This is a genomic window from Enterococcus sp. AZ149 (assembly GCF_051714285.1).
GTDB classification, from domain to species: Bacteria; Bacillota; Bacilli; order Lactobacillales; family Enterococcaceae; genus Enterococcus_D; species Enterococcus_D entomosocium.
Map to the genome: position 1 here is coordinate 1637672 of NZ_JBIORO010000001.1, position 57671 is coordinate 1695342.

Sequence of the window (57671 nt, forward strand, 5' to 3'; positions counted from 1 at the left end):
TTTAACGGTTGGATTGCGTCGTACTCGAGCAACACTGACTAGATTGAGATAATACATCGTCAATTCAGAGAGCTGAGGGATTTGCGATTGAATAAACATCGTTGTTTTTGCTGGATCCAATCCAACGGCTAAATAATCCAAAGCAACTTCTAAAATATTCGCTGAGACCTTCTCAGGTGTTTTCGCATTATCTGTTAGTGCCTGCATGTCAGCGACCATGATATAAAGCTGATTTTCAGGGTCAGCTTGCATTTCGACCCGTTTTTTTAAAGACCCCACATAATGGCCAAGATGCAATTTGCCAGTTGGGCGGTCGCCAGTTAAAATCGTATTCACTTTTTTTCCACCTTTTCCTTTGTTATATGGTTTATCTTACCTTTTTTTAGCAAAAGAAACAACCGGTTCTCCTTGTGATCTGATGGGGTGAGAAAAATTTTCATGGACAAAAACCTCACATCAAAGTAAAATAGCACTTGTCTTTTCAGAAATAAGGGGGGAACATTGGAAAAGAACCTTTACAAATGAAAAAAGATTGAGCTATAATATGAATCAAATCTTTCCAATTACTCATTTAATTTTAAAAAAAGCTAGGAGTGTGAATCAATGGCAATGATCGAATTTAAGAACGTAGAGAAATATTACGGAAAGTTCCATGCATTAAAAAACATCAACCTTGAATTTGAAAAAGGTGAGGTCGTTGTTGTTATCGGGCCTTCAGGATCTGGTAAAAGTACAATGCTCCGTACGATTAATGGTCTAGAAACCATTTCAGGTGGTCAATTATTGGTCAATGGTAAGAACTTGTTTGACAAAGATGTCAAAATGACAGAAATTAGAAAAAACATCGGCATGGTGTTTCAACATTTCAACTTGTATCCAAATAAAACCGTGTTAGAAAATATTACGTTGGCACCGATTAAAGTATTAAAACAAAATGAGCAAGAAGCCATCAATTTGGCGGAAAAACTTCTTGATCGGGTAGGGATGTTAGATAAAAAAGATTCCTATCCTTCCATGTTATCCGGCGGACAACAGCAGCGGGTCGCAATTGCCAGAGGGCTTGCGATGAAACCAGAGATGCTGCTTTTTGATGAGCCAACGTCAGCATTGGATCCAGAAATGATTGGTGATGTATTGGATGTCATGAAAAAAATTGCCAGTGAAGGTATGTCCATGATCGTTGTTACCCATGAAATGAGCTTTGCCCGTGAAGTAGCAGATCGAATCGTCTTTATGGCGGAAGGACAAGTCTTAGAAGACCGGCGCGATGTCGATGGATTCTTTGATGCACCAAGAGACGAACGTGCAAAACAATTCTTGAGTAAAGTCACAAATCATTAAGCAATAGGAGGAACCCTTATGAGAAAGAAAATATTTTCCTTTCTAGTCTTAGCCTTTGCCCTTGTGACTTTCTCAGGTTGTAAAGGACAAAGTGCCGCAGATATCGATATTTTAGAAAACAGCAAAGAGACGAATCAGATCGTTTGGGGCGTAAAAAACGATACCCGTCTTTTTGGATTGATGGATATCGCGACTAGAGAAGTACGGGGATTCGATATTGATATCGCTCGTGCAATCACTGAGAAAATTTTAGGTCGTGATGGCAATGCCATCTTTGTTGAAGTTACCTCAAAAACCCGGATTCCTCTTTTGAAAAACGGCAACATCGATGCAATCATCGCCACGATGACTATCACAGAAGAACGTAAAAAACAGGTCGATTTTTCCGATGTCTACTTTGATGCAGGTCAATCTTTATTAGTTGCCAAAGACAGTCCTATTCAAGGGATCGAAGATTTGACCGCAGACACCACTGTATTGGTCGTTAAAGGCTCTACCTCAGCTGTGAACATCCGTGAAGCAGCACCAGAAGCGCAAATTTTAGAACTTGAGAATTATGCGGAAGCCTTTACTGCTTTACAATCTGGTCAAGGGGATGCTATGACCACGGATAATGCGATCTTATTAGGGATGGCGAGTGAAAATCCCAATTACCATTTAGTTGGCGAAACTTTTACAGAAGAACCTTATGGGATTGCCATCAATAAAGGACAAAAGCCGTTTCTTGATGCAGTGAATCAAGCCTTGCGGGAAATGCGTGAAGATGGAACCTATGATGAGATATACAACAAGTGGTTCCCTGAAGACGAATCAGGAAAAGTAGAGTAGGAGGAAACTGAATGGTTGAATTATTTCAAACGTATACCGGTCAGTTTATTGAAGGCTTTAAATACACAGTCATGGCGAGTTTGATCGCACTGTTTTTTAGTCTTTTGATCGGAACCTTAATGGCAATTTTTCAGTTGTCAGACAATCGCCTCATCAAAGGGATTGCCAAAGCGTATGTTGAGTTTTTTAGAAATATTCCCTTATTGATCATCGTGATGTTCTTTTATGTCGTTGTGCCAATGTATTGGGTTTCTTTTGACGGTTTTCAAGCGGGAACGATTGGCTTAACGATCTATACATCGGCATTTATCGCTGAGACGATCCGGTCAGGGATTCAAACGGTTCCTAAAGGCCAGATGGAAGCTTCCTTGTCTTCTGGTTTTACGTACAGCCAAGCGATGCGTTACATTATTTTGCCTCAGGCTTTTAAGATCGTCGTACCGCCGTTAGGCAATCAATTTATCAATCTTGTTAAAAACTCATCAATTTTGGCGATGGTCGCAGGATTAGATATTATGTATCAAGGGGATTTGATCGCAAGTGAGACCTTCAATACATTCGATACGTATATCATTGTTGGTCTTTTCTATTTGATCATTACCCTACCATTGTCTTATTTGATGGTTTACTTGGAACGGCGTTGGGCTGTCCGCTCATAGAAAGGAGCTAACGAACTATGGATTTTTTTGAAGCTTTTTCAGCGATTAACATTCGCTTCTTGATCGATGGCTTGCGGGTAACAGTTGAAGTGTCGATCCTATCGATTTTATTTAGCTTTATTATCGGAGGGATCGCCGGCATTTTGCGCTTCAGCTCGATCCCGGTCTTTTCGAAAGTATTAGGTGTCGTGATCGATGTTATTCGTAACTTGCCTTTGCTCTTGATCATCTTTTTCACTTACTTTGCATTGCCGCAGATCGGTATCCGCTTTAATATTTTTTGGTCAGCGGTTGTGGCGTTGACGATTTTTGAATCAGCGATGCTCTCTGAAATCTTTCGTGCTGGTTTGAATGCTGTGCCAAAAGGGCAGATGGAAGCTGGTTTGTCAACAGGGCTAAGCTATGTCGAAGTATTGCGGAGTATCGTCGTGCCACAGGCATTTAAAGCGATGTTGCCAGCGATCGTCAGTCAGTTGATCTCTTTGATCAAAGATACGTCATTAGCCGTGATTATTTCTTTACCAGAGCTGACTCATCATGCTCGAATCATTTATGGTCAAAATACAAACTATGTTTTGCCTATGTTTTTGGCAATGACTGTTTTATACTTTTTGGTTTGTTATGCATTATCATTGCTTTCTGGCTTTTTGGAAAAACGTCAGTACGATTACTAAAAAGAATAATCGACAAAATCATCCCCACGATCGGTCTTTTACCCATGCAAGTGCAACTTGTGGGTTGTGAGCCAATCGTTGGGGCTTTTTTTCTTTTTGACCGTTTCGTGTTTTTTGGGAAAGCTTTTTTAGCAAACGAAAGGAATACTTGAAAAATAGACAAAAAAAGTCCAAAATGAATAAGAGAGAAAAACGCACCAAACTCTTTTTTTCATGTAAAGGATGGAAACTATGACAAACAACAGACCAATTGGTTTTATCGATTCTGGTGTTGGTGGGTTGACGGTCGTCAAAGAAGCAATCAAGCAATTACCCAACGAATCGATTCTTTATCTGGGAGATACAGCCAGATGCCCGTATGGTCCGAGACCTGCTGAGCAAGTTATCGCGTATACGTGGCAAATGACCCGTTTTTTATTAGAAAAAAACATTAAAATGTTGGTGATCGCTTGTAATACAGCGACAGCGGTCGCCCTTGAAGAAATCAAAGAAAAACTAGCGATCCCGGTGATTGGCGTGATCCTGCCCGGTAGTCGAGCAGCAGTCAAAGCAAGCAAAAACCAGCGAATCGGTGTCATCGGAACAAATGGAACGATCAAAAGCGACTCTTACAAGCGCGCTCTTCATGGCAAAGCGCCCCATGCGTCAGTCGTCAGTTTGGCTTGCCCAAAGTTTGTGCCGATCGTAGAAAGCAAACAATACCATAGCTCGGTCGCCAAGAAAATCGTGGCAGAAACGTTGCGTCCATTGAAAAACAAGCGGTTAGATACAGTGATTCTGGGCTGTACTCATTATCCTTTATTGCGCCCTTTGATCCAAAATGAATTAGGCGCCCATATCCAGCTGATTGATTCAGGGGCAGAAACGGTGGGGGAAGTCAGTACCTTGTTGGACTATTTTTCCATTGCAGCAACGAGTCAGGACGATCCGCATCCGCAACATGCATTCTTTACTACTGGTTCACCGAAAATATTTGATGAGATCGCCAATGATTGGCTTGATTTAGATACGATCTCATCGATTCACACTGATTTAGGAGGCTTTTAAATGCGACATGATGGCAGAAAAGAAACAATGTTAAGACCAGTCAACATTCAAACCAACGTCTACAAACACCCCGAAGGATCGGTTGTGATCTCTTTTGGTGACACAACCGTGATTTGTTCGGCAACGATTGAAGATCGGGTCCCTCCGTTTTTACGAGATACGGGAAAAGGCTGGATCACAGCCGAATACAGTATGCTCCCACGAGCGACCAACACTCGTAATCGTCGAGAAAGTGCCAAAGGCAAGCTTTCTGGTCGTACGATGGAGATCCAACGGCTGATCGCTCGTTCCTTACGAGCCGTAGTTGATTTAGAAAAATTAGGGGAACGTAGTATCGTCGTCGATTGTGATGTCGTCCAAGCGGATGGCGGTACCAGAACAGCCAGTATTACCGGCGCTTTTGTCGCGTTGCGTTTAGCTATCGATACCTTGTTGCGTGACAAAGCATTGACGGAAGATCCAATCAAGGAGCATTTGGCAGCAATTAGTGTCGGGATCTTACCAGATGGTACCTGTGTGACTGATCTCGATTATCAAGAAGATTCTTCAGCTGCTGTTGACATGAATTTGGTGATGACGGAATCTGGTCGATTTGTCGAATTGCAAGGAACTGGGGAAGAAGCGACCTTTGATGGTCAGCAGTTGAATGAGATGCTGATCTACGGAAAAACGGCTATCGAAGAATTGATCGCCTATCAAAAAGAGGCACTGTTTTTACCAGATGAACCCCCTTATGAGATTCCCGAAAAAACGATTGTCATTGCTACAGGCAATCCAGGAAAAGCCAAGGAGTTTAAAGCCGTATTTGGCGCAGCAGGTTACGATGTCCGCACCTTAAAAGACTATCCTTCCTTGCCGGATGTTGAAGAAACCGGCACCACCTTTGAAGAAAATGCCCGCCTTAAAGCGGAAACCATCGCCAGAATTTTGGGAAGACCGGTGTTAGCTGATGACTCAGGACTGAAAGTCGATGCATTAGGGGGTCGACCAGGGGTGTACTCTGCTCGATTTGCTGGTGAGCAAAAAAGTGACGCTGCCAATAATGCAAAATTACTTTACGAATTGACGGATGTCGAAGATGACAAGCGCAGTGCTCAATTTCACTGTACGTTAGTTTTCGCAGCGCCAGGAAAAGATAGTTTGGTGGTTGAAGCTCAATGGCCGGGAAGAATCGGCCGTATCCCCCGTGGAGAAAATGGATTCGGTTACGATCCATTGTTTATTCCTGATGGTTCAGAGCAAAGCGCAGCCCAAATGAGTCAAGAAGAAAAGAACCGAGTCAGCCACCGTGGTCTAGCAATCAAAAAGCTGCAGGAACAGTGGCAGGAGTGGTTAGAAGGAGAAAATGTATGAAATATTTAGTTGTCAGTGACAATCATTCAGATCGTGAAATTCTTGTTGATCTTAAAAATGAATTCGAAAATCAAGTCGATTTATTCCTGCACTGTGGGGACTCCGAACTACCTGACACAGACCCTTTGTGGGATACTTTTCAAGTCGTTTGCGGCAATTGCGATTATGGCGGTGGTTTTCCCAATGAGCGTATCATCAAAACGCCGCTGGACACCATCTATATGACTCATGGCCACTTAGCAGATGTCCGTTTTGGTGTAACGAAATTAGGGCTGCAAGCGCAACAAGCCGATGCCTCGATCGCACTGTTTGGTCACACGCATCAAATTGCTTGTGAGAAAGTTGGGAATCGGCTTTTCTTGAATCCCGGCAGTATTTCCCAACCGCGAGGGCAAATTCAAATCAAAAGCTTTGCGATTATCGAAAGTACGCCAGAACAATGGGCAATCCAATACTATGATCGTTCCTTTCATAAAGTCCCTGAGCTAGCTTTTGTTTTCACACGCTAAGTAAGCGGAATCAAAAAGTAAAAATTTCATTATAATTTTGCAGGTTTCAACTTTCTATTCTCATTTTCAAGTAAAATAGAAGAGTAGCTGTGAAATGGAGGCAATTAGATTGATAGGACAGACCGTAGAAAAAATATTACTCGAGAACCAAGAAAATTTCTTGGTGCCGGCAGAAAATGTGGCATCTGTATTTTATAACCACCCTTTGAGTCACGCATTGCTTGTTTTATCAAAAGTGGGCTATTCAAAGATCCCTGTACTAGATAGTGAGGACCATTTAGTCGGCTTAATCAGCCTCTCAAACATCGTAGAACGCATGATGGATCTCACTGGCTTCAGTATGGAAAATATTGAAGGGCTGACTGTGGCAGATGTCATGGAAGTCAATGTGAATTGCATCAAAGAAAACGATGAGTTGGAAAGTATGCTGCATTTGTTAGTAGATCAAGCATTCTTGCCGATCGTTGATGATGACAATGTCTTTGTTGGGATTATCACCCGCAAAGAGATTTTAAAATCCGTCAATCATTTGGCGCACGAAATTGAAAGACGCTATTTGCTGATTTCTAAAGAAGATGCCCCAAAGGTGACAGATGAACTGCATGTGGTATAGAAAAAAGGTTATCCCAGCTTCGGGATAACCTTTTTTAAATACCGACGATCGGCGCATTGGGGATCGTATAGCCTTTGGCAGTTAAAGCATCGATCGATGCGGCCAAAAATTCCTCTTTGATTTTCCATTGCGTACCGTTGGTCACATACATGGTCGTACGAATTGCAAAGTTGTTGTTCCCTAGATCCACTAAACCGAAGACCGTAGGGGCCGTTTGAATCTCTTCTTCATGCTGCTGAGCAATCTGTTCATTGACTTCTTCAATGATGGCACGTATTTCATCTAAGCCTTCAGATGGTAAGATACGTACGTCTACCACGACTTGCATATTGGCTCTGGATGTATTACTGATGGTCGTGATGTTACGATTTGGGATATAATGAACGGTTCCATCAACGGATTTTAATTGAACAGTCCGAATACCGACGGCCGTCACCGTACCTTCAAGCGTCAGATTGGTCAAGCGGACGTAATCACCAACATTGATTTGTTGCTCGGTAATAATAAAGAAGCCAGTAATCAAGTCGTTCATAAAACCTTGGGCGCCTAAACCAAGTGCGACACCGACGACTCCGGCACCTGCTAATAGAGAGCCTACAGGAACGCCGATGGTTGAAAGGAGTGCATAGACAAAAAAGAAGCCTAATGTGTAATGAACCGTATTGCGAATCAAGGTATGGATCGTGTTGATTCGACTCACATTGAAACTGGCTTTTTTTTCATAGGAACGATAGATCCGATCGATGATCATATTGCTTATTTTCAATAAAATACCGAATAGGATACATAAAAAAAGCAACATCAATGCTTTTTGAATCAGTAGACCAATGATCGATTCCCAGTCGATGGACGCCCACCATTTTTGCAATGCATTGAGCTGAGCAGCTGCTGGTTCGGTAATGCTGGAACCACTTGAATCGGTCGTGCTAGCTGCGAGTAGCAGTTGTTTCATAAAATCCCTCCAAGTCTTACTGCATCTATTTTAACGAAGATAAAATAGAAATGCAAAGGAGGTTTTCTGAAATACCTGTTTTTTTCAGAAAAAGCCTGCTCAGCCAACGGGTAGGCAAACAGCAGACTTTTCTATGACAATTATTGATTAAGATAAATGAACGCCTTTATCAACAAAAATCACTTCGCCGATAATCCCGCTTGATAAAGGACTGATCAAGAAGGCACAAGCATTGCCGACTTCTTCGATCGTTACACCAATATGATCTGGTGTTCGATCCTCTGACAATTGGATCAGTTTTTGATAGTCTTTTACACCTGTTACTGCTAGCGTTTTGATGGCGCCAGCTGAAATCGCATTGACACGGATCTTTTGCGGTGAAAGTTCGGCAGCTAAATAGCGAACACTTGATTCCAAAGCAGCTTTCGCAATACCCATCATGTTGTAGTTTGGTACTGCCCGTTCGGCACCTAAGTAGGAAAGGGTAACGATTCCAGCATTTTCAGCTAAGATTGGTTTGGCATATTTGGTGACAGCAATCAATGAATAACTGCTGATGTCTTGCGCCAAAGCATAACCGTCACGAGAAATATTCAAAATATCGCCAGAAAGATCTTCTTTATTAGCATAAGCGACGGCATGGACGACACCATGGATCTCTCCAGCATATTCTTTGATTGTATCAAAGGCGGCAGCAATGCTTTCGTCATTAGCGACGTCACACTCCACTACAAATTCATCAGATTCCAATAAGCGCTCTAAAGGCTTCTTCATGCGGTCGTTTTGATACGTGTAGATCACTTCGGCTCCTTGTGCTTTTAATGCTTGTGCACAGCCCCAAGCGATACTGCGTTTGTTGGCAACGCCCATGACGACAACTTTTTTACCGGTTAAAAAACTCATAATTCCACTCCTTAATAAATTCAACAATAATAAAATACGTATAATGACAAATAGTAAATCAAACTATCTTGATTTCTAATTATTAAGCATAATTGTTTGATTGTCAAACTATTTTTTTCTTAATAAATATTTAGTTGCGAATTCCGTTGAACTATGATACTTTGATAATCAAACTATAATAAATTCTTAAGCAAGGAAGGGAAACCATGAAAAAACTATTGACTGAAACAGAAGTCATGGATTTGATTCCAAATCGCTACCCAATTATATATATTGATTATGTCGATGAAATCGAGTCTGGCAAAAAGATTATCGCAACGAAAAATGTTACCATCAACGAAGACTTTTTCCAAGGTCATTTTCCGGGAAATCCAGTAATGCCGGGTGCCTTGATTTTAGAAACATTGGCACAAGCAGGATCGATCCTGATCTTGAAATCCGAGGAATTCCAAGGTAGAACGGCGTATATCGGCGGCATAAACAAAGCCAAATTCCGTCAAAAAGTTGTTCCGGGAGATACTATGAAACTTGTTTTTGAGATCACCAAAATAAAAGGCTCCGTTGGAACTGCTGATGCGGTAGCGACAGTGGATGGCAAAAAAGCTGCTGAGTGCGAATTTACCTTTATCGTAGGCGACCAAAAGTAAAAGAAAACCGCTGAAATTCCCGAGTATCGGAGACTTCAGCGGTTTTTTTTATTTATTCTTTGGCTTCTTGTAAGACCTTGATCGTTTCGATCTTCACTGGCTCAACCGGTTGAGAATTCTCACCATTGCCAGAGTCTTGGGTTTCTGCTTGCGCAATTTTATCTACGACATCCATGCCTTCGATCACTTGACCAAAAACGGTATAGCTACCGTCCAATTGTGGTGTTCCACCATTTTTGTAGGCTTCGATGATTTTTTCAGGATAGTGTTGGATCGCTAGACCGTCGGATACGTCTTGATCATTTTGAACGATGTAGAATTGACTGCCTTGGCTGTTTGGCGCACTTGATTTTGCCATTGCCAATGCGCCTCGCAAGTGATAAAGCTGGTTCGAGTATTCTTCGCCGAATCCTTCGCCCCATATGCTTTCTCCGCCAGTGCCATCACCATTAGGGTCGCCCCCTTGGATCATAAACTCTTCTACGACACGATGGAAAGTCAAGCCGTCATAATAACCATCTTTGGCATGGGTCAAAAAGTTTTCGACTGCTTTGGGCGCGATCTCTGGGAAAAGTTTGATTTTGATTGAGCCTTCTTCCGTCACCATTTCAACTAAGGCTTCATTCTCTTGCACATCCGTTGATAATTGCGGCAATTCCAGGGCATTCAAGTCAACGGATTCTGAGGTTGACGTGCTTTCTGCCGAATTGCTTGATGAGGGATCGGTGGTACTTGAACCTGTACAAGCAGCTAATAATAAAAGGCTAGCAGCTGCTGTCAGTGCGAATAGGATTTTTTTCATTCTTTCATTCCTTCCAGTTTTCTTAATGATAATCATAACAAAAAAGAGACATAGAAGAAAGCGCAGATTTTATGGAATGAGAAAGAAACAGGCGGAAAGGTGTAGACCACTTTTTAGATGTTTGTTATAATGAAAGAGGATTCATTATAATAAACGGATAGAATTTACAGGAGGTTTTTTTGATGGGAAAATTAGGGATATCGATTTATCCAGAGCGCTCAACGTTTGAAAAGGACAAAGCGTATTTAGACTTGGCACACAAATACGGCTTTAAACGGGTATTTACCAGTTTGCTACAAATCAACGATGACAAAGAAAAAGTCTTGGCAGACTTTAAACAAGTCGTGGATTATGCCAATCAGTTAGGAATGGAAGTCATGGTAGATATCAATCCTGGTTTATTCGAACAGCTAGGTATTTCTTATGATGATTTATCCTTCTTTGATGAGATGGGGGCTTACGGTGTTCGGTTAGATATTGGTTTTACTGGTTCAGAAGAAGCCAAAATGACGCGTAATCCTTACGGGATTAAAATCGAAATCAATATGAGCAGTGGTACGAGCTACGTGGATAACATCATGAGTTATTCGCCTAATACTGAAAATTTACTCGGCTCGCATAACTTCTATCCTCATCGCTATTCAGGGTTGGGCTACGACCATTTCGTTTTTTGTTCGGAAAAATTCCGCAAATACAATTTAAATACGATGGCTTTCGTGAATTCTCACGAAGCTGATTTCGGTCCATGGCCAACACAAGATGGTTTATGCTCTTTGGAAGATCATCGTGATCTGCCACTAGCTACGCAAGTCAAACATTTAGTGTTGACTGGTTTGATCGATGATATCTCTGTTGGAAATGCCTATGCTTCAGAAGCAGAATTGGCAGCAATGGCTGAAGCGTTTCACGCGGATTATCCGACATTAAGAGTCGATGTCGTTGACGGAATCACTGAAGATGAACGAATTTGTCTCTTCGATAATCTGCACAGCTATCGAGGAGATCGTTCGGAATACATCTTGCGTTCAACGATGACGCGGATCTATTATAAAGACAAGGAATTTCCACCTCATGATACCCGTGATATGGTAAGAGGGGATGTCTTGATCGATAATGCTGGCTATGGACAATACAAAGGGGAGACGCAAATCGCCTTGAAAGCAATGAAAAATGATGGTCGAGTCAATGTCGTTGGTAAGATCGCTGATGAGGAACTATTCTTATTAGAATTTTTGAAACCTTGGTCAAGTTTTAAATTGGTCGAAAATAACTAATTACCACGAAAATCAGCCATTGCCAACAAAGATTGTTGGCAATGGTTTTCTTTTTGGGCGCTTGCGATTGACAAACATGAGCAAAAAACGGTAATTTATGTAGTGGGTTCTTTCCTTGAGGAATGACGAAACCATAATAATATTATGTAAACTATATAACAAGAGGACGTGACAAGTGTGAAATTGCGCTGGAAGATTGCCATCGGAGTGGCTGTATTAGCAATTGCGGGGTTAGGGTATGCAGGAAACTATTTTTATGATTATGCGGTGGTTCCTTCAGAAAAAGATTTCTTGGAAGGAGATACCCCTGGTACGGATGAAAATCAGACGGGAAATGAATCGCAAAATTGGTTTACAGATCCAGCAAATCGTGAGATGTGGCAGCTAACTTCTGAAGATGATTTAAAATTATCCGCCATTTATCTACCGGCGGAGGAGAAGAATCGTGGGAAAACGGCGATCATCGCGCATGGCTATATGGGGAACGCAGAAACGATGGCGGACTACGCTAAGATGTATCATGATTTAGGCTATAATGTCTTGGTTCCAGACGCTCGAGGGCATGGTCAAAGCGAAGGAGATTATATTGGTTTTGGGTGGCACGAACGTAAGGATTATTTGCAATGGATCGATGAGGTACTCGCAAAAAATGGTTCTGAAGAAACGATCACTTTGTATGGCATCAGTATGGGGGCTGCCACGGTAATGATGACCAGTGGGGAAGACTTACCGAAAAATGTCACTTCTATTATTGAAGATTGTGGGTATACCAACGTCAATGAAGAATTGGGTTATCAACTCGATCAATTGTTTGGTCTACCGGCCTTTCCATTGATGAATGTCACTAGTCTTGTCACAAAAATCCGAGCGGGGTATTTCTTCGGTGAAGCAGATGCAGTCAAACAACTGCAAAAGAATACGCGTCCGATCTTTTTTATCCATGGCGATGCGGATACGTTTGTTCCTTATTCGATGCTGGATATTTTGTATAACGCGACCGATGCACCAAAAGAAAAGTGGGTTGTTTCAGGTGCCGAGCATGCGAAAAGCTACAAAACAGATCCAGACCTTTATAAAGAAAAAATTGCAGCTTTTTTGGACAAATACGATCATCCAGCAAGTGAATAAAAAAGTGCCGGTTCTAAAAAAGAACCGGCACTTTTTGCTTGACCTTTAGCTTATAAACGAGCAAATTCTTCTAGCAAGCGAATCATTTGGCAAGTAAAGCCGTATTCATTATCATACCAAGCGACGGTTTTCACCAGTTGGAAATCGCCAGCAGTGGTTACTTCTGTTTGTGTCGGATCAAAGATAGACCCTTGAGTGGTACCAATCACATCTCCAGAGACGATTTCACGGTCATCGTAACCGAATGACGGATTATCGACGGTGTGTTTTCTGATCGCTTCATTGACTTCATCGGCGGTTACTTTGGTTTTCAAAATTGAGACTAATTCTGTTAAAGAACCATCGACGACCGGAACCCGTTGGGCGTGGCCTTGTAATTTGCCATTTAATTCTGGGATAACTAGACCGATCGCTTTGGCGGCACCCGTTGAGTGAGGGATCGTGTTGTCAGCAGCGGAACGAGCGGCTCTTAAGTTTCCGCCTTTTACAGGACCATCCAATAGCATTTGAGTAGAAGTATACGCATGAACCGTCGTCATCGTACCAACTTCGATCCCGAATTCCTCATTTAAAAAGTAGGCCATTGGAGCTAAGCAGTTGGTCGTACAAGAACCTGCGGATATGATAGTATCATCCGGTGTTAACGTGTCTGAGTTGACATTGTAAACGATCGTTTTCATATTACCAGCTGGTGCGGAGATAACGACTCGTTTGACACCTGCATCAAGATGGGCCTGGGCTTTTTCTGCGGAAGTGTAAAAACCCGTACATTCTAATACGATATCGACGCCATTTTCTTTTGCCCAGGGGATTTTGCTTGCGTCTGGTTCAGCGTACACTCGGGTCTCTTTGCCATCGACAACGATAGCATTATCCGTTGCAGTAACAGTTCCAGGGTACGTGCCGTGGGTCGAGTCAAATTGCAATAAGTGTGCTAACATGACTGGACTCGTCAAATCATTGATTGCCACAACTTCAATATCGGCAGAAACTTCTCTGATCCTACGAAAAGCTAAACGTCCAATTCGTCCAAAACCATTGATTCCAACTTTTACTGTCATTTCTTGTTTCCTCCTTTGATTGTGTACTGGTACACTTAAAAGTTTGCTACGATTTCCTGTGACTGTCAAAGAATAACCCTTAAGAATTCGCGATTTCTTACGGAAACCCATGAGAAAAGATAGACAAAAGGCGTTTCGGTCGTTACAATAAAATAGACTTTCTTATTAGAGAAATAGTAACCACTTAAAGTGAGATAACTGATAATCAAAAAGTATAGAAGGTAGTAAAAAAAGAATGGAGGACAAATAATGTCCATGTTTTTAGATCAAGTGACAATCGATGTCAAAGCAGGAAAAGGCGGCGACGGAATGGTTGCTTTTCGCCGAGAGAAATATGTCCCAGACGGCGGACCCGCAGGTGGGGACGGGGGACGTGGCGGTGATGTCATTTTAGTCGTAGACGAAGGTTTGCGTACATTAATGGATTTTCGCTTTAATCGTCATTTTAAAGCGCAACCCGGGGAAAATGGCATGAGTAAAGGAATGCACGGCCGTGGCTCAGATGATACTTACATCAAAGTACCCCAAGGCACCACCGTTCGTGATGCTGAAACAGGTGCCTTATTAGGTGATTTGATTGAGCAAGGTCAAACATTAGTAATCGCAAAAGGCGGGCGGGGCGGCCGTGGGAACATTCGGTTTGCTTCTCCAAAAAATCCAGCCCCAGAATTAGCAGAGAACGGAGAACCCGGTCAAGAAAGAAAGATCGAGCTCGAACTAAAAGTCTTAGCAGATGTTGGTTTAGTTGGTTTCCCTTCAGTTGGGAAGTCAACATTACTCTCTGTGATTTCGTCTGCTCGTCCAAAAATCGGCGCGTATCATTTTACAACACTGGTGCCAAATTTAGGCATGGTAACGACCACTGATGGTCGTAGTTTTGCAGTAGCCGATCTGCCTGGCTTGATCGAAGGTGCTTCGCAAGGTGTTGGTTTAGGGACTCAGTTTTTACGTCATATCGAACGGACGCGGGTCATTTTACATGTGATCGATATGAGCGGCATGGAAGGGCGCGATCCATATGAAGACTATTTATCCATCAACAATGAATTGTCGACCCATAACTTGCGCTTACTAGAGCGCCCACAGATCATCGTTGCCAATAAGATGGATATGCCGGATGCTGAAGAAAACCTAGCCCTTTTCAAAGAGCAGCTGGCAAAAGAAAAAACGGATGAGTTCGCGGATGAACCAATGATTTTCCCAATCTCTGGTGTCACTCGTAAGGGAATCGATGCCTTGCTGAATGCGACAGCGGATCTATTGGAAGTCACTCCTGAGTTCCTCTTGTACGATGAAGAAATCGAAGAAGATGTGGTTCATTACGGCTTCCAATCGGATGAACCGGAGTTTGCAATCGATCGCGATCCTGATGCAACTTGGATCTTGAGCGGTGAGAAAATCGAAAAACTATTCCAAATGACGAACTTTGATCACGATGAGACTGTGATGCGTTTTGCTCGTCAATTACGTGGATTGGGTGTCGATGAAGCATTGCGTGCGAGAGGTGCCAAAGACGGTGATATTGTGCGTATCGGTAATTTTGAATTTGAGTTTGTCGAATAAGCGTTTAAAAGAACATCATTTTTTTAAAAAAATCCTTCATAGTTGAATTGGTTTTGACTGCCGATCATTGATTTTCTCTAAGAAATCAATGATCAGCAGTCTTTTTGGTTTCTTTTTTCATTTAAATGATTTACTGTTAAAATAAAGAAAAGAACAAATAAACCAAAGGGAGCGATTTTTATGTCAAAACGAGTCATTGTAATGAACTTTGATGCTAGTGCCAAAGCGTATCAAGCCTTTTCTGAAGTGAAACGGATGCATATGGAACGAAAGATCAAAGGAGAGCAAATGGCGGTTCTTACCCACACCAATGAAGGCGTGCATCAATTTAAAGTCGAGGATTTTCTTGATTTTACTGGAAACAATAAGACATCAACTGGTGGTTTGATCGGGATGCTCGTTGGTGTGTTAGGTGGGCCTTTGGGAATCATGCTGGGCTGGTTTGGCGGTAGTATGATCGGTGCTACTCGTGACGCAAAAGAGATCCAAAATGCGCAAATGCTCTTCGAACACGTCGGAAACCAAATTGGTGTAGGCGATACGGGGTTATTATTGATTGCCGATGAAGAGGACAATCGTCCTTTGAACCAACTGATCATGAATGAATTAGGCGGTGACATCACTCGTTTTGACTACGATGATGTCGAGGCAGAGATCGAGACGGCCAAAAAAGTCGAAGAATCCACCAAGGCACGTGTTCAAGAGGATTGGAAAAATTCCCATAACGATGAATCCGATAGCCAATCCGAGAAATAAAAACCGCAAGCTTCAATTGCAACTTGATTTCTTTTCCGCTAAAATTGGAAAGAGATGAAAGGAAAGAAGCTTATGGAATTAGAATTTTTAGGAACAGGTGCTGGAGTGCCTGCGAAACATCGAAACGTGACCAGCACTGCGTTACGATTATTAGATGAACGCAATGCCGTTTGGCTTTTTGATTGTGGCGAAGGGACACAAATGCAGATCTTGCATTCTACGATTAGACCGAGAAAGATTGAAAAAATCTTTATTACCCATCTTCATGGTGATCATATTTATGGATTGCCAGGATTGATCAGCAGCCGCTCCTTTCAAGGCGGAGACACACCTCTAGAGATTTATGGACCCAAGGGGATCAAAACATACATTCAAACCGTTTTGCGGATTTCTCAGACGAAAGTCAGCTATCCATTGCATTTTTTTGAGATTGAAGAAGAAGGGATTCTTTTTAAAGATCAGCAATTTGAAGTATCTTGTCTGCGCCTTGATCACGGGATTGATAGTTTTGGCTATCGTATTGTCGAAGCAAGCCATCAAGGGGAGTTGCAAGTGAAAGCATTGCTTGAACTTGGGCTGAAACCTGGTCCTGTCTTCGGACGTTTGAAAAAAGGTGAAGTAGTTACCCTCGATGATGGTCGTCAAATCAATGGAGCTGATTTTTTAGGTCAAGCCAAAAAAGGACGGATCGTGACAATATTAGGTGACACCCGTAAATGTCAAAACGCCGTGCTTTTAGCGAAAGATGCGGATGTTTTGGTACATGAAAGTACCTTCAACAAAGAAGAAGCCAAGTTGGCTCGCGCTTATTTTCATTCGACGACGCGACAAGCTGCTGAAGTTGCCCAAGAAGCTCACGCCAAGCGTTTGCTATTGACCCATATCAGCGCGCGCTATGTTGGCAAAGATATTACAAATTTAGTAAATGAAGCAAAAGAAGTATTTCCGAATACGTTGATCGTCAAAGATTTTGATGTTGTCGAGATCCCTTTTGCCGGAGAGGAAGAATCAGATGAACTTGGAGAATAAAGTTGTCGTTGTAACAGGTGGTTCTGCCGGACTTGGAGAACAAATCTGTTATGAAGCCGCAAAACGTGGTGCGATCGTCGTGACTTGTGCCCGGAGGACGAATTTGATCGGAAAAGTCAAAGAACAATGTATGGAATTAAGCGGCAAAGAAGCGTATGCGTTTCAATTGGACGTAGCAAATCCTGAAAGCGTGGAGCGCTTATTAGAAAAAATCAGTGAGAAAGTCGGAAAGATCGATGTCTTTGTCAATAATGCTGGCTACGGGATCTTTCAAGAGTTTACAGAGATGGATCCTGCGGTCATCCGTAATATGTTTGAAGTCAATGTACTTGGGATGATGGTTTTGACTCAGCAAGTTGCGATTCAAATGGCTGAACAAAAGCATGGTCATATCATAAACGTTGCTTCAATTGCGGGTAAGATCGCTACGCCGAAGACCGCAGTTTACTCTGCAACGAAATTTGCTGTACTTGGTTTTTCTAACGCCTTACGTTTAGAACTAAAACCACTGGGGATCAACGTAACAACGGTCAACCCAGGGCCGATCGAAACGGCATTCTTTGACCAAGCAGATCCTAGCGGTAGTTACTTATCATCGGTGGGCAGCCTTGTCCTTGAACCAAACAAATTGGCACAAACGATCGTCAAAGCCATGATTCATCCAAAACGAGAAATCAATCGCCCACATATTTTAGGGGCGGCAGCAAAACTGTATACACTGTTTCCTGCAATCGGGGATTATATGGCAGGAACGATGTTCAACAAAAAATAGGAGTTGAAACCCATGAAAAATCAATGGCGTGTTATCGTTGGTATTTTACTGATTTTAGTGATCGTTTTATTTGCGGTTGCAAACAATATGACTGTTCCGATCAATTTTGGCTTCACAACGATTCAATCGCCACTGATCTTAGTCATTATTGGTTCTGCTTTGTTAGGCGCATTGATTTTGTTGCTGGTTTCCACAAGTGCAATGTTCCGTCAAAAAAAAGAACTAAAACAATTGAGAAAAGAGCTCTCGGATTATCGCACGAATAACGAGAAAGTTCTGCAAGATGAACGAGAAGCCTTGGAACGAGAATATATCAACAAGCAGGCGGAGTTAGCAGCTAGGCAGCAACAACTCGACGATCAAGAAGCGCAACTTTCGTCACGTGCTGCAGGCGCCTCAACGCCGCCAACGATTGATGAAGAAATGAAGTCTTTTGAATCGCAAGCCTAGAATACATGAGAGCAATTAAGAAAAGAGTTTGCCGGCGCATCGTTCGCTGCAAGCTCTTTTTTGTGACATGAAAAAATAAATTGTTTCTTTCGTTGTTTTTCCTTTTTACATAAACTTTGCTATAATAACCTAGTTAGGAGTGATTTGGTGAAACGTGCAAATTTTCATTGGGTGCTACCGCAAGATAGCGAAGCTACCCCTGTATTTAAAGAATTGATCCAAGCAAGAAAGATTCCTGAGCGCATCGGCGCGTTGCTATGGCAAAGAAATATTCGAACAGCAGAAGCGCTAGACGCTTTTTTATCAACGGATCTGCAATACCTTCATGATCCGTTTCTCTTTCATGATATGGATAAGGCCGTGGAACGGATCCATGAAGCCATTTTAAATGGTGAGCGGATCTTGATTTATGGCGACTATGACGCAGATGGGATTACGAGCACCACCGTATTAAAAGAAACACTGGAGTTGCTAGGGGCTGAAGCTGAATATTATCTGCCCAATCGCTTTTCAGATGGGTATGGTCCCAACATAACTGTCTATCAAGATAAAATTGCGGCAGGGACGCAATTGATCATCACCGTTGATAATGGGGTATCTGGACATGAGGCAATTGCTTATGCTCAAGGGCAAGGGGTCGATGTGATCGTGACGGATCACCATGAACTTCCTGCAGAACTCCCAGAAGCCTTTGCCATCGTTCATCCCCGTCACCCTGAAGGAAACTATCCGTTTGGTGATTTAGCGGGAGTCGGAGTCGCATTTAAAGTGGCTTGTGCCCTATTAGAAGAAGTGCCCGTCGAACTGCTGGACCTTGTTGCAATTGGGACGATTGCTGATATGGTTTCTTTGACAGATGAGAATCGACTACTAGTCAGCAATGGCCTGAAAATGATCCAACAAACTGATCGGCTTGGTTTGAATGAGTTGTTGACGGTCAGTGGATTGAAAAAACGAACAGTCAACGAAACCGATATTGGTTTTGCTGTTGGCCCCCGCCTCAATGCAATTGGTCGGTTGGAAGATCCTAATCCTGCTGTTCGTTTGTTAACCACATTTGATGAAGAAGAAGCAGTAACCTTAGCCAAGACATTAGATACGATCAATCAGCAGCGAAAAACTTTCGTTGAAGAAATCATGAAAGAAGCGCAAGAAAAAATCGACCCTGCCAATCATGTTCATCTGGTCGTAGGTGATAACTGGCACGAAGGGGTTTTAGGAATCGTAGCTGGACGTATCATGCAAAGTACCGGACAGCCCGTGATTGTTTTGACCAAAAAAGAAAATGGGTTAGCAAAAGGGTCAGGTAGAAGTGTCGCTGCGTTGAATCTATTTGAAATGTTGGCTACGATGAAAGACATGTTTACCAGTTTTGGTGGTCATCATGCGGCGGTTGGCTTAAGTATCCCGATTGATCATTTGGACATGCTACAAGCTCAGATGAATCGCTATGTGGAAGAAAATGGAATTGATCTTAGTCAGGGAATCCCCTTAGCGATCGATGAGGAACTGCCATTGGCGGAAGTATCGATCAACTTTATTGAGTCTTTAAACGTTTTAGCGCCTTTCGGAACGGACAATCCGTTACCGAAATTTCTGTTTTCCAATTTATCGACTCAAAATGCCCGCCAGATTGGTACCGAAAACCAGCACTTGAAGTTAGTGATGACAGATGAGTCCAATCTACAGCTAGATGTGATTGGCTTTGGTTTTGGAAAAGACTCAGTAGAGTTTGAAAATGATCGACTATCGATCGTCGGTCAGCTTTCAATCAATGAATGGAATGGCAACAAAAAACCGCAGCTGATGTTGGATGACTTTGCAGTGGAAGGGCTGCAGTTGTTTGATTATCGTTCGAAAAGGAGTCGGCAAGGTGTCTCTCTGGGAAATGAAACATTAGGGGTCATTTTCAATAAGAAACTGCCTCGAGAGCTGCAAGGATTTTGTGGACAAACGATCTTATTCGACTCGGTGGCTGCTGTGAAAGATACATTTTGTGCTGGTCCGTTCCAAGAGATCGCGTTTTTAGATTGTCCTGCTGATTCTGCTGTGATCAAAGAGGTCGTTCAAGCGCTTCATGCTTCAAGAATTGCGTTTGTGTTTTACTCGACGGAAGATGCCTATTTAGACGGGGGAGGCACCAGAGAGCAATATGGTCGGCTTTTTCAATTGATCAAGCAGCAGCCTCGTTTGGATATTCGCTACAAATTAAAGATGGTCGCTAACTATCTAAAAATTCCAGAAAAATTACTTATTTTTATGATTCAGGTGTTTTCTGAGCTGGAATTTGTTACAATACAAGATGGTGTTTTGAATAAAACGGCTGATCCTGTTTCTCGTCCGCTGACAGAGAGTCATTTGTATCAGCAACGACAAAAAATGATCAAAACAGAAGAATTTTTATTAATGAGTGATTTATCAACCCTACGTCAGTGGTTGACAGTCTAGGAGGAAAAAAAATGGATTTAAAAGAGTATATTGCTAGTATTCCGGATTATCCCCAAGAGGGAATTATTTTTCGGGACATCTCGCCGCTAATGGCTGATGGAGAAGCGTATCGTTATGCGACACAGCAGATCGTTGAGTATGCACAAGAAAAAGGCATCGATATGGTGGTAGGACCAGAAGCCCGCGGATTTATCGTTGGTTGTCCAGTTGCGTACCAGTTAGGTGTCGGCTTTGCCCCAGTACGTAAAAAAGGCAAATTGCCACGGGAAACCATTGAAGCAGAGTATGAAAAAGAGTATGGCGTGGATGTTTTGACGTTGCATGCCGATGCTATCAAACCAGGACAACGTGTCTTGATCTGTGACGATCTACTAGCAACTGGTGGAACGATCAAAGCAACGATTGAACTCGTAGAAAAACTAGGCGGTATCGTTGTGGGCTGTGCCTTTTTGATCGAACTAATGGATTTACATGGAAGAGATAAAATCCAAGGTGTTGAAATCAAGACGTTAATGGAATACTAAAAAAGAAGAAACAAAAAAAGGACTCGCAGGAGTCCTTTTTTGTTTCTTCTGCCTTATGGCGTATGTAGGGGAAGGATCATGGTTCGTAACGATAAAAATCATGATCGTGATAATAATGGCGGTTACGTTTGCGCTCTGCTTGGCGGAATTTCTTTTCATCCCATAGCATGAACCAAAGCATCATTAGAGGACAAAAAATCAGAACAGCACTTAGAACGCCAAAATAGCCAATAACAATACCCATCAATAAAACCCATAACATAAAACCAAATCGACGAACTGCTTTCATCTCATTCACTCCTTAAATAATACGAACTTATGTTTGTATACTTATTATACGAATGTTTGTTCGGTTTGTAAAGAGGAAAGAAAAAAAATCTTCGTAAAAACGAAGATTTCCTAGTCAGCTCGTTGAGCATCAAAGCAGATGTCGATACAACCCAACAACCAATCCTAAAATCGTTACGTCAGGCAAAATGATTGGTTCTAAGTAATCATTTTCCGGTTGTAAACGAATGTAATTCTTTTCTTTATAGAATCGTTTGCAAGTAGCTTCATCTTCATCTGTCATAGCGATCACAATATCACCATTTTGCGCACTTTGTTGTTTGCGAACGATCACTTGATCGCCGTCAAGGATGCCAGCATTGATCATACTTTCTCCTCGGATCGTCAACATAAACAAACTACCGGTACTATTTGCTAAATCTGGAGGAATCGGAAAGAAATCGGATGCATCTTCCACTGCTAAAATCGGTTCTCCCGCAGTTACGACACCAAGCATCGGAATGGATGCTGGCTGAACATCGATTTTTTCAAGACCGGAAGAAGTTAATTCAATGGCTCTGGGTTTTGTAGGATCTCGCAAGATCAACCCCTTTTTTTCAAGTCGGGACAAATGGCCATGAACAGTTGAGGTAGAAGATAACTGAACGGCTTCGCCAATTTCGCGAACAGTCGGCGGATAGCCTTTTTCAGTGACACGGGTATGAATGAACTTAAGAATTTCGATTTGTCGATTTTCTGTTCGTTTTGCCAAAACTGACACCTTCTTTCATTTGATAACATTAGTGTACCATAGGTATATCGAATATTCAAACAAATGTTCGCTTTTTACACTATTGTTTTTATTCGCTAGTTTGTAGTAAAATCAAGAGGGAAAAGGAGGAACGAATATGCTATCTCAAGAAAAATTAGCTCGAATCAATGAACTTGCCAACAAGAAAAAAACAGAGGGTTTGACTGAGGCAGAAACGAACGAACAAAAAGTTCTACGTGACGAGTATTTAACCGCCTTTCGTGGAGGAATGCGTCACCATATCGAAGGAATGAAGATCGTTGATCCTGAAGGTGCTGATGTGACACCAGAGAAATTAAAAGATATTCAAAAGAAAAAAGGTCTCCACGGCAGATAATTGTGAATTCCTTTTCATTGCTATTGAAATAAGCATCTGAATCACGTATAATAAAAGATGTAATAAAGGTAAAAAAAACCTAAATTAGGAGGAACTACCATTGTTTGATAAAATCGATCAATTAGGAGTGAACACCCTTCGTACATTAAGTATCGAAGCCGTACAAAAAGCCAATTCAGGACATCCAGGATTACCGATGGGGGCAGCACCCATGGCCTATGCCTTGTGGACCAAACACTTGAAAGTCAATCCAACGACTTCTCGCAAGTGGGTGGATCGTGACCGTTTTGTTTTGTCTGCTGGACACGGTTCGGCGTTATTGTACAGCTTGTTGCATGTGTCTGGTTACGATGTGACCATTGAGGATCTAAAAAACTTCCGTCAATGGGATAGCCGCACGCCAGGACATCCAGAAGTCGATCACACAGACGGCGTGGAAGCAACCACTGGACCTTTAGGACAAGGGATCGCCATGGCAGTCGGTATGGCAATGGCCGAAGCCCACTTGGCTGCAACCTACAATCGCGACAAGTATCAAGTCATCGATCACTATACCTATGCCTTATGTGGCGATGGGGATTTGATGGAAGGTGTTTCGCAAGAAGCTGCATCCATGGCGGGTCACATGAAATTAGATAAACTGATCGTCTTGTACGATTCAAATGACATTTCCCTAGATGGTCCGACTTCAAAAGCCTTTACAGAAAATGTCGGTGCGCGTTTTGAAGCGTATGGCTGGCAACACATTCTCGTTGAAGACGGCAATGATTTAGAAGCAATCTCAAAAGCGATCGACGAAGCAAAAGCTGAAAGCGACAAACCAACCTTGATCGAAATCAAGACTGTGATCGGATACGGTGCGCCAAATCAAGGCACCTCTGCCGTTCATGGTGCGCCGATCGGTGCCGAAGGCATTTCTGCAGCTAAAGCGATTTATGGTTGGGAATACCCAGAATTTACCGTACCTGAAGAAGTTGCCGCGCGCTTCAAAGAAACCATGATCGATGAAGGGCAAAAAGCTGAAGCCGCTTGGAACGAAACCTTCCGTGCCTATGAAGCAGCCTACCCAGAACTTGCGGCGCAATTCAAACAAGCCTTTGCGGGTGAATTGCCAGCAGATTGGGATGCAACATTACCAAGCTACGAAGTTGGCAGCTCACAAGCTAGTCGGGTTTCTAGCAAAGAGATGATCCAAGCCTTATCCAAAGCCGTCCCTAGTCTCTGGGGTGGATCGGCTGACCTTTCTGGCTCCAACAACACGATGGTGGCAGCAGAAAAAGACTTTGAACCTGGCCAATACGAAGGCCGCAACATTTGGTTTGGTGTCCGAGAATTTGCGATGGCGGCAGCCATGAACGGCATCCAATTGCATGGCGGTACCCGAATCTATGGCGGGACCTTCTTCGTCTTCGTTGATTACTTGCGTCCAGCGGTGCGCTTGTCTGCGATCCAGCATGCACCTGTGATCTATGTCTTGACACATGACTCCGTGGCGGTTGGGGAAGATGGACCGACCCACGAGCCAATCGAGCAATTAGCTAGCGTCCGTTGCATGCCAAATGTCCAAGTGATTCGTCCAGCAGACGGCAATGAAACCCGTGCTGCTTGGAAACTGGCTATGACAACAACGGATAAACCAACGGTCTTAGTCTTAAGCCGACAAAACCTACCAGTGATCGAAGGCACGCAAACTGGTGCGGATGAAAATGTCGCAAAAGGTGGCTATGTGATTTCAAAACAAGCCGGTGAAACACCAGCGGGGATTTTGATCGCCACAGGTTCTGAAGTGAATCTTGCGGTTCAAGCACAAGCTAAATTGGCAGAAGAAGGCATCGATGTATCGGTGGTCTCCTTACCAAGCTTTGATTTGTTTGAAGCACAAAGTTCAGAATACAAAGAAAGTGTCTTGCCAAAAGCAGTGAAGAAACGGGTAGCGATTGAAGCGGCTTCCCCATTTGGTTGGGAACGTTACACCAGTTGTCATGGAAAAGTGATCGCGATCGATCACTTCGGTGCATCAGCACCTGGCGACAAAGTATTAGCAGAATTCGGCTTTAGTGTTGAAAATGTTGTGAATACTTTTAAATCAATCGATTAATTGATCGACAATCAATCAAAGCTAGCACGTTCGAGAATCTTTTCGATTTTCGAGCGTGTTTTTTTCGAGTACTGCTCACTCTGAAAGTGCCAGAGTGACTTATTTAAGGTAGTAGTGGCTAAGATTTCTGAAAAATGGTTTCACCACAAGATATAGACTCTTTTAAATAGTAAGAGAGAAGCAATACAACCCCATTCTAATAGTTTTTTTAAAAACTTCTCAGTGATTAACAAACTGAGAGGGATGTCCAGAAAGTTTTTTAAAAGTCTTTTGTCGGGTCAAAAGTGAACATTGTTTGCACTGCTAGGCATTTTTCCGTATAATAGCTTTATTGATTTATTTGAAAAAACGTACAGTTACTGGAGGAAAAAGATGGGAAGTTATCAAACAAGAAGTGAAAGACATCATCAACCAAAGAAGACGATGAAAAGACCTAGTAAAAAGGCGGTGGTCTCTTTGATGGGTGCAGGAATGATGTTAGCGCCAATGACGGTCACTTTCGTTCCTCAACAGGTACAAGCTGCTGAGAATCAATATGCGACGCAGGACATCTCAGGGTTCATCGAACAAATTGGCTGGTCAGCACAAGATGTTGCTGCCAACAATGATCTATATGCTTCTGTGATGATCGCTCAAGCGATTTTGGAAAGCGGCTATGGTTCTTCCGCATTATCCAATGCCCCCTATTACAATTTATTTGGGGTCAAAGGCAGTTACAACGGACAAAGTGTGTATATGCCTACCCAAGAGTATTTGAATGGTCAGTGGGTAGAGATGAATGAACCGTTTCGTCAATATAACTCTTATTGGGAATCGTTTCAGGATCATGCGAACGTCTTGCGAAGTACAAGTTTCGCGACAGGGACTGCTCATTACAGTGGTGTCTGGAAAAGCCAAACAACCTCATTTTATGATGCAACGAATTACTTGACGGGACGTTATGCTACCGATCCAGGTTACGCACAAAAACTGAACTGGTTGATCGAAACCTATCAGCTTACACGGTTCGATACAGGAACGACACAAAATACAGCCTGGACAAACACAACTAGCACAACGACCAGCGAAACAACGACGACCACGTATTCAGGTAGTACATCTTCAGCACAGAGCTATCAAGTTGCTTCTGGGGATACGCTTTGGGATATCGCCAACCGATTTGGCACAACCGTTGATGCGTTGATGGCATCGAATGGATTATCCAGTGAGATCATCGTTATCGGACAAGAGTTGATCGTATAAGTAAGTTAAAAACCTTAAGATGGATTGCTACAATTGCAGCCAATCTTAAGGTTTTTTTGACGTGGCAATCAAACTCTGGTCAGTGGAAATAGAACAAAGTATAAAACTATATGAAAAAAAATTTGAAATTGCTTACTTTTTATTCGCAACTCCGAGGTATTTTAGGTAGAATGGAAGAATAAGAACGGGAGGGATTTTCAATGACAAAAATCTATCAATCGGTCAATGAATTAGTTGGTCATACGCCAATCGTCAAATTAAATCATATCGTAGAAGAAGGTTCTGCTGATGTGTATGTGAAATTAGAGTTTTTCAATCCTGGGGGTAGCGTAAAGGATAGAATTGCTTTAGCCATGATTGAAAAAGCCGAAAAAAGCGGCTTATTGAAAGCCGGCGATACGATTATCGAGCCAACCTCAGGAAATACGGGGATCGGTTTAGCCATGATCGGTACGGCAAAAGGCTATCGGGTTGTGTTGGTTATGCCAGAAACGATGAGTATCGAAAGACGGAAAATCGTACAAGCTTATGGTGCAGAGTTGATTTTGACGCCTGGGTCTGAAGGGATCACAGGATCCATTAACAAAGCAAAAGAATTAGCGGAGCAAGACGGCTACTATATGCCATTACAATTTGAAAATCCAGCTAACCCAGAAATTCATGAAAAAACGACAGGAAAAGAAATTGAGGATGCATTTGAATCAAAAGGTTTAGATGCTTTTGTCGCTGGAATCGGCACTGGTGGAACGATCACTGGAGCGGGCAAAGAACTGAAGCGCGTCTATCCTAATTTGAAAATAGTTGGTGTTGAGCCTGCTGAATCTGCGATTTTAGAAGGTGGTAAGCCAGGACCGCATAAGATTCAAGGGATCGGTACTGGATTTGTCCCTAAAGTATTAGATACCGAAATTTATGATCAAGTCATTGCAATTGCCAGTGACGATGCGATGAAAACTGCACGGCAAGTTGGGATGAAAGAAGGGATTTTAGTTGGAATCTCTTCAGGGGCTGCGATCCAAGCTGCTTTACAGGTAGCAAAAGAACTAGGCAAAGGCAAAAAAGTTTTAGCAATCGTGCCTGACAATGGCGAACGTTATTTGTCCACAGCACTGTATCAGTTTGAAGACTAACAATCGAGAGAAAGCAGGCATTGAAATGTCTGCTTTTCTTTCTCGAAAAAAGGGGACGGAAGCGGGCTGAAAAAAGCGTTTTGCCTTTGAAAAAATAAGGAAAGCTGTTTGAATTTTTAGGTTTTACATAGTATGATAGGTGAGATAAGAGAAATGGAGGAACTCCTGTGAGTACGATCTACGATGAAGCGATCAAACGATTAAAACATGAAAATATTCGTATTACACCGCAGCGAGTAGCGATATTAGAGTTTTTAGCCAGTCACGATGCCCATCCGACCGCTGAAGAGATTTATCGAGCGATTGAAGTTCATTTTCCTGGTATTAGTGTCGCAACGGTATACAATAACTTACGTTTATTCACAGAAATTGGCTTTGTAAAAGAAATGAATTATGGAGATGCCTCCAGTCGTTTTGATTTTACAACGGAGCCTCATTATCATGCTATCTGCCAAAAGTGTGGAAAGATCGCTGATTTTTACTATCCAGGATTGGAAGATGTCGAAATGGCGGCTTCGAAATTAACTGGGTATCAAATAAATAACCATCGACTAGAAGTTTATGGTCTATGTCCCGAATGCCAAGTGAAAGAGGAGGAAACAAAATGAAGATAATTTCTACAGATCAAGCACCACAAGCAATCGGTCCTTATGTTCAAGCAAAAATCGCAAACGGATTTTTGTTTGCTTCTGGTCAAGTGCCATTAGATCCTGTTTCGGGGGAAGTTGTCGGTACGACGATTGAAGTACAGACTCAGCAAGTATTGAAAAATATCAACGCGATTCTTGAAGCGGCGGAACTTACGCCAGATGACATCGTTAAGACGACATGTTTTTTAAAAAATATGAATGATTTCGTTCCTTTCAATAATACCTATAGCACATTGTTCAATGAAGAGTTACCTGCACGTTCTGCTGTAGAAGTTGCCCGCTTGCCAAAAGATGTTTTGGTTGAAGTTGAGATCATCGCAGCAGTCAAAGAAAAAGCGTAACCAAGAATGAATCGTGGGACGTCCGCCTTTGCGTCGTCCCCTTTTTATTGGATCGATCTTGGACCAAAGGATCATAGAGTTTCAGGTGAATCAAGGAGAAGAGGATACAGTATGGTTTCGTTAAAGGACTATTTAGCAAAAGGGCAAACAACGATATCAAATTTGCTTTTAGAAAATTACCATCATCTTGGATTGACAAATGACGAATTTTTGTTATGGCTGCAGTTGTATCGCAGTCATGAGCAAGGAAATGATTTCCCCGATTTACGTGAGATTGCCTCTGTGATGGGGAGTGATCAAAAAGAAATTTATCATTGGTTAAATCAATTACTTAAAAAAGATGTACTGCGAATGGAATCAAAAAAAGATGCTGCCGGAAAAATGGTTGATTATTATGATTTCACAGGAATCTATGACCGTTTAGAATTTCTCTTGACACAGCAATCGAAAAATGAGGCAGTAGAATCAAATGAAGAAAAAATCCGTGGGTTATATCGCTTGTTTGAAGGCGAGTTTGGTCGGCCATTGTCAGCAATCGAATACCAACGGATCGGGCAGTGGTTGGATGAGGACCATTACGATCCGGAACTGATTCAGTTTGCTTTGCGAGAAGCGGTTTTGAATCAGGCTTATAGCTTAAATTACATCGATCGTATCTTACTTTCTTGGGAACGTAAGAATATCACGTCGAAAGCGCAAGTTGAGGAAGAACAAAAAAGAAGAAAAAAACAATTTCTTCAAAATGAGAATATTTCACAGGAAGAAGGGCCAATGCCCAAAATCCCTATGCATAATTGGTTAGAAGGAGAGTAACAGACAAGGAGTTCAAATAGTCCTATGATCAGCAAAGAAAAAACAATGATCGCCATCGAAACAATGTACGAGATGTTTCCCGAAGCGCATGGTGAATTGGTATCCAAAAATGCGTTTGAATTATTGATCGCAGTCATTTTAAGTGCGCAAGCAACAGATGTCTCGGTAAATAAAGTCACCCCGGCACTTTTTGAGGCTTATCCTACACCGCAAGCTTTGAGCGAAGCACCTTTAGAAGATGTGATTGCAAAAATCAAGTCGATCGGTCTGTTTCGAAACAAGGCAAAAAATATCAAAGCTTGTGCTTCGGAACTATTGCTACGTTTTGGTGGTGAAGTGCCGAAAACAAGAGAAGATTTGGTTTCTTTGCCAGGTGTCGGCAGAAAAACTGCGAATGTGGTACTTGGTGATGCCTATGGGATACCGGCAATCGCTGTCGATACCCACGTCGAACGGGTGTCAAAAAGATTGCGCATTTGTAAATTAGATGCCAATGTACTAGAAGTTGAACAAACGTTGATGAAAAAGATTCCCGAACCATTATGGGTCAAAACCCACCATACGATGATTTTCTTTGGCCGTTATCATTGTACCGCGAGGGCGCCAAAGTGTGAGATTTGCCCGTTGTTGGCGATGTGCCAAGAAGGAAAGCTTCGCATGAAGGGGAAGAAAACCATTTAATGGTGAACATAGACCAAAAGTATCTAGGATCAAGACGCTAAGCGAAATCGCTTAGCGTTTTTTTTTGCACAAATTGATAAAAAAACAGGTAATTAACGTAATACCCTTTATTAAAGCCCTTTCAAGTAACTGGAAAAACATAAGCTTACTGAATTTTTTTGATTACACCACTCAAAATCAGGTGTTTTTTCACAAATAGATCGTGTGAGGGGTGATGCTCGATGCGAAATGAACCTTCCAATACGCCTTTTTTTTGAAACTATTTGTAAGCTTAGTATGATGGGCTTCTTTCGCAAAATTTTTACCCTTTCTTTTTATAAAAATGCTTATTTTTGGTCAATAAAAAGGAATATTAATAAGAAAATTCACCCATTGGTGAAAAATAATATTTCAAATCTGTGAAAATCATCAGTATAGTGAACTTTGTCAAAAGTTATAAGTCTTTCTCTGCTATTTTACGAATGACAGAAAAAGCGTTGCACAGTTCAAATGATTCTAAAACGATCTCAAAATCATTTTTGTTAACGGGTCTTAGGCAAACGCTGTTTTGAAAAGATCACTTATAAGACGTGGCAAGTATAGAGGAGGAGGGAGAATGAAAGGAGAAAAGGTATGGAAATTAGTTCGTATGGTTCTGTTTTGCACTCTTTTTTATGGGATAACTATTTCTACGGCAGCGGTGAATGCTCAGGAAGTGCAGTCGGTTGAAACAGAAAGCTCTGTGCTCTTTACCGGTGTTTATGAGCCTATTGGGCAACCCGAACCAGCACCGCCAGCAGGCCCTACAGAGAATATATCGCCACCAAACAAGGTAGCAAAACCAGGTGGTATTTTACCAAAGACCAACGAGACAAGAACTTACGGCGTAATCTATCTTGGATTACTGCTTGTACTGGTTGTATTGTATGTGCAATATACCAAACATCGATCAAAATTTGTGATGGTTAAAAAGAAAAGACAAATAATTTGAAAGCAGGGATGAATTTGAAATTCGTACGATTTGCATCGGCAGCTGTTTTAGCTGCAACTTTATTTACTATTAGCGCGGAAGCCTTCGCTACTGAGAGTGTAACAAACCATGATACAGAAGGGAAAGTTCTCTTTGTACCAAACGATAGCGAAGCGACAGTAGTTCAACCACCAAATCCTGGTCCTAATGGTCCAGATGTAGAGATCAATCCAGTCGGCCCGGAAGGACAAACGGGACCATTGACCATTGCTTACGCACCTACGCTTAATTTCGGTGAGCAAGTGATTTCTAATACCGATCAAGAATATAAGCTAGTGGCTGAATTACACAAGCTAAAAGACGCGGAAGATAGTGAAGAAAGAGTTCCTTATGTTTCATTTGCCCAAGTCCAAGATACGCGTGGGACAAATGCTGGTTGGGATTTAAAAGTTTCCTTAAGTGCTTTTGAATCAGGAACACAGAATAATGAACTGACTGGAGCAAGAATTCGTTTTAATTCGCCAAAATTGGAATATAACGGAAGCAACCAAGAAAATGAGCCACAAATTCATGCGGATGGATTGATTTTAGATGCTACAAATAGTGAACGTTCGGTTCTGACCGCTGCTCAAACAAAAGGTGCTGGCGTATCGTCAGTCGTTTGGGGCGATCAGGAAGAAATCAATCGACAAGTAGAAGCAGGTGCAGAGGTTGTTGAAAATGCTGGAATTGAGTTACTTGTTCCTGGATCAACAGCAAAAGACGCTGCTCTTTATGAAGCAACTCTTACTTGGACTTTGGCTGCAACAGCTGGACCGGACGGAGAAACGGTTCAGTAACTTGGTTTTGTACTGAATAAAAAAAGAAAGAAGGAACTAGAAATGAAAAAGATTCGTTTAGCTACGGTCGCTGTATTATCCACCACTTTACTAGCAGGAGGCGTTCAAGCCTTTGCCCAATCTTCATTAGAAACGATTACCGATAACGTTGTAGGGTTTACCTCAGACGGAAGCGATCTAACAGTGGTACAACCGCCAGTCGTGCACCCAGAAGTAGAAACAATCGAACCAACACCGCCAGGACAAACGGGCCCATTTACCATTGCTTATGCACCACAAACATTCGATTTTGGTCAGAATGCTATTTCTACCAGTGATCGTTGGTATTCAATCGTTGCTGATGAGCGTAATTTGGCTGATCAATCAGGGACGACACCGTACGTATCGTTTGCCCAAGTGCAAGATACCCGAGGAACGCATGCTGGTTGGACATTAAATGTTAGTCTAACTGATTTTACTTCTGAATCAGGAGATGTCTTGACTGGGGCAAAAATCAAGTTGGCAAACCCTGAAATCGTGTTCAACAAAGGCGAGGGTGATCGAGACTTACAGCCAAGTGCCGTTATCAATAATGAAGAACAAAATGCGTTGATCCTAGATGTCAACGATCAAGACATTCCTGTCATGCGTGCTTCGGTCGGTCAAGGCGCGGGCGCTTCATCGATTTACTGGGGAGATCAGGAAAAATTGACGGAACAAAATCTTAATAAACAAGAAGGCGAAATTATCAGAAATGATGATATTCAACTATTTGTACCAGGCTCTACCACGCAGCTAGCAACTAACTATACTGCTGAAATGACATGGACGCTAACTGCTTCTGTTGATAGTGGCGGCGAAACAGTAAATCCGTAAGAAGGATCATAGCTTGCAACAAGAAACAACTGGCAGGAATAGTAAATTATTCCTGCCTTTTTTGGAAGGAGAACCACTTTTGACTGAACAACGTATGAGAATGAAATGGATAAAAACGGTTACCTGTGCGGTCATCCTACTATCATTCTTTTTTTCACCAAGAATGAGCTATGCTCAGACAGAATCAGAATTAAACTTTTATGTGACGCCTATCTTACCGGAAAGTCAGCTGGAAGGAGGGGCGTTGGGGTATTTCGATTTAAATCTTGGGGCAGGAGAACGTGATGAATTGGCTTTAGAGATCGAAAATGGTTCTGATCAAGCGATCGAAATAGAAATTTCTGCCCATACGGCATTTACGAATGTGAATGGTGTTGTGGAATATGGCAGGGATGCAGAATCCCCTGATCCGACTTTACCTGCATCAATTGATGAACTGGTAGAGGTGCCTGAAACCGTATTGTTCGATCCATTAGAAAAACGAATCATTTCTTTACCGATTACGATGCCAGAAGAGGAATTCAAAGGGGTTTTGGCAGGTGGCATTCGAATCAAAGAGGTTATTTCGGAAGAGGAGCAAACACAATCTGCTGAAGAAGGATTAGGCATTCGGAATGCATTTTCCTATGTCATTGGTGTGGTAGTAAGCAACAATCGGTCCGCAACGGATCCGGGATTGGAACTGCTTGATGTTTTTGCCGATCAAGTAAACTACCGAAACGTATTTAGTGCTGTTATCCAAAATTATACAGCAACATTTGTCAATCAATTGGAAGTAACAGCTGAAATTCGTTCTGTTGGTGGTGAGACGATCTTATATGAAACAAGTCAATCATCTATGCAAATGGCTCCTAATTCACATATGCATTTCCCAATTCCCTTGGATGGCGATCGTTTTCGTAATGGGGAGTATGTATTGAATCTTACTGCGCGGTCAGGAGAGGAAGAGTGGTCTTGGGAACAGATATTTAGCGTAGAGGCAGAAGATGCTCGCCGCTTAAATGAACTCGATGTCACTGTAGATACGTCACTCAATTGGTGGATGATCGCCACGGCTGGTCTAATCAGCTTGCTTCTAATTATTGCGATCATCCTAATTGTTCATAAGAAAAAAAATGCAAAGGAAGGTGGGAAAAGTTGAAATGAAGAATACCCCGCACAAGGTAATAATTGCGATCATTATTGGATTACTAAGTGTGCAAACTTTTTTTCCAAGTCTGAGCAGTATCCTATTGCCGGAAATCCACGCCATCGATCACACGATTGAACCGTTGGACGAAACGCAGAATATGTCCTTGCTTGATAAAGCAACACAACCGATCCAAACAAAAGAATTTGACATCCATCAACCTTTTTTTCAGTTTCCAGTTAGTGTGATTGAAGGTGTCGTGGATCAACCGATCGACGTTTTCGTCGTATCAAGCCAACCTTTAAATGAGATTACGCTAGTTGTAGCGAAAGAAGCAGCGATCGTGGAAGAAGAATTTGCTGCAGAAGTGAAGAATAAGAAGCTGTCTGAAGAAGAACAGGAATGGACGCTCACCTTTGATGAAGAGCTAATGGAGTTCGAGATTCCTATCGTCTTTAATAAAATAGGCGATTATCGACTTTTTATAGGTGAAGCGGAACTAACGATCGAAGTACAGGCAGAAGATGACGTGGAAGAGGACTTGGATGATGATGCAGATAATGAAACGATCGAGACAGAGGTCTCACCATCAGACACGCCGCAGGAAGGGAAACGAACCACGCAACCTTCTAATGACGCGAAACTAAATGAGAATCAGCAAGACACAGAAGCTGACCAAGCAGAAGCAATTGCCCAATTGACAGAACCGGTCACACCGTTAGACGAAATCAGTCATCGGGATGTTTCCAACTGGCAAGAGTTTATGGCGGCAATCGTGAATAGAGAAGTAAATTATATCAATATCGTAAATGACTTTGAATCATCAAACAATCCTACTCAAGGAGTTTCCGGAGTGGCTGCGGGAAGTGCAACTTCCAACCCGTCGAATGGGGTAGCCTATATTTGGACCAATGCTTCTGGAATTTCGAGAACGCTTGTGATCGAAGGCAATGGGTATCAAATCGACTTTAGAGCTGTTGCTGTCGGATTTTATGATAGTACCGTCAATAGTGCATCGCCGTGGGATATCACGTACCAAAATATCGATATCGTTCATGGCAACTATTATGGCTTCATGAATTTTACAAATATGAGTATTCCGCAACAAAATCTATCCAGAATGCGTTACCACAATTTAACCAACGCGGGCAATCAGTTGATCCACTCGTTAGCGACACCTGTTATTATGTCTGGCGAAGTAATATCGCATCAAACTCCGACATATACTTCCAGATCTGGACGTGTGCAAACGATCAATGCAACCAACCAAGCAAATATGGAAGTAACACAATTGGAAATTCTTGATAACGCAACAGTTGACATGTCGACAATAAATTCCGGCAATATCTATTTATATTATGCAACGGGGCGTATGACTATTGGCAATGATGCAAAGATGTCTCTGCGTGCAGCTGGAACAGCCGGTGAGGCTTTTGGAGCAAATATTTATATTGCGAATGGACGGATCAATATCGGTAATCGATCAGAGCTTCATTTGACTGCCCGAGCCAACTCCCCCGCAATCAGTATGTATGCTAGCGGCGCCCACTTTGAAATGTCTGAGGATAGCAAAGTGGTAATCAAAGCTGACGGACGTACCACAAGCCTCAATGGATGGGGCTATAACATTATCTACATGGGTGCTGGAAGCACGATGCTTATTGGAAATAAAAGCAGTGTCGAAATTGATGCAGTGAATCAAGGGACCACCACCTCCGGAGTGATCCATGTAGCCGGTGCCGCCACATTTATTGTTGCTAAAGAAGGAGTCTTGGATATTAAGTCGGACGGAACCAATCCCTCTCATTCCTTGATGACATTTTTGAGCTCGGCCTCAACCTTCACTTTTGCGGATGCACAACGCATCAATTTAGAGAAAACAAGGGCGGTTACCGGAAATGCAGCAAATAGTAGCCTTATTTCGATTTCCGGCAGCGGCGGGCTATTAGATGTGGATATTCAAGCTGCGAAGCAATGGCGGCATGGAAACTTGACGGAGGAACCAGACTTCAGTTGGAGTCCAATCTTCAATTTAAAAGTGAATTTTGCCTCTACCTTGTCATCGATTTCGAATGTTTCTTCCATCTCACAAGAGATCGTTGATCATTTTCGCGCGAATTTTACCACAAGAGCACAACGTATTCTATTTGAATATATTCCAGATGTCGAGGTTCATTTAGAACCATTAACGGAAGATCCGGCACTGGAAGGCTCAAGAATCATTAGGGGAAAAGCCACACCATATAGTGTGATTCGTTTTGACGGAGATCCAGCGATTCCCGCACCGCAACTGCAATCACCCTCTTTTGATGATAACAGCTTGTTTCATCTTCAAGCAGATGCCAATGGTGATTTCAGCTTGACCTTAGCCGAGGGGGATCGGTTTACAAAACATAATACGGTGACGGCTTACGCTTTCTTAAATGGAAAATTTGATACAACTGAAACAGTTGTTCAAGAGATTGCCACAATGAATCCACGAGATCCGATCGCGCCAGATATTGAAGTGAATCCAGAAAATAAACCGGATATACCAGAACATTTAGGGTTTATCAGTATCGATTTCATCTCCCAGTATAGCTTTGGAGATGTATCAATAAGTGCAGATACCAAACAGTACAAGGCATTGCCACAACGTCTTAGCAGTGCTGATGGCTCAGTAACTGAGGAACGGCCAAATTACGTGCAGATTTCTGACCGGCGCGCTCAATTTACCGGCTGGGAATTAAACGCGACATTATCCGCTGCAGGATTTCGTAATGATCGAGGAGAAGAACTTCGGGGTGCACGAATTATTTTAGAAAATGCAGTTATGCTGACGAATGCCGCCAATTCAGCAATTCCTCCCACTTATAGTGAATCAATGATCCTTGATCCTGGGGTACCCGCTTTGATCGCTGAAGCGGATGCAAATGAAGGAAGCGGTACCTGGATTCAGCGCTACGGGGATATGGGGACGATGGGGGATAGTGTCAAACTTGAAGTACCCATTGGATCAAATCCGCGTAACATGACCTATCAAGCAACGATTGAATGGGAGTTAAGTTTTGTCCCATCTACCGAATGATCGATGCTCAATCTTATCAAATGGAAGCTGTTGACGCCTATGACAGCTTCCATTCTTGATAGGAAGACAGTGAATAAATCGGTTGAAAAGCAGTGGATTTTAACGCTTTTTTATGGTAGATCACGCTGCTGAGCAAAATCTGCTTAAGCTGGCTAAATCAATCGTTTGCTTCAAAAATAATCGCGAAGATACAGAGTTCACCTAAACTCGTGCAAAAACTATTCAAGCAACTTTGAATCAGTTCGTCAGGTTTTGATCAAAACCAATGATGCCGGCTGAAACAAGAGAAAGGAAACTGTATGAAGAGTAGAAAAAAGAAGTCATATTTAACATTATTCAGTGCTGGGATTTTAGCAAGCCAACTTTTTGTTTCTCCCGTATTACTGGCGAAAGAAAGCCCTCAGCCTGATAACTATTCAGAAAATACAAATGTCGAACAGCAACTTGATGACCAAGATTCATCGGCAGCAGAAGCCCAAGAGAGTCAAGAAGACGTCAGCAAAGAGCAAACGGAGGGCTCGACCGAGTTATCCTCCGAATCAAATGAGCCGCTTATGGATTCAGAAACAGCAGATACCGTTGTAGAATCTCTTGATTCGTCTGAAGAAGCAGACTCAACGCAAACGACCGAGTCATCGGAAACGACCGAACTAGAGGAATCAGAGTCCGCGGAACCTTCCGAGGAAGAGGAAAAAATAGATGCTGAAACGGACGATCTAGAAGTAGAAACAGAGAACAAGCCAAAAGAGACCGACTTGATTGATGAGTCATTGGCACCAAAAGAAAATGAAATTTCAACTGAGAGCAACGAAAATACTGAAAATGCAAAAAAAGAGGAGCCGAAAACACCTCCGATTATTGCACCTGAGCAAGTAATAAACCCTGTCGTTCAATCACCAGATGCTACTTCTCACTGGAAAAATTCTTTTTATGATGGACGTACCATTGATTTACCAGAGAGTTTTCGGGCAGCAAAGATCGCAGATTCGAATCTGTTAGATTTCACCTTGCCGATATTAGCTGATTATGATGCGCAATGGCAAGCGGCATTCGTCTACGAGATCATCGGGCAAATTGGTGAACTAGAAGAACCATTGACGATGGACGAATGGATCAATGAACGGATCAAAGCGGTTATAAAAGGAGAAGCTAGCTGGATAGAAAAAGAACAGCAGGTTGAACAATTACAACCGGGGGATCTTTTATATGACGCAAATAAGTTAATCGGTATCTACCTCGCAGATGGTTACCAAGCAAGTTTAGTGACAAATCAAGAAGAGCCAACGAAAACTGCCATCGAAGTTCAGCGGGTTTCTATCGAAGAGCTGCTATCGATCAGACGGCTATCAAATCCTGAATTGGCTACATATGGCGAAAAGCTAGTTACTGAATATCCAGCCCCTTACGAATTTACAGTGAATCAAAAGACCCAGACGTTTATTGAAACATTGGCACAAGAAGCCCAAAGCTTAGGGCAAGAATACGATGTCTTTGCTTCTGTATTGATCGCGCAAGCGATCCTTGAAAGCGGCAGTGGCGACAGCGGGCTTTCCAGCAGTCCCCATTATAACCTTTTTGGGATCAAAGGCAGTTATCAAGGAAACAGCGTGACTTTACCAACAATGGAAGATAAAGGCAACGGAGAACTATTCCAAATTCAAGCCGCCTTTCGTTCCTATTCAAGTTATCGAGATTCCATGGCTGATTATGTCAAATTGATTCGCGGAGGAATCACTGGAAATCCAACCTTTTATCAAGACGTGTGGCGCTCTGAATCAAAAAACTATCTTCGGGCAGCAGATGCTTTGACGGGCACTTATGCGACCGATGTTAATTATAGTAAAAAAATCAATTCGCTGATTGCGGTCTATGGATTGACGCAATATGACCAAGTGATCGCAACAGAAACAGGCTTGTTTATCCAAGGAAAAGAACAAATTCCAGAAGAGTATCGCTCCCTCATGACATTTCGAGAATACAACGGTCGTGACTACAATCTTTCTGGTTCGTATCCTGTTGGACAATGTACTTGGTATGTGTTCAATCGCGTGAGTCAATTAGGCGGTCAAGTAGATGACTACATGGGAAATGGTGGTCAATGGGGCAATACCGGACGACGTTTAGGTTACAACGTCAGTCAAACACCTAAAGCAGGCAGTATGATCTCTTTTGCACCTGGAACAGCTGGATCTGATCCTCGTTATGGTCATGTCGCTTTTGTTGAAGCCGTTGGTCCAAATGGTATTTTGGTTTCAGAAGGAAATGTCTATGGTGGAACCACAATCTCTTATCGCGTGATCAGCAATGAATTGGCGCACTCATCAAGTGTTTCATATATTATGCCAAAATAAGGATGGAGGGCTGGCAATATGAGTAAAAGGCATAGACAAATAGGTCTTCCTATCAGCGGTATCTTTTTGATGGTCCTTTTGCTTATTGCGTTTCTTCAGCCGTATCGACTGGCGTTAGTCAGAGGAGCGTCCATGCTGCCGACGATCGAGGATCGACAAGTTGTGCTGATCCATAAAAAGCGCCAGCCAAATCGCTATCAGCTGATCGCTTTCGAACAGGAAGGGAAATTTTTGATCAAGAGAGTGATTGGTGTGCCGGGAGATTCCTTCGTTCGTACACAGGAGCGTTTATTGATTGGGGCGGAGGATACTGACTTTGATTTTTCATTTATGATCACTGTGAAGGATGAAGCCTTTGAGGCGTTGCCGATTCGGGGGTACCTCAAAGAAGATGAGTACTTTGTCGTTGGCGATGCACTGCTCACTTCAAGTGATAGTAGAGAATTTGGAATCATTTCAAGTAAAACCTTTTATGGTGTGGTAATCACGTTCTTCTGACACATCAGCTTCTTGAAAGGAAGCTTGCGATGATTCATTTCTTGCAACATATCAACGAGACTAAGTTTGTATCAAAAGGGATGAATAAAACGAATTTTAGTTTTGATGGAAGGAAGAGACTGTGATTTTTATTTATATTGGGATGATACTGCTTGCCATTGGAGCAGGTAGTATCATCGGTTGGCGATTGTATCGAGAATATTTATTAAGAAAAGTTGAAAAGCAGCTGTCGTCAGATGCTTTAGCCAAAAGGAAACTTCGTTTATTTAAGCACAACCTGCGTAGTGGGCACTTGCTAATTGTATTGGGCTGCAGTAGTGCCATAATCGTAAGTGTCTTGCTATTAACAGTTTTTCAACTGACAGGCGGCATTCATTTGCAAAGGCTGCAAGAAGAAACTAGTCAATTGAAAGAGGAAGTCTTCGCGCTAAGAACTGAGCAAACGGAATGGATGCGTATGCCGATTTTTGCTTATCCTGAGAACGGCTTTGCTTTTGAAGCGATTGATTGGGAGCATTTACTCGTATCCAATGATCGTGAAGCACAGTTTGCAGCTGAATATGAGTTGGCCAATCAGTTATCACCATATCTAGGTCGCACCGTAGCGATGATTTTTGTTGATCAGCCCTTGCAAGAAATCTCGATTGTTCTATCTAGCAAATTACCATCAATTGATGACTTAAACGGATGGGAAGAAAATTTTTCTCGTCTACTACATGATATGCAGAACGTTCCCTTGATCACCCAAGGAACCTTCTCTGTTCAATTTTCCAAGGATTCTGATCAGTCCTTTGAGCAGACGATCATTCGTGATGAGAATGGAGTTTGGACCCTTTTAGAACGCAGCTTTCCAAACACTGACGCTCAAGAAGTAGCTAATAACGAGGGGAGCGAAAGCATATCCTCTACTCCTCAAACGGATCAAAGTGAAACGATCAATACAAATGAACAAAAAGGCAGTGTGAAAAATTAATGATGAAAAAGAAAAACAAAGGTTTGTTTTCTGTCCAAAAGCTAATGGATGAAGTAAATCAATTATCCATAGGAGAGCTGAATGAATTTGAGGAGACAAATCAAGAAGAGGGAATCATTGAGGATCAAGGGTCCGCAAAGGCTAAGCCTGAAAAAAAAGAGAAAGGAACCAATCGACAAGCGGACAATGAACCCCCTAAAACCCAGAAAGAAACAGCGAAACCTGTCGCACAGACTTTAGCAAAACCGATTTCTCACCAAAGAGTGTCTGTTGATCAACAGACAGATCAAAGTGTCAAAAAGATAGCAGTGCAGCAAAAATCCTCTGGGAACCGTGATAACCACGCCAAAGATAGTCAACTCGTTGAAGACAAAGGAGAACGTATGGAGAAAGAATTGAGTATAAACCAGACACATAAGCAAGAGTCAGAAGAACAAGAAAAGGATCATATGATTGAAAATTTATCTTTTGAAATTAAAGAATTGATTTTAGAAAATGAGCAACTACAGGAAGAAAAAAAACAGTTAAAAAAACAGCAGAAGGTAGTGGCTCAACAAGAAGCAGAGGCAAAAGAATTAAAAGCTTCGCTAGTAGAAGCGAATAAGAAAGTCAAAGACCTAGAAGAACAGCTTACAAAAGTAGATACAGAAAAACTTGAAGCAAAGATCCAGCAATTAGAAGCTAAGTTAGCTGTTCAGCAAGAAAAAGAGCAAAAAGAGAAACAAAATTACGAAAAGGAACGCGCTGAATGGACGTTGAAGCGGCAAGAAATCCAGCAGTTGCAAGAAGTAATTGCTGATTTGAAACAGCAATTGGCAGAAAAAGAAGAGCTTGCAGCAAAAGTTTCAGCTAGCGAATCAAATGAAGAAGTCGCAGAGCTTCAGGCGAAGATCGAAGCACTAAGGGAAGAAAATGCAACCCTACAAATCGAAAACGAGCAGTTCCAAACAGAAATCAGTGAGGTTTTAGTCTTTGCTAGAAGAAAAGCAAATCGCACGATTCAAGAAGCGAAGATCGAATCTGAACGAATGATCCGTACGACAGAAATGCGAATCGATGGCATTCATGATCGTGCCAAGGAGATTCTTTTTGAAGTGAACGAGACAAAAGAAAATGTGATTCATTTGTTTGACGATCTGCATAATCAAGTTTATCAGCTTTCAGATAAAAAATTGCTTTTTGAAGAGCTTGAAAAGTAAGCTTCTACATTTATATGGTCGTTAGTAAAAAAAACAGTAGATCAAAATCTGATCTACTGTTTTTCACTATTCTCAGTTATTCGGAGTTACCATCATTTGGTTCTGGTGGATCCGGCGGTGAGGAAGGATTTTCTTCACTGCTGGAAGGCGTTGTTGAGCCAGGATCCTGACTAGAAGCAGGAGGTGTAACGACCGAAGATGAATCATCCTCATCAGGTGTTGTCACTGGGGGTGTCACTTCGCTTGATGATTCTGTTGTACTTGATGGTGTTGCTTCACTACTTTCTGTAGAAGGTGTCGTCGGTTCAACGTACGAACTACTGCTGGACGAACTTGGTGCTGAATAGCTTGGCTGCGTGTATGTCCCTTCAAGATAAAGCTCTCTTCCGATCCGTGTCAGTCCATCTGGCATTGTCCAGTCCGTGTTTTCTACAGAAGCAGAAACATAGCGCATCAATTCACGATAGACATCTGAAGCCACATGGGTACTGCTATCAGTGATCGGTGTCATTTTGTCGTTGTATCCGGTCCATACCGCCAATGAATAGGAGGGAGTATAGCCGGCAAAAGTAATATCCGGATAAGCACCGTTTGATGTATCCAGTTGTGCTAGCTGGTCATCGGTGTAATTGGAAGTTCCCGTTTTCCCTGCTTGGTATAACCCATCGATTTGCGCATTGGTTCCAGTACCGACAGAAATAACATCTTTCAAAATATCGGTCACCATATAAGCCGTCGTATCATCCATTGCTTCTTGACCATCAACTTTAAAGGATTCTTCATCTTCGGTCCCATCTTGCATGACGATTTTGTTGACGTACTGAGGTTCATAATAGGTTCCACCGTTTGAAAACGCAGCATAAGCAGCGGCCATTTTCAGGCTGGAGATCCCATATTTTGTGCCATCTAATTTATCCGTATTGCTAGAAATCGCATTAGATTGAGTAATCGTGTGGTATTCGATACCCAACCCGCTAAGAAAGTCGGCGATATTATCCGCTCCAACTTCATCAAACAATTTCACTGCTGGTACATTTCTGGATTCTGCTAAAGCAGTTCGAAGCGTGATATTGCCCATATATTGGCGATCCCAGTTGTACACAGGAATATCGGTTCCTTTATAAGTATAAGGTTCATCTAAAATCATTCTACCGGTAGAGTCTTGTAGAAATTGGAAGGCAGGGCCGTAGTCTGTGATCGGTTTAACGGTCGATCCAAAGTCCCGAGCGACGTTGACAGCCAGGTTGTTTGCTAGAACGTCATCAACGTTGCGGGCACCAATTTGAGCCGTGACTTTGCCCGTATTGACATCAACTAAAGTAGCGGCAACCTGCATCTTATCGTCTGGATAATTAACATAATCATCGCTGTTGACGATGTCATATAACCGTTTTTGCGCATCGATATCGACATTGGTGTAAATATCTAAGCCATCGGTATAAACATCTTTGCCGGTTTTTTCTTTAACTTCTGCGATCACTTCGTTGAAGTAATTATCAAAGTATTTCCACTCTTGGTTTTCTCGCGGGTTTTCTTGCAATCCTTCTTGAATATCTTCGGCAACGGCCGCATCATATTCCGCTTGCGTGATTTTCTCGTTTTCAAGCATTGCGCCTAAAACCACATCTCGACGACTTTTCGCATTATCAGGATGAGCGAAAGGATCAAACGCAGAAGGGGCATTTGGTAAACCAGCAATCAAAGCGGTTTGCGCTAGGTCTAGTTCAGCCAAAGGTTTGCCGTAAAACTTCATAGCAGCTGTTTGCATTCCATAAACCCCGTTGGACATATATACCTTATTAATATAGTAAGTCAAAATTTCCTGCTTTGATTTGGTTTGTTCAAGCCGAACCGCCATCCAAGCTTCTTGTGCTTTTCTTCGTAACGTTTGATCTTCGGCGCTGGTAGAAAAGAAGGACAGCTTGATCAATTGCTGAGTCAACGTACTTCCGCCTTGCATACCGCCGGTTGTGGCATTGGATAATGCAGAACCAACGATTCGGATCGGATCGACCCCGATATGCTGATAGAACCGACGATCTTCGACAGAGACGATCGCATCTTCCAGCAGTTGGGGAATCTCACTTGCGGTGATTTTTTCTCTCGTTTCACTTCCGAATTCAGTGATCAATTCACCGTTGGAGGCATAAAAGCGCGAAGAAACAGTCGAATCCAAACGTGTTTCATCAAGTGCTGGTGCATCTTTGGCGTACCACCAAAACAGTCCCATTCCTGATAAAATCCCGATACAGCCTAAGAAAAATAGGCCCATAAACACTTTTAAAATAATACTCCCAATACTTCGTTTGCCTTTGGCTTTAGGGGGCTTTGGTGCTTTTTTAGCAGTGCCTTTCTTAGAATCATGCCGAGAGGTCCTCGATTGTGATTCATTTGCCATACTCATCATTCTCCTTCATCGTTAAAAATTGATCAACTGCTTTTAAATAGGGAATACGCGGCGCAATTGAAGGGATAATTTCAATCCCATTCGTTTCAATATAGGCCAGTGTCATTGATTTTTTTCCCGTTTCCTTTTGCAGGTGCCACTGAGAAACTAAGCACTTGCTATCTAGAAAAAAGCAGCGTTGTAGACTAGAAAACCATAAAAGAACAAAACATAATCCCGCTTGTTCCAAACAGTCTTCCATATGCTTGATTTGGTGTGGATGAAAATTTTTAAAGGGAAATGACGTTTTGTTTTGAGTCTCTTTCGCTTCAAAGTCGATATATTGCCCTTGATAAACCCCATTGTAATCGGTGGTAGAGGCCTCTCGAAAGTAGGCTTCTTTAATTACTGCGGCGCTTCTTCTCGGATAATCTACCTTGACGATTTGAACTGGTGTCGGTTTCTTATGAATGACCGCAAGTTTGCGATTTAAATAATAAAGGTTGCTTTCATTGATCGCTTCTTCAAAACGCATCCCACGATTGGCATACGTTTTTGGCTTTATTAGTTTTTCTTGCATTTTTTGTTTTTTGCCGTCATCATAGGTAGTAGATTGTCCATTCGGGTAACGAATAACCATGTTGTTCACACTCCTAGGCAACATTATACCAAAAAGTCGTTTGGAAAGAAAAGAGATGACCAGAGAAACAATGAAAACCTTATACTTTACTGGCTATCGTAATTATGAATTAGGTGTCTTTCAAGCAAAAGATCCCAAGATTGCAGTTATTAAGAAAGTAATAATGTCGGCATTGACCAATTATGTCGAAGAAGGGCTAGAATGGCTCTTGATCAGCGGGAATCTTGGAGCAGAGCTGTGGTGTGCCGAAGTCATTGAACAATTAAAACAAACATACCCGGAACTGAAACTAGGAATTATTTTTCCTTTTGAAGGGTTTGGTGAAAATTGGAACGAAACAAATCAGCAGGCACTGCAAACAGCGAAGTCATTTGCCGATTATGTCAATGCCACCAGCCATAAGCCTTACCAAGACCCCAGTCAATTAAGAAATCATACAGCGTTTTTACTGGAGCATACTGAAGGCGCACTTGTGTTATATGATGACGAATTTCCAGGAAAACCTAATTATTTCTTAAGAGATGCGAAAGCCTATAGTGAGCAAAATCCCTACTTTATTCATCAAATAACAATGGATGATTTACAAAACGCAACATTTGATAGTAATTTACTTTGATTTTCGTATATTTTTTGATAGAATGGTCTAGAAAGTGAAAACCATTTGGAATAAACAATGAGGTGTAAATAATGGCAAATTTAATTTATAGTCCAAAAGATATTCTGCAACAAGAATTCAAAACAAAAATGCGTGGATATGATCCAGTGGAAGTGGACGAGTTTTTAGATAATATCATTAAAGACTACGAAAGCTACAATAAAGAGATCTTAGCCCTGCAAGAAGAAAACGATCGTCTGACAGCGAAAATCGATCAATTGTCGAAAAACCAAGCAATCGCTTCTCGTGTTCAACAAGAAGCACCGAAAAGCCAAACAGTCACAAATTTTGATATTTTAAAACGTTTGTCTAATCTTGAAAAAGAAGTTTTTGGCAAAAAGCTTGATCGTGAATCAGAACCTGTCACTCGTTCTTCTTCATACAACAGCAACTATACAAATGCTGATTTTGAAGATGACAATGAAAAAACCCGTCAATTCTAATGTAGAAAAGATAGTTGTGGTTTTCGGGTAATTGCGGCATAACTCGATTATGCTGAGGAAAGTCCATGCTCGCACAAGCTGAGACGCTTGTAGTGTTCGTGCCTAGCGAAACCATAAGCTAGGGTACTTGAGAAAGTAACGGCAGGAAAAATGGCTAAGGTGCAAGCTATGCTAAAGTATCCTTGAAAGTGCCACAGTGACGAAGCAAGCCGGGAAACCGTCTTGGTGGAACGCGGTAAACCCCTCGAGCGAGCAACCCAAACAATGGTAGGGGCACTTTTTGCACGGAAATGAACGGAGCAAGAAGGCAAGTAATTGCAGATAGATAATTACCCAGTGTTTTCTTCTCCCTGAGGAAAATACGGACAAAACATGGCTTATAGAAAATCACAACCTATCAGGGAATCCTTCCAGCAACGGAAGGTTTTTTTATACCAAGAAGGAGAGCGTTATGACTGAAAAAACATTTAATTGTATTGCCACCGCTGCGAGCGGTTTAGAAGCACTAGTGGGCAAAGAATTACGGGATTTAGGGATCGAGTGTGAGGTTGAAAACGGCCGAGCGCGCTTTAAAGGGACAATGGAGACCATTGCTACCGCGAACTTGTGGCTCCGTACAGCCGACCGTATCAAAATCGTCGTTGGGGAATTTGACGTATTGACTTTCGATCAGCTGTTTGAAGAAGTTAAAGCGTTACCGTGGGAAGACTTTTTACCGTTAGACGCTGAATTTCCAGTAGCCGGAAAATCAATCAAATCAAAATTGTATAGTGTACCTGACTGCCAAGCGATTACCAAAAAAGCAATCGTCAATCGCTTAAGAGAAGTATATCATCGTCCGGCAAGTGTGCCGCTGACTGAAACTGGCGCTTTTTTCCAATTAGAAGTCGCTTTATTGAAAGACCATGCGATGATCACATTGGATACGACTGGCCCTAGTTTGTTTAAACGCGGCTATCGTTTAGAAAAAGGGGGCGCACCTCTGAAAGAAAACATGGCTGCGGCTTTAGTGATGCTGACAAATTGGTACAAAGACAAGCCTTTTGTCGATCCCGTTTGTGGATCAGGCACATTGTGTATTGAAGCAGCTTTGATCGGCCATAATATCGCCCCTGGATTTAATCGGGAATTTGTTTGCGAAACGTGGGATTGGTTCCCAGCAGAAGTATTTGAAAAAGTACGGAAAGAAGCAGATGAAGCAGCAGATTATGATGTCGAATTAGATATTACCGGTTCGGATATCAATGGTCGAATGATTGAGATCGCCCGCCGGAATGCGGAAGAAATAGGTCTTGGAGACTCGATCACCTTCAAACAACAAGCTGTTAAAGACTTTAAAACAGAAAAAGAGTATGGTGTCGTTGTGGCTAACCCTCCTTATGGCGAACGCTTAGGAGAAGAAGAGTCTGTTCAGCGACTGTATCAAGAAATGGGCCAAGTGTTTCGACCGCTTAAAACCTGGAGTAAATACTTTTTGACCAGTGACTTGACTTTTGAGACCCATTACGGCGAAAAAGCGACAAAAAAACGCAAATTATACAACGGTGCGATTCGTACCGATCTCTTCCAATACTGGGGACAACGTCCGCCACGCAAAAAGGAGTTTGCTGAATGAAAGAACAAGAATTTCTGAAAGAATTAAAAGAAATCGATCTATTACAACAAGCAATGGGGATCTTAGGCTGGGACAATCAAACGGGGATGCCAGAAAAAGCCAGTGATTACCGGGCGGAAGTTGACAGCTATTTATATGGCCTCTATTTTGACAAAAAGATTGGAGAGCCGATCCAAGAAGCAATCAGCTATTTTGGGAAACACCCAGAAGAATTATCAGAGGTTGGGAAAGCGGCTTATCAGCTAGTCAAAGAAGAGTATGAATTGCAAAAAGATGTACCAAATGAGTTGGCGATGGCGGCTTCCGCAGCAACGTCAAAAGCACATACTGCTTGGCTCAAAGCCCGTAAAGAAAAAGATTTTTCTTTATTTAAAGACGCACTTTCTGAAAATATTCGCTTGACGAAAGAATTGATTCCTTATTGGAAGAAGAATGAGCTGACAAACTATGATGTGTTGTTAAACCAATACGAACCAAATATGACGGTTGAGATCTTGGATAATGTTTTCTCACAAGTGAGAGATGGTATCATGGATATTCGTCGTCAATTGGCTGAAAAAGGAACAGCACCAGATACTTCGATCCTGTCACGTAAGATGACCGAAGCGCAGCAACGTAAATTTATCTCAAAAGTGATTGCCGACTTAGGCTATGACTTTTCTCGCGGCCGCTTGGATAATACGGTCCACCCATTTGCTACGGGGATCAATCACAACGATGTGCGTTTGACTACTCGTTGGAGCGAAAACGATTTTTCAATGGGACTATTCGGTGTAATTCATGAAGCCGGACATGGAATGTACGAGCAAAATATTGACGAAAAATACGAAGGAACACCGGTTCATGAAGGAGCGTCTATGGGGATCCACGAATCTCAATCGCTGTTTAATGAGATCATTATCGGCAGTAATCGCAATTTCTGGGCCAAGCAATACCCATTTTTCCAAGAATGTGCGGAAGGCTCATTTGATGATGTGTCTTTTGACACCTTCTATGATTCTTTGAAGCATTCTAAAGCCAGCTTGATCCGTATTGAAGCTGACAGTTTGACTTACGTAATCCATATCATTATTCGTTACGAGATCGAAAAAATGATCTTTAACGAAACCGTATCGATCGATGAACTGCCGAAAATCTGGAATGACAAATACGAGGAATATTTAGGGATCCGTCCAGAGAATGACCTTGAAGGAATCTTACAAGATGTTCATTGGTCAGGTTCCAGCTTTGGTTACTTCCCATCCTATGCGTTAGGGTATATGTATGCCGCGCAATTACTGCATGCGATGGAAAAAGAAATCAATGTCGATGAAGTGTTGGCTTCAGATGATTATTCACCGATTCGTAAATGGCTGACTGAAAATATCCATCAATATGGCGCATCAAAGAAACCAAATGAATTGATTTTAGATGCAACGGATGAATTATTGAATCCTCAATATCTATTAGACTATTTACGCAAGATCTATTTTAGTGTCTATAAAATCAGCGAGACGCAAGATTTCGCTTAAAAATAACGAGTGGAAAGAAGCTTCGCAAGACGTTGCCGCCCTAACTGTTTCGTGGGATGCTCGTTTTGTTGAACTTCTTTTCCTTTTGTATCGATAACCACTGAAAAAAGGAAGGCTTGCTACTTTCGTATCGAAAGAAGGAAAAAAATGAAGGAAGAAAACAATGTTACCGATCTTAGCAAAGTAATTGCCTATGCCGAAAGTATTTTGGGGAATGATTACACAGGACATGGGTTTGATCATGTCAAACGGGTGGCGGGCTTAAGTCAAGCTATCATCGATGCCGACGAATTGGCGGTTGATCGTTTTGTCGTACAGGCGGCAGCTTACTTGCATGATACGGTGGATGACAAAGTTGTGGCGGATGTCACAGCGGCTTATGCCGAAGTGCGAGTTTGTTTGACCGCAGCAGGGGCAAGTGAAGCACAAACGAAAGAAATTTTTTCTATTATCGAAAATCTGTCTTTTTCAAAAGAACTTTTGCAAGGCGCACAAGTTGTCTCAGTAGAAGGCCGCGTCGTTCGTGATGCAGATCGTCTCGATGCTTTAGGTGCGATCGGTATTTTACGGACGAGCTATTTTGGTGGCAGTCATCAACACCCGATCCATGTCAGTGACTTAGCCCCAAAGACGTTTCAAAATCATGAGGATTACCGAAAAGGGACGACGGTGATCAATCATTTTTATGAAAAACTATTTTTGCTTCCTGAAAAGATGACCACGGATTATGGCAAAAAAGAAGCTCAGCGACGTGTGGTTTTCATGAAGGATTTTTTAGAAGAATTCTATGCAGAATGGGATGTCTAACTTTGTTTAGAGTTTTTTAAACTGAAATTCGATTATTTCCTTTTTCCTTTATTGTTCTTTATAATAGTAAGTACAAAGGAGGGATGGAAATGTACTACCAACAGGCATTACAACCGAGTGAACTATTGCCAGCGATTTCCAATTCAGGGGAATGCTTTTTTGTCATTCGGGCTGAGCTACCCATCCGGCAATATCAAATCGCAGTCTATCTTTACGACGATCAATTCTTTTTGTTGCAAGATGATCGCTTGTTTGATCAAATCGAACAAATCTCTAGTGAGACATTAGGGGACGAGGAAGAGATTTTACCATTTATCGAAGAAGCGTTGGAAGAAAACCATTATTTATTAGTGGAAAAAGCGTTTATTCGTTTAGATCTATCTACTTTACAAAAGATGACCGATCTTACTAGTTTCGATATCTTGTTTTATGAATTTTTTGATTCATGGGGGGAAGAAGAATGAAACGGACTGAATACGTAACACTCCAAGACAAAACATTGATTGACCTTTTCCAGCAGTTAGGAGAGGATGTTTCGAATCTCGAGCTGATCGATGAAGAAAAGAATATCGATGTGGTGGTTGTGTCGAATAGTGACTGGCAATATTTATTGGAACAAGTCAATGATGATGTAAAAGAATCTTTTGCTGATACGTCAGAGACAGACCTGGATGAAGAACTAGCCGACGAATAAACGCTTTTTGTGGTTGATAAACTGTTTTACTACGGGAGTGGTGGTTGGATCTTTTGAAGGGGTTTAGCAATCTAGGCAGCTTACCAAAAAAAATACGAAGCGATCTCATTTCCCATTAAGAGGAACAGGATCATTTCGTATTTCTAGGTAGGTTGCTTTTATTTTGTCCGCAGACGAACGTTTTTGACTTTTAGATAGCCGCGAATCAAGTTGAGAATAAGTAAAAGAATGCCCACAATCAATGGAATCGCTAATAAGTAGGGCGAGTAAAGGTGGGTTTCTTGCACGTGTTCAAGAGAAGTTTTCTCCACTTCATTGATGGCTTGTTGAATGACTTGTAAACTAAATCCAGTCAGAAAACCAGCAATGATGAATAGGGCAAATCCTAAGTAGGGTATATCGGAAGACCGACGAAAAAGAGCAAAAGCTACATATAAAACCAAAAGGAATGCCGGTACGCCAAAGGCAAAATAGGGATTTAACATGGTTTTTTAACCTCCTTTTCTTTTATGATACTCCAAAATTTACGTTTTGGGAAATAGCGTGTAAGATAAAAAGAAAACGTGAAGGAGTTCTTTATGTCCGCTTATATTACCCCAATAAAGGTTGCTCTGCTAGTTTTTCCATTTCTAGCATTGGCGATATCAATGATTTTTTTTGTTATCCAATATCGAAAATACGGTCGTTTTATCTTTTCTCGTGCACTGGTTCTTTATTCGTTTGTCTTCTATTTATTATGCGCCTATTTTTTAGTTATTTTGCCATTGCCCTCGATTGAAGAGGTAGCTCATATGACTGGTCCTAAGATGGAATTGCAGCTAGGAGCATCCTGGCACCATTTTGTCCAACAGACGGTCTTAAATATCCACGACCCGCAAACCTATCTTCCTGCCATGAAGCAGGGGGTCTTTCTCGAACCACTCTTTAATTTATTGTTGACCTTGCCTTTCGGCGTTTACTTACGTTATTACTTCAAATGTTCTTTTCTGAAAACGCTGGCGATTACGTTTTGTCTGACATTGTTTTTTGAATTGACTCAGCTGACAGGACTTTATTTTATTTATCCCCGTCCTTATCGCTTATTTGATGTTAATGATCTCTTTGTCAATACACTAGGAGGATTGTTGGGGTGGAGCATTGCCCCGCTATTTACGTTCTTATTGCCATCAAGAGAAGAGATGGATGCCGATTCATACGCCAAAGGTACTCGGGTAACCGTAACACGAAGGATATTTGCTTGGTTGATCGATTGGGGAATACTGAATGTGGTCAGTTTCATTGTGGTGATCGCTGTTCGTTTGCTTACTCAACAGACGGTAAGGGACTTTAGTGGGGACTATTGGTACTTTGCTCTTGAAGTATTACTGTACTTTGTGTTGTTTGCTTATCTTGCCAAAGGACAAACGATTGGAAAAAAACTCGTACGAATCAAAATCATGCAAGAAGCCCGTCAGAGGGTCAGCTTGGCTGCGTTATTGAAACGTTATGGTTTGTTTTATCTGATTTATGCCAGCATCAGTCGGGTCAACATCTTTTTTGCACCGTTTCTTGATTCGGATAATACGCTGCTTCTGGTCGTCAGTTTATTGATGGTGGTCATTTTTGGCTTGATCCAGTTTGGCTTTTACATGAATCTCTTTTGGGCTGCAATAAAAAAAGAAAGCCGCTTTTTCTATGAACGCCGCAGTGCAACGTATACAATTAGCACGATTGATCCAAAACCCGTGACAAAAGAAAGTTAGGAAATCAAGGCAACATATGCTATAATCCAAAGGATGCTAAAAGAAAGAAGGTGTTTGAATGTCTTTTGAGTCATTTAAATTTCAACCATTTATTTATGAAGCACTTGCTGATAAAAAGTTCTCTAATCCAACAGAAGTGCAAGAAAAATTGATACCTGTTATCCAAAAAGGCCGTAGTGTTGTTGGACAATCTCAGACTGGGAGTGGTAAGACCCATACATTTTTACTGCCATTGATGGATAAAATTGATGCCGAAAAAGATGAAGTGCAAGTCGTGATTACTGCACCGAGTCGTGAATTAGCCACACAAATTTATCAAGCCGCAAAACAGATCGGCGGGTTTCATGATCCGGAGATTCGTGTGTCAAATTTTGTTGGAGGAACGGATAAACAGCGCCAATTGAGCCGTCTGCAAAATCAACAGCCCCATGTCGTGATTGGGACACCTGGTCGTATCTTGGATATGATCAACGAACAAGCCTTAGGGGTTCACACTGCCAATGTATTTGTCGTGGATGAAGCAGACATGACCTTGGATATGGGCTTTTTGGAAGAAGTCGATCAAATTGCGGGGCGTTTGCCTGAGAAACTACAAATGCTGGTTTTCTCCGCAACGATTCCAGAGAAATTGCGCCCATTCTTGAAAAAATACATGGCCAATCCATTGATCGAAGAAATCAAATCGAAAGCAGTCATCTCTGATACGATCGAGAATTGGTTGATTTCTACCAAAGGGAAAAATACCAATAAATTGATCTATCAATTATTGACTACAGGCCATCCCTATCTTGCCATCGTTTTTGCCAACACGAAGAGCCGTGTGGATGAAATTACGGATTACTTAAAGGAACAAGGCTTAAAAGTAGCGAAGATCCACGGCGACATCAGTCCTCGTGAAAGAAAACGGATCATGCGCCAAGTGCAAAATTTGGACTACCAATATGTTGTCGCAACAGATTTAGCTGCGCGAGGAATTGATATTGAAGGGGTTTCTCATGTCATCAATGCCGAGATTCCAGCTGATTTGGATTTCTTTATCCACCGTGTTGGTCGGACCGGTCGAAATCAAATGGATGGGACCGCGATCACTTTATATGATCCAAGCGATGAAGGGGCAATCCAAGCCATCGAAGATCTAGGGGTTGTTTTCCAACCGAAGGAAATCAAAAATGGCGAGATCGTTGCGACTTACGATCGGAATCGTCGGCAAAAGCGGGAAAAATCTCGTGACGAATTAGACCCAACCTTGATTGGCTTAGTCAAGAAAAAGAAGAAAAAAATCAAGCCTGGCTACAAGAAAAAAATTCAATGGGCCGTTGATAAGAAGAACAAAGAAAAACGGAAGATCGAACGTCGTCAAACGACTCGAACCGCCCGCAAAAACAAGAAAAATTCGAATAGCTAATGCTTACCAAAACAGCAGTCAAGGAAGAGAACTACTCTTCCTTGACTGCTGTTTTTAATTGTTTGGTCATTTCTACACACAATACGCCATCTTCAGCATAGGGTTCAGATGTTTTTTGATACCCACAGGATTCATAAAACGCACAAGCGTCGATCTCTGCGGATAACACTGATTGGAGGGCACCCTCTTGGACACCACGCATTTCGAGATAATGCAATAATTTGGTGCCGTATTCTTGGTGCCGAAAGGCCTTAGCTACGCAAAAGCGATCAGGTTGCAGAGTGTTCGGTGTAGAGAATTGATAGCGAATGGTAGCGATCGGTGTGTTTCCATCAAGCCAAAGAAAGTATGGACAGGTTTGGTCTTTTTCATCAAATTCCCATTCTGCCGGAATGTGCTGTTCTTCTACAAAAACGGCTTGCCGCAAGGCGAAAACCGCTTGTAGCATCCACGGACTGCGTCCAAAATAAAGCATCAGTCGTTTTCCTCCTTTTTCGTGGTATACTCGTTATATAGTAATTGTAGCAGATGAGAGGAGAAATGACGTGGATTTTTTTGAGGCGTTACAATGGTCAAATTGGAAGACACTGTCCTTTGAAATCAAAGAACAGCTGATCCAGCAAATTTTAATGTATTTTGTCAGTCCTTTAAAGGAGATCACCGATGTCCATTTTAGTCAGTTGACGTATGCAGGATTGAAATGTGCTACCTTTGAATTAACGATCGATGGCGAAGACTTTGTCTTTATACCAGGGAATTCTGAGGCGATCTTAGGTTGGGATCTCGGTGTGCAAGGATTACCGGCTACTTGCTGGAGTAAAAATTGGCAGTCACCACCCAATGAGATCATTCGCCAACTGGAAACAATCTATGAGTTAGAAACCAGCCAGGATTGGGGGATTTTTGTCAATGAGTCGACGAGCCCTTTGCGTAAAGCTGTGATTGATCCCATGCTAGTCCAAAAAAGTTCTCTGCCTGCTGGCGCAAGGTATATCGGGCAGTTAAATACGATCACTGGGGAGTTTCACGGGTTAGTCGATCAATTCAGTGTTTTCGAAAAAGAGCTAAAGGCACAATTCACAGCACCAGCGTCCTTTGAGGAAAGCTTGCGTTGGGAATTACCCGCTTTTTATCACGAAGAGAATCGCTATTTTGCTGCACTAGAGCCGTTATCGGAAACCTATCAGTTATTTACCCACGAATCCGTCAGTCAAACAGAATTGAAACAGCAGTTAGATAAACAAGGCTTTCAGCTGCTTTCAGAGGATCAATGGGAATATGTCTGCGGTGCTGCTACTCGGCGACTTTTTCGCTGGGGCAATGAAAAGTCTTGCGACGATGGTGTCTCTTTGCCAACCGCTGAATTGCTTGAACCGAATTTATTTGGCTGCACCTATGGGCTTGCGGATGCGTGGGAGCTGACAGATGGCTTGTCTTTAAAAATGGAGAACTGGCAAATTTGTGGGCATCCCTTATTCGATGCATTGCCTTATGCCAGTTATTACCGTTCACGGAAAATGCTACAGCCAGATCAAAAGCTTTCTCCGCAGAGCTATCGTTACCGCAAAGCGATTCTGATCAATAAAGACCGGATTTGAGGATTGACTTTTTCGACACATTTCCTTATACTTTGAATGACGAAGGATATGGTCGGTTTGATGATTCATTACAGAAAGTTTTTCACTGCTGAGAGAAAAACATGAATTCAGACGGATTGCTCCCTTTGGTGCTCAACTGCAGCAGAAATGTTGCCGTCCACTCCGCGTTAACGAGTCTAAGAGGTAATGAGTCACATCATTGCAAGCAAGGTGGTACCGCGTATCGACGTCCTTGCTCTGCAATGGTGTTTTTTTATCGTCAAAACGACTCTACAGGCATAAGAGCGCCTTACCAGCAATTTTGTCAGCCCCTGTATCTTAAGCGAACACAGAAGAAAGTAGGAGAATAACGTGAAACAATTATCCAGTGCAGAAGTACGCCAAATGTTTTTGGACTTCTTTCAATCAAAAGGTCATTCAATTGAACCAAGTGCGTCCCTTGTCCCAGTCAACGATCCAACCCTATTATGGATCAATTCAGGGGTGGCAACGCTAAAAAAATATTTTGACGGCAGTGTTGTTCCTGAAAACCCAAGAATGACCAATGCGCAAAAATCAATTCGGACCAACGACATCGAAAACGTTGGGAAAACAGCAAGACACCATACGATGTTTGAAATGCTAGGAAACTTTTCGATCGGCGATTATTTCAAGAATGAAGCGATTCATTGGGCATGGGAGTTTTTGACTTCCCCAGAATGGATGGCTTTTGATCCAGAAAAGTTATATGTCACGGTTTATCCAAAAGACACAGAAGCAAAACGGATCTGGGCAGAAGAAGTCGGCTTGACACCAGAGCATATCGTTGAGATTGAAGACAACTTTTGGGACATCGGTGCAGGACCATGTGGACCGGATTCGGAGATTTTCTATGACCGTGGTCCTGAGTTTAATGACGTAGCGGAAGATGATCCCGAAAACTATCCTGGTGGCGAAAACGAGCGCTATTTGGAAATCTGGAATCTGGTCTTTTCAGAATTCAATCATCAACCAGATGGCTCCTATGAACCACTACCACATAAAAACATTGATACGGGGATGGGGCTGGAACGAATGGTTTCCATCGTTCAAAATGCACCAACCAATTTTGAAACAGACTTGTTTCTGCCGATCATCAATGCAGTGGCAGATTTAAGCGGTCGTGTGAACTACGGCGACAGCAAAACGACAGATATCTCCTTTAAAGTGATTGCAGACCATATCCGCGCGCTTTCTTTTGCGATCGGCGATGGGGCACTTCCTTCAAATGAAGGCCGTGGCTATGTTTTACGTCGTTTATTACGTCGTGCAGTCATGCATGGGAAAAAATTAGGGATCGATGCTGCCTTCTTATACAAATTAGTACCGATCGTTGGCGAGATCATGGAAAGCTACTATCCTGAAGTACTAGAGCAGCAAGAATTTATTGAAAAAGTGATCCGCAACGAGGAAGAACGTTTCCATGAAACCATCAATGAAGGGTTAGATATTTTAAATCAAGTGATCGCCCAAGTAAAAGCAGACAACCAAGATACGTTAGCTGGTCAAGATATTTTCAAATTGTATGATACTTACGGCTTCCCAGTTGAATTGACAGAAGAAGTGGCGGAAGACGAAGGGTTGAAAGTGGACCATCAAGGGTTTGAACAAGAAATGGATGCACAACGTGCCCGCGCTCGTGCGGCTCGACAAACGGAGCTTTCAATGGGCGTACAATCCGCTTTATTGACGGATATCAAAGTAGACAGCCGTTTCGTTGGCTATGATTCACTTGAAGCTAACAGTGAATTATTAGTGATCATCCAAGACGAAGCGTTACACGATTCTGTTTCGACAGGTGAAGCAAAACTGATTTTTGCTGAAACACCATTTTACGCAGAAATGGGTGGACAAGTTGCGGATACAGGCACGATCGTAGCAGAAGATGGTACGATCGTAGCGGAAGTGACGGATGTCAAAAAAGCACCGAACGGTCAGTTCTTGCATACTGCTACAGTCAAAGCGCCACTACAAGAAGGCGTGAACTATTTCTTACAAGTGGATCAGCATCGTCGCAATAAGATTATCAAAAATCATACGGCGACTCACTTATTGCATAAAGCGTTAAAAGAAGTATTAGGTAGCCATGCGAACCAAGCAGGTTCATTAGTTGCTCCAGGACATTTGCGCTTTGACTTTAGTCATTTCGGGCAAGTGACCAGCGAAGAACTGAGCCAAATGGAACAAATCGTCAACCAAAAAATTTGGGAAGCCCTCCCTGTTGTGACGATCGAAACGGATATCGATACCGCAAAAGGCATGGGAGCGATGGCACTCTTTGGTGAAAAATATGGGCATGATGTTCGCGTCGTCAATGTTGCCGATTGGTCGATCGAATTATGTGGGGGAACCCATGTGGCAAATACGGAGGATATCGGTATTTTCAAAATCGTTTCTGAATCAGGGATCGGTGCTGGTGTTCGTCGGATCGAAGCCGTGACTAGTCAAGAGGCCTATACGTTATTGCATGAAGAAGAAACGCAATTAAAAGCAATCGCAGGAATCGTTAAATCTGCCCAATTAAAAGAAGTCGTTGCCAAAACAGAACAACTGCAAGCGCAGCTACGTGAATTGCAAAAAGAAAACGAAGCTCT

At 42.2% G+C, this 57671-nt stretch carries 57 protein-coding genes and 1 other RNA gene (2 of these 58 running past the window's edge); 47 read left to right on the plus strand and 11 right to left on the minus strand.

From position 1 onward, the window contains the following. Nucleotides 1–336, minus strand: partial view of a tryptophan--tRNA ligase gene (trpS, locus tag IGI94_RS07635; protein WP_005236112.1) — the start only. Its footprint begins 672 nt before the window's first position; only the first 336 of its 1008 coding nucleotides appear in the window; its start codon is at nucleotides 334–336; the stop codon falls past the left edge of the window. 267 nt (nucleotides 337–603) lie between these two features. Between trpS and IGI94_RS07640 the strand changes: the two genes are divergently transcribed. The 8 genes from IGI94_RS07640 (at nucleotide 604) to cbpB (ending at nucleotide 7024) form a co-directional block, all read left to right on the plus strand. Next, a complete protein-coding gene (locus IGI94_RS07640; RefSeq protein WP_008381909.1) occupies nucleotides 604–1341 on the plus strand; it encodes an amino acid ABC transporter ATP-binding protein in 738 nt (245 codons plus the stop codon). A gap of 18 nt (nucleotides 1342–1359) precedes the next feature. Next, nucleotides 1360–2169, plus strand: coding sequence for a transporter substrate-binding domain-containing protein (locus IGI94_RS07645; RefSeq protein ID WP_008381907.1), 810 nt, complete (start codon nucleotides 1360–1362; stop codon nucleotides 2167–2169). An 11-nt stretch (nucleotides 2170–2180) separates the two neighbouring features. Next, nucleotides 2181–2828 carry an amino acid ABC transporter permease gene (locus IGI94_RS07650; RefSeq protein ID WP_005226186.1) on the plus strand — a complete coding sequence of 216 codons (648 nt, stop codon included), beginning with the start codon at nucleotides 2181–2183 and terminating at the stop codon, nucleotides 2826–2828. A 17-nt stretch (nucleotides 2829–2845) separates the two neighbouring features. Next, entirely contained in the window at nucleotides 2846–3502 is a 657-nt protein-coding gene (locus IGI94_RS07655; protein WP_005236107.1) for an amino acid ABC transporter permease, read from the plus strand. A 231-nt stretch (nucleotides 3503–3733) separates the two neighbouring features. Beyond that, nucleotides 3734–4549 (plus strand): glutamate racemase, encoded by an 816-nt coding sequence (gene racE, locus IGI94_RS07660; RefSeq protein WP_008381904.1) that lies wholly within the window; start codon nucleotides 3734–3736, stop codon nucleotides 4547–4549. Further along, the gene (rph, locus tag IGI94_RS07665; protein WP_005236104.1) at nucleotides 4550–5902 is read left to right on the plus strand and encodes a ribonuclease PH; all 1353 of its coding nucleotides are present in this window, start codon (nucleotides 4550–4552) and stop codon (nucleotides 5900–5902) included. Continuing rightward, the gene (locus IGI94_RS07670) at nucleotides 5899–6411 is read left to right on the plus strand and encodes a metallophosphoesterase (RefSeq protein WP_005236103.1); all 513 of its coding nucleotides are present in this window, start codon (nucleotides 5899–5901) and stop codon (nucleotides 6409–6411) included. The genes rph and IGI94_RS07670 overlap by 4 nt, the downstream gene beginning before the upstream one ends. Nucleotides 6412–6520: 109 nt before the next feature. Then, on the plus strand, nucleotides 6521–7024 hold the full coding sequence (cbpB, locus tag IGI94_RS07675; RefSeq protein WP_008381899.1) for a cyclic-di-AMP-binding protein CbpB: 504 nt from the start codon (nucleotides 6521–6523) through the stop codon (nucleotides 7022–7024). A 34-nt stretch (nucleotides 7025–7058) separates the two neighbouring features. Here cbpB and IGI94_RS07680 read toward each other — a convergent pair whose 3' ends face one another. Together IGI94_RS07680 and fabI are read right to left on the minus strand one after the other, a co-directional pair. Continuing rightward, complete coding sequence (locus IGI94_RS07680; protein WP_005236101.1) at nucleotides 7059–7976, minus strand: mechanosensitive ion channel family protein; 918 nt, start codon at nucleotides 7974–7976, stop codon at nucleotides 7059–7061. A 147-nt stretch (nucleotides 7977–8123) separates the two neighbouring features. Beyond that, complete coding sequence (gene fabI / locus IGI94_RS07685; RefSeq protein ID WP_005236100.1) at nucleotides 8124–8879, minus strand: enoyl-ACP reductase FabI; 756 nt, start codon at nucleotides 8877–8879, stop codon at nucleotides 8124–8126. A 206-nt stretch (nucleotides 8880–9085) separates the two neighbouring features. On the opposite strand from fabI, the gene fabZ reads away from it, so the two are divergent. Beyond that, complete coding sequence (gene fabZ, locus IGI94_RS07690; protein ID WP_005226178.1) at nucleotides 9086–9526, plus strand: 3-hydroxyacyl-ACP dehydratase FabZ; 441 nt, start codon at nucleotides 9086–9088, stop codon at nucleotides 9524–9526. Nucleotides 9527–9578: 52 nt separating this feature from the next. Here fabZ and IGI94_RS07695 read toward each other — a convergent pair whose 3' ends face one another. Beyond that, entirely contained in the window at nucleotides 9579–10328 is a 750-nt protein-coding gene (locus tag IGI94_RS07695; RefSeq protein WP_034872605.1) for a peptidylprolyl isomerase, read from the minus strand. Between the two features lie 182 nt (nucleotides 10329–10510). Here IGI94_RS07695 and IGI94_RS07700 point away from each other — a divergent pair, with 182 nt between their 5' ends. Further along, complete coding sequence (locus IGI94_RS07700) at nucleotides 10511–11602, plus strand: DUF871 domain-containing protein (RefSeq protein WP_005236098.1); 1092 nt, start codon at nucleotides 10511–10513, stop codon at nucleotides 11600–11602. A 177-nt stretch (nucleotides 11603–11779) separates the two neighbouring features. After that, a complete protein-coding gene (locus IGI94_RS07705; protein WP_016619950.1) occupies nucleotides 11780–12730 on the plus strand; it encodes an alpha/beta hydrolase in 951 nt (316 codons plus the stop codon). A gap of 50 nt (nucleotides 12731–12780) precedes the next feature. On the opposite strand, the gene gap is transcribed toward IGI94_RS07705, so the two are convergent. After that, entirely contained in the window at nucleotides 12781–13791 is a 1011-nt protein-coding gene (gap, locus tag IGI94_RS07710; RefSeq protein ID WP_042890377.1) for a type I glyceraldehyde-3-phosphate dehydrogenase, read from the minus strand. A 249-nt stretch (nucleotides 13792–14040) separates the two neighbouring features. Between gap and obgE the strand changes: the two genes are divergently transcribed. The 7 genes from obgE (at nucleotide 14041) to IGI94_RS07745 (ending at nucleotide 21333) form a co-directional block, all read left to right on the plus strand. After that, nucleotides 14041–15354, plus strand: a complete 1314-nt coding sequence (gene obgE, locus IGI94_RS07715; protein ID WP_042890376.1) for a GTPase ObgE — start codon at nucleotides 14041–14043, stop codon at nucleotides 15352–15354. Nucleotides 15355–15534: 180 nt separating this feature from the next. Further along, a complete protein-coding gene (locus IGI94_RS07720; RefSeq protein ID WP_005236092.1) occupies nucleotides 15535–16110 on the plus strand; it encodes a DUF456 domain-containing protein in 576 nt (191 codons plus the stop codon). A gap of 72 nt (nucleotides 16111–16182) precedes the next feature. Next, nucleotides 16183–17139, plus strand: coding sequence for a ribonuclease Z (gene rnz / locus IGI94_RS07725; protein WP_042890375.1), 957 nt, complete (start codon nucleotides 16183–16185; stop codon nucleotides 17137–17139). After that, complete coding sequence (locus IGI94_RS07730; protein ID WP_016612306.1) at nucleotides 17123–17911, plus strand: SDR family NAD(P)-dependent oxidoreductase; 789 nt, start codon at nucleotides 17123–17125, stop codon at nucleotides 17909–17911. The genes rnz and IGI94_RS07730 overlap by 17 nt, the downstream gene beginning before the upstream one ends. Nucleotides 17912–17923: 12 nt before the next feature. Then, nucleotides 17924–18361 carry a lipopolysaccharide assembly protein LapA domain-containing protein gene (locus IGI94_RS07735; protein ID WP_005236087.1) on the plus strand — a complete coding sequence of 146 codons (438 nt, stop codon included), beginning with the start codon at nucleotides 17924–17926 and terminating at the stop codon, nucleotides 18359–18361. A gap of 147 nt (nucleotides 18362–18508) precedes the next feature. Continuing rightward, nucleotides 18509–20809: a single-stranded-DNA-specific exonuclease RecJ gene (recJ, locus tag IGI94_RS07740; RefSeq protein ID WP_438899614.1), complete on the plus strand. Its 2301-nt coding sequence runs from the start codon at nucleotides 18509–18511 to the stop codon at nucleotides 20807–20809. An 11-nt stretch (nucleotides 20810–20820) separates the two neighbouring features. Then, complete coding sequence (locus tag IGI94_RS07745) at nucleotides 20821–21333, plus strand: adenine phosphoribosyltransferase (RefSeq protein ID WP_005226167.1); 513 nt, start codon at nucleotides 20821–20823, stop codon at nucleotides 21331–21333. A 76-nt stretch (nucleotides 21334–21409) separates the two neighbouring features. Here IGI94_RS07745 and IGI94_RS07750 read toward each other — a convergent pair whose 3' ends face one another. Continuing rightward, a complete protein-coding gene (locus IGI94_RS07750; RefSeq protein ID WP_005236082.1) occupies nucleotides 21410–21622 on the minus strand; it encodes a hypothetical protein in 213 nt (70 codons plus the stop codon). A gap of 129 nt (nucleotides 21623–21751) precedes the next feature. Continuing rightward, nucleotides 21752–22372: a transcriptional repressor LexA gene (gene lexA, locus IGI94_RS07755; RefSeq protein ID WP_008381880.1), complete on the minus strand. Its 621-nt coding sequence runs from the start codon at nucleotides 22370–22372 to the stop codon at nucleotides 21752–21754. Between the two features lie 136 nt (nucleotides 22373–22508). Here lexA and IGI94_RS07760 point away from each other — a divergent pair, with 136 nt between their 5' ends. From IGI94_RS07760 to IGI94_RS07840, 17 genes are all read left to right on the plus strand, one after another. Beyond that, a complete protein-coding gene (locus tag IGI94_RS07760; RefSeq protein ID WP_086316104.1) occupies nucleotides 22509–22748 on the plus strand; it encodes a DUF896 family protein in 240 nt (79 codons plus the stop codon). A gap of 100 nt (nucleotides 22749–22848) precedes the next feature. Beyond that, complete coding sequence (tkt, locus tag IGI94_RS07765; RefSeq protein WP_438899615.1) at nucleotides 22849–24846, plus strand: transketolase; 1998 nt, start codon at nucleotides 22849–22851, stop codon at nucleotides 24844–24846. 372 nt (nucleotides 24847–25218) lie between these two features. Then, nucleotides 25219–26088: a glucosaminidase domain-containing protein gene (locus tag IGI94_RS07770; protein ID WP_016611726.1), complete on the plus strand. Its 870-nt coding sequence runs from the start codon at nucleotides 25219–25221 to the stop codon at nucleotides 26086–26088. A gap of 200 nt (nucleotides 26089–26288) precedes the next feature. After that, nucleotides 26289–27218, plus strand: a complete 930-nt coding sequence (gene cysK, locus IGI94_RS07775) for a cysteine synthase A (protein ID WP_005236064.1) — start codon at nucleotides 26289–26291, stop codon at nucleotides 27216–27218. A gap of 167 nt (nucleotides 27219–27385) precedes the next feature. Beyond that, a complete protein-coding gene (locus IGI94_RS07780; RefSeq protein WP_005226158.1) occupies nucleotides 27386–27826 on the plus strand; it encodes a Fur family transcriptional regulator in 441 nt (146 codons plus the stop codon). Beyond that, a complete protein-coding gene (locus IGI94_RS07785) occupies nucleotides 27823–28209 on the plus strand; it encodes a RidA family protein (protein WP_005236057.1) in 387 nt (128 codons plus the stop codon). The genes IGI94_RS07780 and IGI94_RS07785 overlap by 4 nt, the downstream gene beginning before the upstream one ends. 111 nt (nucleotides 28210–28320) lie before the next feature. Continuing rightward, entirely contained in the window at nucleotides 28321–29022 is a 702-nt protein-coding gene (locus IGI94_RS07790; protein WP_005236055.1) for a DnaD domain protein, read from the plus strand. Nucleotides 29023–29046: 24 nt separating this feature from the next. Next, the gene (gene nth, locus IGI94_RS07795; protein WP_438899616.1) at nucleotides 29047–29703 is read left to right on the plus strand and encodes an endonuclease III; all 657 of its coding nucleotides are present in this window, start codon (nucleotides 29047–29049) and stop codon (nucleotides 29701–29703) included. A 595-nt stretch (nucleotides 29704–30298) separates the two neighbouring features. Further along, the gene (locus IGI94_RS07800; RefSeq protein WP_429969882.1) at nucleotides 30299–30673 is read left to right on the plus strand and encodes an LPXTG cell wall anchor domain-containing protein; all 375 of its coding nucleotides are present in this window, start codon (nucleotides 30299–30301) and stop codon (nucleotides 30671–30673) included. Between the two features lie 14 nt (nucleotides 30674–30687). Further along, nucleotides 30688–31491 (plus strand): WxL domain-containing protein, encoded by an 804-nt coding sequence (locus IGI94_RS07805; protein ID WP_008379814.1) that lies wholly within the window; start codon nucleotides 30688–30690, stop codon nucleotides 31489–31491. Nucleotides 31492–31533: 42 nt separating this feature from the next. Next, nucleotides 31534–32346, plus strand: coding sequence for a WxL domain-containing protein (locus IGI94_RS07810; RefSeq protein ID WP_429960806.1), 813 nt, complete (start codon nucleotides 31534–31536; stop codon nucleotides 32344–32346). Between the two features lie 13 nt (nucleotides 32347–32359). Beyond that, complete coding sequence (locus tag IGI94_RS07815) at nucleotides 32360–33487, plus strand: DUF916 and DUF3324 domain-containing protein (RefSeq protein ID WP_016611732.1); 1128 nt, start codon at nucleotides 32360–32362, stop codon at nucleotides 33485–33487. 1 nt (nucleotide 33488) lies between these two features. Then, the gene (locus IGI94_RS07820) at nucleotides 33489–36542 is read left to right on the plus strand and encodes a pectate lyase-like adhesive domain-containing protein (protein ID WP_438899617.1); all 3054 of its coding nucleotides are present in this window, start codon (nucleotides 33489–33491) and stop codon (nucleotides 36540–36542) included. A 299-nt stretch (nucleotides 36543–36841) separates the two neighbouring features. Then, nucleotides 36842–38893 carry a glucosaminidase domain-containing protein gene (locus IGI94_RS07825; RefSeq protein ID WP_144330375.1) on the plus strand — a complete coding sequence of 684 codons (2052 nt, stop codon included), beginning with the start codon at nucleotides 36842–36844 and terminating at the stop codon, nucleotides 38891–38893. Nucleotides 38894–38911: 18 nt separating this feature from the next. Beyond that, nucleotides 38912–39391: a signal peptidase I gene (gene lepB, locus IGI94_RS07830; protein WP_008379825.1), complete on the plus strand. Its 480-nt coding sequence runs from the start codon at nucleotides 38912–38914 to the stop codon at nucleotides 39389–39391. A gap of 121 nt (nucleotides 39392–39512) precedes the next feature. Beyond that, nucleotides 39513–40364: a hypothetical protein gene (locus IGI94_RS07835; protein ID WP_438899618.1), complete on the plus strand. Its 852-nt coding sequence runs from the start codon at nucleotides 39513–39515 to the stop codon at nucleotides 40362–40364. Further along, nucleotides 40364–41563, plus strand: coding sequence for a hypothetical protein (locus tag IGI94_RS07840; RefSeq protein ID WP_429960802.1), 1200 nt, complete (start codon nucleotides 40364–40366; stop codon nucleotides 41561–41563). Before IGI94_RS07835 ends, IGI94_RS07840 begins: the two co-directional genes overlap by 1 nt. Before the next feature lie 76 nt (nucleotides 41564–41639). On the opposite strand, the gene IGI94_RS07845 is transcribed toward IGI94_RS07840, so the two are convergent. Continuing rightward, entirely contained in the window at nucleotides 41640–43961 is a 2322-nt protein-coding gene (locus IGI94_RS07845) for a PBP1A family penicillin-binding protein (RefSeq protein WP_034872636.1), read from the minus strand. Next, nucleotides 43951–44589 (minus strand): Holliday junction resolvase RecU, encoded by a 639-nt coding sequence (gene recU / locus IGI94_RS07850; RefSeq protein WP_005236038.1) that lies wholly within the window; start codon nucleotides 44587–44589, stop codon nucleotides 43951–43953. Before recU ends, IGI94_RS07845 begins: the two co-directional genes overlap by 11 nt. A 70-nt stretch (nucleotides 44590–44659) precedes the next feature. Between recU and IGI94_RS07855 the strand changes: the two genes are divergently transcribed. The 8 genes from IGI94_RS07855 (at nucleotide 44660) to IGI94_RS07890 (ending at nucleotide 50314) form a co-directional block, all read left to right on the plus strand. Continuing rightward, nucleotides 44660–45205 (plus strand): DUF1273 domain-containing protein, encoded by a 546-nt coding sequence (locus IGI94_RS07855; protein WP_042890769.1) that lies wholly within the window; start codon nucleotides 44660–44662, stop codon nucleotides 45203–45205. 71 nt (nucleotides 45206–45276) lie between these two features. Then, nucleotides 45277–45687 carry a cell division regulator GpsB gene (gene gpsB, locus IGI94_RS07860; protein ID WP_005226142.1) on the plus strand — a complete coding sequence of 137 codons (411 nt, stop codon included), beginning with the start codon at nucleotides 45277–45279 and terminating at the stop codon, nucleotides 45685–45687. Between the two features lie 19 nt (nucleotides 45688–45706). Next, nucleotides 45707–46072: RNase P RNA component class B (gene rnpB / locus IGI94_RS07865), an RNA gene on the plus strand. Between the two features lie 66 nt (nucleotides 46073–46138). Beyond that, nucleotides 46139–47302, plus strand: a complete 1164-nt coding sequence (locus IGI94_RS07870; RefSeq protein WP_005236030.1) for a THUMP domain-containing class I SAM-dependent RNA methyltransferase — start codon at nucleotides 46139–46141, stop codon at nucleotides 47300–47302. Beyond that, the gene (locus IGI94_RS07875) at nucleotides 47299–48813 is read left to right on the plus strand and encodes a carboxypeptidase M32 (protein WP_005236028.1); all 1515 of its coding nucleotides are present in this window, start codon (nucleotides 47299–47301) and stop codon (nucleotides 48811–48813) included. The genes IGI94_RS07870 and IGI94_RS07875 overlap by 4 nt, the downstream gene beginning before the upstream one ends. Nucleotides 48814–48960: 147 nt before the next feature. Then, nucleotides 48961–49620 carry an HD domain-containing protein gene (locus tag IGI94_RS07880; RefSeq protein ID WP_016620164.1) on the plus strand — a complete coding sequence of 220 codons (660 nt, stop codon included), beginning with the start codon at nucleotides 48961–48963 and terminating at the stop codon, nucleotides 49618–49620. Nucleotides 49621–49703: 83 nt separating this feature from the next. Next, the gene (locus tag IGI94_RS07885; protein ID WP_005236023.1) at nucleotides 49704–50084 is read left to right on the plus strand and encodes a hypothetical protein; all 381 of its coding nucleotides are present in this window, start codon (nucleotides 49704–49706) and stop codon (nucleotides 50082–50084) included. Then, nucleotides 50081–50314 (plus strand): hypothetical protein, encoded by a 234-nt coding sequence (locus IGI94_RS07890; protein ID WP_005236021.1) that lies wholly within the window; start codon nucleotides 50081–50083, stop codon nucleotides 50312–50314. Before IGI94_RS07885 ends, IGI94_RS07890 begins: the two co-directional genes overlap by 4 nt. Nucleotides 50315–50472: 158 nt before the next feature. Here the strand turns inward: IGI94_RS07890 and IGI94_RS07895 are convergent, their stop codons facing one another. Then, entirely contained in the window at nucleotides 50473–50799 is a 327-nt protein-coding gene (locus IGI94_RS07895) for a hypothetical protein (RefSeq protein ID WP_005236019.1), read from the minus strand. A gap of 93 nt (nucleotides 50800–50892) precedes the next feature. Here IGI94_RS07895 and IGI94_RS07900 point away from each other — a divergent pair, with 93 nt between their 5' ends. Both IGI94_RS07900 and IGI94_RS07905 read left to right on the plus strand, forming a co-directional pair. Next, entirely contained in the window at nucleotides 50893–52056 is a 1164-nt protein-coding gene (locus tag IGI94_RS07900) for a VanZ family protein (RefSeq protein ID WP_008379845.1), read from the plus strand. Nucleotides 52057–52114: 58 nt separating this feature from the next. After that, entirely contained in the window at nucleotides 52115–53461 is a 1347-nt protein-coding gene (locus IGI94_RS07905) for a DEAD/DEAH box helicase (RefSeq protein ID WP_005236016.1), read from the plus strand. A gap of 31 nt (nucleotides 53462–53492) precedes the next feature. Here the strand turns inward: IGI94_RS07905 and IGI94_RS07910 are convergent, their stop codons facing one another. Next, a complete protein-coding gene (locus IGI94_RS07910; RefSeq protein ID WP_087664150.1) occupies nucleotides 53493–53936 on the minus strand; it encodes a GNAT family N-acetyltransferase in 444 nt (147 codons plus the stop codon). A gap of 70 nt (nucleotides 53937–54006) precedes the next feature. On the opposite strand from IGI94_RS07910, the gene IGI94_RS07915 reads away from it, so the two are divergent. Then, complete coding sequence (locus tag IGI94_RS07915; protein ID WP_005236012.1) at nucleotides 54007–55059, plus strand: DUF7278 family profilin-like fold-containing protein; 1053 nt, start codon at nucleotides 54007–54009, stop codon at nucleotides 55057–55059. A 351-nt stretch (nucleotides 55060–55410) separates the two neighbouring features. Further along, nucleotides 55411–57671 carry the 5' portion of an alanine--tRNA ligase gene (alaS, locus tag IGI94_RS07920; RefSeq protein ID WP_005236010.1) on the plus strand. Its footprint extends 382 nt past the window's final position, so only the first 2261 of its 2643 coding nucleotides appear in the window; it begins with the start codon at nucleotides 55411–55413; its stop codon lies beyond the right edge, outside the window.

Bases quoted from the DNA above. Each gene is read 5' to 3' on its own strand.
- IGI94_RS07640 (WP_008381909.1), top strand. From the start codon at position 604: ATGGCAATGATCGAATTTAAGAACGTAGAGAAATATTACGGAAAGTTC.
- IGI94_RS07645 (WP_008381907.1), top strand. From the start codon at position 1,360: ATGAGAAAGAAAATATTTTCCTTTCTAGTCTTAGCCTTTGCCCTTGTG.
- IGI94_RS07650 (WP_005226186.1), top strand. From the start codon at position 2,181: ATGGTTGAATTATTTCAAACGTATACCGGTCAGTTTATTGAAGGCTTT.
- IGI94_RS07655 (WP_005236107.1), top strand. From the start codon at position 2,846: ATGGATTTTTTTGAAGCTTTTTCAGCGATTAACATTCGCTTCTTGATC.
- racE (WP_008381904.1), top strand. From the start codon at position 3,734: ATGACAAACAACAGACCAATTGGTTTTATCGATTCTGGTGTTGGTGGG.
- rph (WP_005236104.1), top strand. From the start codon at position 4,550: ATGCGACATGATGGCAGAAAAGAAACAATGTTAAGACCAGTCAACATT.
- IGI94_RS07670 (WP_005236103.1), top strand. From the start codon at position 5,899: ATGAAATATTTAGTTGTCAGTGACAATCATTCAGATCGTGAAATTCTT.
- IGI94_RS07680 (WP_005236101.1), bottom strand. From the start codon at position 7,976: ATGAAACAACTGCTACTCGCAGCTAGCACGACCGATTCAAGTGGTTCC.
- fabI (WP_005236100.1), bottom strand. From the start codon at position 8,879: ATGAGTTTTTTAACCGGTAAAAAAGTTGTCGTCATGGGCGTTGCCAAC.
- fabZ (WP_005226178.1), top strand. From the start codon at position 9,086: ATGAAAAAACTATTGACTGAAACAGAAGTCATGGATTTGATTCCAAAT.
- IGI94_RS07695 (WP_034872605.1), bottom strand. From the start codon at position 10,328: ATGAAAAAAATCCTATTCGCACTGACAGCAGCTGCTAGCCTTTTATTA.
- IGI94_RS07700 (WP_005236098.1), top strand. From the start codon at position 10,511: ATGGGAAAATTAGGGATATCGATTTATCCAGAGCGCTCAACGTTTGAA.
- gap (WP_042890377.1), bottom strand. From the start codon at position 13,791: ATGACAGTAAAAGTTGGAATCAATGGTTTTGGACGAATTGGACGTTTA.
- obgE (WP_042890376.1), top strand. From the start codon at position 14,041: ATGTCCATGTTTTTAGATCAAGTGACAATCGATGTCAAAGCAGGAAAA.
- IGI94_RS07720 (WP_005236092.1), top strand. From the start codon at position 15,535: ATGTCAAAACGAGTCATTGTAATGAACTTTGATGCTAGTGCCAAAGCG.
- rnz (WP_042890375.1), top strand. From the start codon at position 16,183: ATGGAATTAGAATTTTTAGGAACAGGTGCTGGAGTGCCTGCGAAACAT.
- IGI94_RS07730 (WP_016612306.1), top strand. From the start codon at position 17,123: ATGAACTTGGAGAATAAAGTTGTCGTTGTAACAGGTGGTTCTGCCGGA.
- IGI94_RS07735 (WP_005236087.1), top strand. From the start codon at position 17,924: ATGAAAAATCAATGGCGTGTTATCGTTGGTATTTTACTGATTTTAGTG.
- IGI94_RS07745 (WP_005226167.1), top strand. From the start codon at position 20,821: ATGGATTTAAAAGAGTATATTGCTAGTATTCCGGATTATCCCCAAGAG.
- IGI94_RS07750 (WP_005236082.1), bottom strand. From the start codon at position 21,622: ATGAAAGCAGTTCGTCGATTTGGTTTTATGTTATGGGTTTTATTGATG.
- IGI94_RS07760 (WP_086316104.1), top strand. From the start codon at position 22,509: ATGCTATCTCAAGAAAAATTAGCTCGAATCAATGAACTTGCCAACAAG.
- IGI94_RS07770 (WP_016611726.1), top strand. From the start codon at position 25,219: ATGGGAAGTTATCAAACAAGAAGTGAAAGACATCATCAACCAAAGAAG.
- cysK (WP_005236064.1), top strand. From the start codon at position 26,289: ATGACAAAAATCTATCAATCGGTCAATGAATTAGTTGGTCATACGCCA.
- IGI94_RS07785 (WP_005236057.1), top strand. From the start codon at position 27,823: ATGAAGATAATTTCTACAGATCAAGCACCACAAGCAATCGGTCCTTAT.
- IGI94_RS07790 (WP_005236055.1), top strand. From the start codon at position 28,321: ATGGTTTCGTTAAAGGACTATTTAGCAAAAGGGCAAACAACGATATCA.
- nth (WP_438899616.1), top strand. From the start codon at position 29,047: ATGATCAGCAAAGAAAAAACAATGATCGCCATCGAAACAATGTACGAG.
- IGI94_RS07800 (WP_429969882.1), top strand. From the start codon at position 30,299: ATGAAAGGAGAAAAGGTATGGAAATTAGTTCGTATGGTTCTGTTTTGC.
- IGI94_RS07810 (WP_429960806.1), top strand. From the start codon at position 31,534: ATGAAAAAGATTCGTTTAGCTACGGTCGCTGTATTATCCACCACTTTA.
- IGI94_RS07820 (WP_438899617.1), top strand. From the start codon at position 33,489: ATGAAGAATACCCCGCACAAGGTAATAATTGCGATCATTATTGGATTA.
- IGI94_RS07825 (WP_144330375.1), top strand. From the start codon at position 36,842: ATGAAGAGTAGAAAAAAGAAGTCATATTTAACATTATTCAGTGCTGGG.
- lepB (WP_008379825.1), top strand. From the start codon at position 38,912: ATGAGTAAAAGGCATAGACAAATAGGTCTTCCTATCAGCGGTATCTTT.
- IGI94_RS07840 (WP_429960802.1), top strand. From the start codon at position 40,364: ATGATGAAAAAGAAAAACAAAGGTTTGTTTTCTGTCCAAAAGCTAATG.
- IGI94_RS07845 (WP_034872636.1), bottom strand. From the start codon at position 43,961: ATGGCAAATGAATCACAATCGAGGACCTCTCGGCATGATTCTAAGAAA.
- recU (WP_005236038.1), bottom strand. From the start codon at position 44,589: ATGGTTATTCGTTACCCGAATGGACAATCTACTACCTATGATGACGGC.
- IGI94_RS07855 (WP_042890769.1), top strand. From the start codon at position 44,660: ATGAAAACCTTATACTTTACTGGCTATCGTAATTATGAATTAGGTGTC.
- gpsB (WP_005226142.1), top strand. From the start codon at position 45,277: ATGGCAAATTTAATTTATAGTCCAAAAGATATTCTGCAACAAGAATTC.
- IGI94_RS07870 (WP_005236030.1), top strand. From the start codon at position 46,139: ATGACTGAAAAAACATTTAATTGTATTGCCACCGCTGCGAGCGGTTTA.
- IGI94_RS07875 (WP_005236028.1), top strand. From the start codon at position 47,299: ATGAAAGAACAAGAATTTCTGAAAGAATTAAAAGAAATCGATCTATTA.
- IGI94_RS07880 (WP_016620164.1), top strand. From the start codon at position 48,961: ATGAAGGAAGAAAACAATGTTACCGATCTTAGCAAAGTAATTGCCTAT.
- IGI94_RS07885 (WP_005236023.1), top strand. From the start codon at position 49,704: ATGGAAATGTACTACCAACAGGCATTACAACCGAGTGAACTATTGCCA.
- IGI94_RS07890 (WP_005236021.1), top strand. From the start codon at position 50,081: ATGAAACGGACTGAATACGTAACACTCCAAGACAAAACATTGATTGAC.
- IGI94_RS07895 (WP_005236019.1), bottom strand. From the start codon at position 50,799: ATGTTAAATCCCTATTTTGCCTTTGGCGTACCGGCATTCCTTTTGGTT.
- IGI94_RS07900 (WP_008379845.1), top strand. From the start codon at position 50,893: ATGTCCGCTTATATTACCCCAATAAAGGTTGCTCTGCTAGTTTTTCCA.
- IGI94_RS07905 (WP_005236016.1), top strand. From the start codon at position 52,115: ATGTCTTTTGAGTCATTTAAATTTCAACCATTTATTTATGAAGCACTT.
- IGI94_RS07910 (WP_087664150.1), bottom strand. From the start codon at position 53,936: ATGCTTTATTTTGGACGCAGTCCGTGGATGCTACAAGCGGTTTTCGCC.